55 protein-coding genes, 8 tRNA genes and 1 other RNA gene (1 of these 64 running past the window's edge) are annotated in these 57,671 nt (G+C 35.5%); 46 read left to right on the forward strand and 18 right to left on the reverse strand.

The genetic code is table 11. The features are described from left to right. The coding region (locus tag LV842_RS12335) for a T9SS type A sorting domain-containing protein (protein ID WP_233111769.1) at nt 1-373 on the forward strand (373 nt) is incomplete at its 5' end. Nucleotides 374-496: 123 nt separating this feature from the next. Here the strand turns inward: LV842_RS12335 and coaE are convergent. The 5 genes from coaE to ruvB are packed head-to-tail and all read right to left on the reverse strand — an operon-like array spanning nt 497 to nt 4,100. Further along, a complete protein-coding gene (gene coaE / locus LV842_RS12340; RefSeq protein ID WP_233111770.1) occupies nt 497-1,129 on the reverse strand; it encodes a dephospho-CoA kinase in 633 nt (210 codons plus the stop codon). Nucleotides 1,130-1,137: 8 nt separating this feature from the next. After that, nucleotides 1,138-2,004: an MBL fold metallo-hydrolase gene (locus tag LV842_RS12345; RefSeq protein ID WP_233111771.1), complete on the reverse strand. Its 867-nt coding sequence runs from the start codon at nt 2,002-2,004 to the stop codon at nt 1,138-1,140. Between the two features lie 27 nt (nt 2,005-2,031). Then, the gene (locus LV842_RS12350) at nt 2,032-2,643 is read right to left on the reverse strand and encodes an FMN-binding negative transcriptional regulator (RefSeq protein WP_233111772.1); all 612 of its coding nucleotides are present in this window, start codon (nt 2,641-2,643) and stop codon (nt 2,032-2,034) included. A gap of 28 nt (nt 2,644-2,671) precedes the next feature. Then, the gene (locus LV842_RS12355; RefSeq protein ID WP_233111773.1) at nt 2,672-3,043 is read right to left on the reverse strand and encodes a four helix bundle protein; all 372 of its coding nucleotides are present in this window, start codon (nt 3,041-3,043) and stop codon (nt 2,672-2,674) included. Between the two features lie 34 nt (nt 3,044-3,077). Further along, nucleotides 3,078-4,100: a Holliday junction branch migration DNA helicase RuvB gene (gene ruvB / locus LV842_RS12360; protein WP_233111774.1), complete on the reverse strand. Its 1,023-nt coding sequence runs from the start codon at nt 4,098-4,100 to the stop codon at nt 3,078-3,080. A gap of 261 nt (nt 4,101-4,361) precedes the next feature. On the opposite strand from ruvB, the gene hutI reads away from it, so the two are divergent. The 3 genes from hutI to LV842_RS12375 all read left to right on the forward strand — a co-directional run bounded on the left by hutI (nt 4,362) and on the right by LV842_RS12375 (nt 7,962). Then, on the forward strand, nt 4,362-5,585 hold the full coding sequence (gene hutI, locus LV842_RS12365) for an imidazolonepropionase (protein WP_233111775.1): 1,224 nt from the start codon (nt 4,362-4,364) through the stop codon (nt 5,583-5,585). Between the two features lie 24 nt (nt 5,586-5,609). Next, nucleotides 5,610-6,530 (forward strand): formimidoylglutamase, encoded by a 921-nt coding sequence (hutG, locus tag LV842_RS12370; protein WP_233111776.1) that lies wholly within the window; start codon nt 5,610-5,612, stop codon nt 6,528-6,530. Nucleotides 6,531-6,669: 139 nt separating this feature from the next. Beyond that, nucleotides 6,670-7,962 (forward strand): aldehyde dehydrogenase family protein, encoded by a 1,293-nt coding sequence (locus tag LV842_RS12375; protein WP_233111777.1) that lies wholly within the window; start codon nt 6,670-6,672, stop codon nt 7,960-7,962. 77 nt (nt 7,963-8,039) lie between these two features. Here LV842_RS12375 and pyk read toward each other — a convergent pair whose 3' ends face one another. The 5 genes from pyk to LV842_RS12400 are packed head-to-tail and all read right to left on the reverse strand — an operon-like array spanning nt 8,040 to nt 12,224. Further along, a complete protein-coding gene (gene pyk / locus LV842_RS12380; RefSeq protein ID WP_233111778.1) occupies nt 8,040-9,485 on the reverse strand; it encodes a pyruvate kinase in 1,446 nt (481 codons plus the stop codon). Then, on the reverse strand, nt 9,478-9,951 hold the full coding sequence (locus LV842_RS12385) for an IPExxxVDY family protein (protein ID WP_233111779.1): 474 nt from the start codon (nt 9,949-9,951) through the stop codon (nt 9,478-9,480). Before LV842_RS12385 ends, pyk begins: the two co-directional genes overlap by 8 nt. Beyond that, complete coding sequence (gene rnc, locus LV842_RS12390; protein WP_233111780.1) at nt 9,929-10,696, reverse strand: ribonuclease III; 768 nt, start codon at nt 10,694-10,696, stop codon at nt 9,929-9,931. The genes LV842_RS12385 and rnc overlap by 23 nt, the downstream gene beginning before the upstream one ends. Nucleotides 10,697-10,705: 9 nt before the next feature. Continuing rightward, nucleotides 10,706-11,950, reverse strand: coding sequence for a beta-ketoacyl-ACP synthase II (gene fabF / locus LV842_RS12395; protein ID WP_233111781.1), 1,245 nt, complete (start codon nt 11,948-11,950; stop codon nt 10,706-10,708). Nucleotides 11,951-11,984: 34 nt separating this feature from the next. Next, complete coding sequence (locus LV842_RS12400) at nt 11,985-12,224, reverse strand: acyl carrier protein (protein WP_002976354.1); 240 nt, start codon at nt 12,222-12,224, stop codon at nt 11,985-11,987. 328 nt (nt 12,225-12,552) lie between these two features. On the opposite strand from LV842_RS12400, the gene LV842_RS12405 reads away from it, so the two are divergent. The 3 genes from LV842_RS12405 to LV842_RS12415 are packed head-to-tail and all read left to right on the forward strand — an operon-like array spanning nt 12,553 to nt 14,810. Next, complete coding sequence (locus LV842_RS12405) at nt 12,553-13,449, forward strand: oxidoreductase (protein ID WP_233111782.1); 897 nt, start codon at nt 12,553-12,555, stop codon at nt 13,447-13,449. 59 nt (nt 13,450-13,508) lie between these two features. Next, nucleotides 13,509-14,312 (forward strand): helix-turn-helix domain-containing protein, encoded by an 804-nt coding sequence (locus LV842_RS12410; RefSeq protein WP_233111783.1) that lies wholly within the window; start codon nt 13,509-13,511, stop codon nt 14,310-14,312. 60 nt (nt 14,313-14,372) lie between these two features. Further along, entirely contained in the window at nt 14,373-14,810 is a 438-nt protein-coding gene (locus LV842_RS12415) for a thermonuclease family protein (protein WP_233111784.1), read from the forward strand. 16 nt (nt 14,811-14,826) lie between these two features. Here LV842_RS12415 and ssrA read toward each other — a convergent pair. After that, nucleotides 14,827-15,228: a transfer-messenger RNA gene (gene ssrA / locus LV842_RS12420) on the reverse strand. Between the two features lie 247 nt (nt 15,229-15,475). On the opposite strand from ssrA, the gene rpsU reads away from it, so the two are divergent. From rpsU to LV842_RS12585, 33 genes are all read left to right on the forward strand, one after another. Further along, complete coding sequence (rpsU, locus tag LV842_RS12425; RefSeq protein ID WP_062697349.1) at nt 15,476-15,673, forward strand: 30S ribosomal protein S21; 198 nt, start codon at nt 15,476-15,478, stop codon at nt 15,671-15,673. Between the two features lie 81 nt (nt 15,674-15,754). Further along, on the forward strand, nt 15,755-16,642 hold the full coding sequence (locus LV842_RS12430; protein ID WP_233111785.1) for a tyrosine-type recombinase/integrase: 888 nt from the start codon (nt 15,755-15,757) through the stop codon (nt 16,640-16,642). Continuing rightward, the gene (locus tag LV842_RS12435) at nt 16,639-16,929 is read left to right on the forward strand and encodes an HPF/RaiA family ribosome-associated protein (RefSeq protein WP_233111786.1); all 291 of its coding nucleotides are present in this window, start codon (nt 16,639-16,641) and stop codon (nt 16,927-16,929) included. Before LV842_RS12430 ends, LV842_RS12435 begins: the two co-directional genes overlap by 4 nt. A 109-nt stretch (nt 16,930-17,038) precedes the next feature. Beyond that, nucleotides 17,039-17,112: transfer RNA gene (locus LV842_RS12440), tRNA-Thr, on the forward strand. Nucleotides 17,113-17,132: 20 nt separating this feature from the next. After that, nucleotides 17,133-17,213 (forward strand) — tRNA-Tyr (locus LV842_RS12445). Between the two features lie 86 nt (nt 17,214-17,299). Continuing rightward, nucleotides 17,300-17,372: transfer RNA gene (locus tag LV842_RS12450), tRNA-Gly, on the forward strand. Nucleotides 17,373-17,460: 88 nt separating this feature from the next. Then, nucleotides 17,461-17,534: transfer RNA gene (locus LV842_RS12455), tRNA-Thr, on the forward strand. A 20-nt stretch (nt 17,535-17,554) separates the two neighbouring features. Then, nucleotides 17,555-17,635: transfer RNA gene (locus LV842_RS12460), tRNA-Tyr, on the forward strand. A gap of 85 nt (nt 17,636-17,720) precedes the next feature. Then, nucleotides 17,721-17,793, forward strand: a tRNA-Gly gene (locus LV842_RS12465). A 41-nt stretch (nt 17,794-17,834) separates the two neighbouring features. After that, nucleotides 17,835-17,906: transfer RNA gene (locus LV842_RS12470), tRNA-Thr, on the forward strand. 259 nt (nt 17,907-18,165) lie between these two features. Further along, on the forward strand, nt 18,166-18,846 hold the full coding sequence (locus LV842_RS12475) for a response regulator transcription factor (RefSeq protein ID WP_233111787.1): 681 nt from the start codon (nt 18,166-18,168) through the stop codon (nt 18,844-18,846). A gap of 1 nt (nt 18,847) precedes the next feature. Further along, nucleotides 18,848-20,212, forward strand: coding sequence for an ATP-binding protein (locus LV842_RS12480; RefSeq protein ID WP_233111788.1), 1,365 nt, complete (start codon nt 18,848-18,850; stop codon nt 20,210-20,212). Between the two features lie 149 nt (nt 20,213-20,361). Further along, nucleotides 20,362-21,603: a TolC family protein gene (locus tag LV842_RS12485; protein ID WP_233111789.1), complete on the forward strand. Its 1,242-nt coding sequence runs from the start codon at nt 20,362-20,364 to the stop codon at nt 21,601-21,603. 2 nt (nt 21,604-21,605) lie between these two features. Further along, nucleotides 21,606-22,691: an efflux RND transporter periplasmic adaptor subunit gene (locus tag LV842_RS12490; RefSeq protein ID WP_233111790.1), complete on the forward strand. Its 1,086-nt coding sequence runs from the start codon at nt 21,606-21,608 to the stop codon at nt 22,689-22,691. A gap of 203 nt (nt 22,692-22,894) precedes the next feature. Then, nucleotides 22,895-25,993, forward strand: coding sequence for an efflux RND transporter permease subunit (locus LV842_RS12495; RefSeq protein WP_233111791.1), 3,099 nt, complete (start codon nt 22,895-22,897; stop codon nt 25,991-25,993). 257 nt (nt 25,994-26,250) lie between these two features. After that, on the forward strand, nt 26,251-27,456 hold the full coding sequence (gene tuf / locus LV842_RS12500) for an elongation factor Tu (RefSeq protein WP_123857806.1): 1,206 nt from the start codon (nt 26,251-26,253) through the stop codon (nt 27,454-27,456). A gap of 55 nt (nt 27,457-27,511) precedes the next feature. Next, nucleotides 27,512-27,582 (forward strand) — tRNA-Trp (locus LV842_RS12505). A 12-nt stretch (nt 27,583-27,594) separates the two neighbouring features. Continuing rightward, nucleotides 27,595-27,801, forward strand: a complete 207-nt coding sequence (secE, locus tag LV842_RS12510; protein WP_029295580.1) for a preprotein translocase subunit SecE — start codon at nt 27,595-27,597, stop codon at nt 27,799-27,801. Between the two features lie 20 nt (nt 27,802-27,821). Beyond that, nucleotides 27,822-28,364: a transcription termination/antitermination protein NusG gene (gene nusG, locus LV842_RS12515; RefSeq protein ID WP_039369546.1), complete on the forward strand. Its 543-nt coding sequence runs from the start codon at nt 27,822-27,824 to the stop codon at nt 28,362-28,364. A 217-nt stretch (nt 28,365-28,581) separates the two neighbouring features. Continuing rightward, complete coding sequence (gene rplK / locus LV842_RS12520; RefSeq protein ID WP_034702033.1) at nt 28,582-29,028, forward strand: 50S ribosomal protein L11; 447 nt, start codon at nt 28,582-28,584, stop codon at nt 29,026-29,028. An 11-nt stretch (nt 29,029-29,039) separates the two neighbouring features. Beyond that, nucleotides 29,040-29,732, forward strand: coding sequence for a 50S ribosomal protein L1 (gene rplA / locus LV842_RS12525; RefSeq protein ID WP_100075647.1), 693 nt, complete (start codon nt 29,040-29,042; stop codon nt 29,730-29,732). A gap of 18 nt (nt 29,733-29,750) precedes the next feature. Then, on the forward strand, nt 29,751-30,347 hold the full coding sequence (rplJ, locus tag LV842_RS12530; protein WP_233111792.1) for a 50S ribosomal protein L10: 597 nt from the start codon (nt 29,751-29,753) through the stop codon (nt 30,345-30,347). A gap of 45 nt (nt 30,348-30,392) precedes the next feature. Further along, nucleotides 30,393-30,761, forward strand: a complete 369-nt coding sequence (gene rplL, locus LV842_RS12535; RefSeq protein ID WP_076390710.1) for a 50S ribosomal protein L7/L12 — start codon at nt 30,393-30,395, stop codon at nt 30,759-30,761. Nucleotides 30,762-31,308: 547 nt separating this feature from the next. Continuing rightward, nucleotides 31,309-35,130 (forward strand): DNA-directed RNA polymerase subunit beta, encoded by a 3,822-nt coding sequence (gene rpoB, locus LV842_RS12540; RefSeq protein ID WP_233111793.1) that lies wholly within the window; start codon nt 31,309-31,311, stop codon nt 35,128-35,130. 84 nt (nt 35,131-35,214) lie between these two features. After that, the gene (gene rpoC, locus LV842_RS12545; protein WP_233111794.1) at nt 35,215-39,480 is read left to right on the forward strand and encodes a DNA-directed RNA polymerase subunit beta'; all 4,266 of its coding nucleotides are present in this window, start codon (nt 35,215-35,217) and stop codon (nt 39,478-39,480) included. Between the two features lie 85 nt (nt 39,481-39,565). Then, complete coding sequence (locus LV842_RS12550; protein WP_039369566.1) at nt 39,566-39,871, forward strand: DUF3467 domain-containing protein; 306 nt, start codon at nt 39,566-39,568, stop codon at nt 39,869-39,871. A gap of 216 nt (nt 39,872-40,087) precedes the next feature. After that, a complete protein-coding gene (locus LV842_RS12555; RefSeq protein WP_233111795.1) occupies nt 40,088-40,738 on the forward strand; it encodes a Crp/Fnr family transcriptional regulator in 651 nt (216 codons plus the stop codon). 126 nt (nt 40,739-40,864) lie between these two features. Continuing rightward, nucleotides 40,865-41,707 carry a DUF5777 family beta-barrel protein gene (locus LV842_RS12560; RefSeq protein WP_233111796.1) on the forward strand — a complete coding sequence of 281 codons (843 nt, stop codon included), beginning with the start codon at nt 40,865-40,867 and terminating at the stop codon, nt 41,705-41,707. 1 nt (nt 41,708) lies between these two features. After that, nucleotides 41,709-42,059 carry a hypothetical protein gene (locus tag LV842_RS12565; protein ID WP_233111797.1) on the forward strand — a complete coding sequence of 117 codons (351 nt, stop codon included), beginning with the start codon at nt 41,709-41,711 and terminating at the stop codon, nt 42,057-42,059. An 11-nt stretch (nt 42,060-42,070) separates the two neighbouring features. Then, complete coding sequence (locus tag LV842_RS12570) at nt 42,071-42,616, forward strand: YceI family protein (protein ID WP_233111798.1); 546 nt, start codon at nt 42,071-42,073, stop codon at nt 42,614-42,616. Then, nucleotides 42,613-43,140, forward strand: coding sequence for an ankyrin repeat domain-containing protein (locus tag LV842_RS12575; protein ID WP_233111799.1), 528 nt, complete (start codon nt 42,613-42,615; stop codon nt 43,138-43,140). Before LV842_RS12570 ends, LV842_RS12575 begins: the two co-directional genes overlap by 4 nt. Nucleotides 43,141-43,143: 3 nt before the next feature. After that, nucleotides 43,144-43,902: a T9SS type A sorting domain-containing protein gene (locus tag LV842_RS12580; RefSeq protein ID WP_233111800.1), complete on the forward strand. Its 759-nt coding sequence runs from the start codon at nt 43,144-43,146 to the stop codon at nt 43,900-43,902. A 123-nt stretch (nt 43,903-44,025) separates the two neighbouring features. Then, a complete protein-coding gene (locus tag LV842_RS12585) occupies nt 44,026-45,306 on the forward strand; it encodes an alkaline phosphatase family protein (protein ID WP_233111801.1) in 1,281 nt (426 codons plus the stop codon). Between the two features lie 108 nt (nt 45,307-45,414). Here LV842_RS12585 and LV842_RS12590 read toward each other — a convergent pair whose 3' ends face one another. After that, entirely contained in the window at nt 45,415-46,293 is an 879-nt protein-coding gene (locus tag LV842_RS12590) for an NAD(P)H-binding protein (RefSeq protein ID WP_233111802.1), read from the reverse strand. Between the two features lie 82 nt (nt 46,294-46,375). On the opposite strand from LV842_RS12590, the gene LV842_RS12595 reads away from it, so the two are divergent. Beyond that, nucleotides 46,376-46,804, forward strand: coding sequence for a winged helix-turn-helix transcriptional regulator (locus tag LV842_RS12595; protein ID WP_233111803.1), 429 nt, complete (start codon nt 46,376-46,378; stop codon nt 46,802-46,804). A gap of 52 nt (nt 46,805-46,856) precedes the next feature. Here LV842_RS12595 and LV842_RS12600 read toward each other — a convergent pair whose 3' ends face one another. Further along, the gene (locus tag LV842_RS12600) at nt 46,857-47,909 is read right to left on the reverse strand and encodes an NAD(P)-dependent alcohol dehydrogenase (protein ID WP_233111804.1); all 1,053 of its coding nucleotides are present in this window, start codon (nt 47,907-47,909) and stop codon (nt 46,857-46,859) included. Between the two features lie 253 nt (nt 47,910-48,162). Between LV842_RS12600 and LV842_RS12605 the strand changes: the two genes are divergently transcribed. Both LV842_RS12605 and LV842_RS12610 read left to right on the forward strand, forming a co-directional pair. Then, nucleotides 48,163-49,065: a helix-turn-helix domain-containing protein gene (locus LV842_RS12605; protein WP_233111805.1), complete on the forward strand. Its 903-nt coding sequence runs from the start codon at nt 48,163-48,165 to the stop codon at nt 49,063-49,065. Nucleotides 49,066-49,138: 73 nt separating this feature from the next. Next, nucleotides 49,139-50,470 (forward strand): carboxylesterase family protein, encoded by a 1,332-nt coding sequence (locus LV842_RS12610; protein WP_233111806.1) that lies wholly within the window; start codon nt 49,139-49,141, stop codon nt 50,468-50,470. Between the two features lie 149 nt (nt 50,471-50,619). On the opposite strand, the gene LV842_RS12615 is transcribed toward LV842_RS12610, so the two are convergent. From LV842_RS12615 to lpxK, 5 genes are all read right to left on the reverse strand, one after another. Then, a complete protein-coding gene (locus LV842_RS12615) occupies nt 50,620-52,092 on the reverse strand; it encodes an alpha-amylase (protein ID WP_233111807.1) in 1,473 nt (490 codons plus the stop codon). Nucleotides 52,093-52,136: 44 nt separating this feature from the next. Then, complete coding sequence (dinB, locus tag LV842_RS12620) at nt 52,137-53,234, reverse strand: DNA polymerase IV (RefSeq protein ID WP_233111808.1); 1,098 nt, start codon at nt 53,232-53,234, stop codon at nt 52,137-52,139. A gap of 85 nt (nt 53,235-53,319) precedes the next feature. Continuing rightward, nucleotides 53,320-53,835 carry a TlpA family protein disulfide reductase gene (locus LV842_RS12625; RefSeq protein WP_233111809.1) on the reverse strand — a complete coding sequence of 172 codons (516 nt, stop codon included), beginning with the start codon at nt 53,833-53,835 and terminating at the stop codon, nt 53,320-53,322. 103 nt (nt 53,836-53,938) lie between these two features. After that, on the reverse strand, nt 53,939-54,754 hold the full coding sequence (locus LV842_RS12630; protein WP_233111810.1) for a purine-nucleoside phosphorylase: 816 nt from the start codon (nt 54,752-54,754) through the stop codon (nt 53,939-53,941). Then, a complete protein-coding gene (gene lpxK / locus LV842_RS12635; protein WP_233111811.1) occupies nt 54,738-55,763 on the reverse strand; it encodes a tetraacyldisaccharide 4'-kinase in 1,026 nt (341 codons plus the stop codon). Before lpxK ends, LV842_RS12630 begins: the two co-directional genes overlap by 17 nt. A gap of 108 nt (nt 55,764-55,871) precedes the next feature. Here lpxK and truA point away from each other — a divergent pair, with 108 nt between their 5' ends. The 3 genes from truA to LV842_RS12650 all read left to right on the forward strand — a co-directional run. After that, nucleotides 55,872-56,606, forward strand: a complete 735-nt coding sequence (gene truA / locus LV842_RS12640; RefSeq protein WP_233111812.1) for a tRNA pseudouridine(38-40) synthase TruA — start codon at nt 55,872-55,874, stop codon at nt 56,604-56,606. A 60-nt stretch (nt 56,607-56,666) separates the two neighbouring features. Then, entirely contained in the window at nt 56,667-57,254 is a 588-nt protein-coding gene (locus LV842_RS12645) for a Crp/Fnr family transcriptional regulator (protein WP_233111813.1), read from the forward strand. An 85-nt stretch (nt 57,255-57,339) separates the two neighbouring features. Then, on the forward strand, nt 57,340-57,671 hold the 5' portion of the coding sequence (locus tag LV842_RS12650; protein WP_233111814.1) for an alpha/beta hydrolase. It continues 439 nt past the right edge of the window; the window shows 332 of its 771 coding nt (coding positions 1-332); the start codon lies at nt 57,340-57,342; its stop codon lies beyond the right edge, outside the window.

A 57,671-nucleotide genomic window follows, 5' to 3' on the forward strand; every position in this document is an offset into this window, starting at 1 on the left:
TGTAAGCAATGTAGACTATATGTATGTAGTGATGAGAGTAGCTTTAATGAAAGGAGGACTTCCTGTGAACTGTACCAACTTCGATAAAGGAGAAGTGGAAGATTACACAGTAAGAATCACTAAAAAAGCTGCTGTCAATGTATTGAATCAGACTGATATCTTAATTTACCCTAACCCGGTAAGTACTGTATTGAATGTAACGAATATCAGCAAGCGTGCTAATTTCAAGATTTACAATGCAGCAGGTCAGTTGGTAACGAAAGGAATCATCTTAAACAACAAGGTTGATGTACATTCGCTAATCAACGGAGTGTATATGATTGATATTGAGGATGGCTCAACTTCAGTACAGAAGAAGTTTATCAAAGAATAATTGATTATTATACTTAAAACAATAGAATAAGCTCTCAGAAATGAGAGCTTATTTTTTATGAATACTTACAATAATTTTAAGCACAAAAAAACTCGTTGGATGTTTTTCCAACGAGTTTTTATTTTATTCAATACTAAAGATAATTTTTTCGGTCTGTTCCTTTAGATCTTCTAAACTTGTATTGTTGTAGATGATGTGGTTTGCCAGTTTTATTTTATCTTTTTCGGGCATTTGTTTTTCCATAATGGTATCTACTTCTCGATAGGTTTTCCCGTCTCTGTCCATTACTCTTTTAGCTCTGATATTATCCTCTGCAGTTACCAAAACGGACTGATAGCATTGTCGGTTAAGCTTTAGCTCAAACAATAAAGCCGTTTCTTTAAAAACTAAATACTTGGTCTGCTTTTTCACCCAATCTTCAAAATCAATACGAACAGCGGGGTGGATAATTTCATTTAAACTGTGCAATAAGTCTTTATTATTAAAAACTTTTTCAGCAACAAATTTTCTGTTATAAATCCCATTCTCATAAGCTTCATCGCCTAAAAGTCCTATGATTTTTTCTTTCAAATCATCGTTGTCATTTACAATGTCCTTTGCTCTGTCATCCGAATAATATACAGGGAATCCAAATTCTTCAATGAATTTTGCAACCGTAGTTTTTCCTGAGCCAATTCCGCCGGTTAAACCAATGATTTTGGGTGCTGATAACGGATCAGGTTCTGCTTTCTGAGCTTCTGAATGTAATTCTTCCATAATTTAAATTAATATCCAAAAACATCGTTAAAACTAAAAATTTCATCCAATCTTACTCCTTTTTCGGTCATTTTAAGACTTGCTAATTCGTTGTGAGCATCGTGTTCAAAAAACAACAGATATTCATTATCCACACATTGCTTTAAAAACTTTCCTTTTTCTTCCAATGTTAAAAGTGGTCTAGTATCATACCCCATCACATATACCTGGTTAATATGTCCAGCTGTAGGAATCAAGTCTGCAGCAAAAACTACTGTTTTATCCTGATATTGAATGACAGGCAGCATTTGCTTTTCAGTATGGCCATCAACAAAAATCACATCCATTTTCAAATCGGGAGCAAAACCATAGTTTCCTGTTTTAGGAAGTGGTAAAAAGTTCAATTGTCCGCTTTCTTGCATAGGAATAATGTTTTCCTTTAAAAAACTTGCTTTTTCTCTTGCGTTAGGTTCGGTTGCCCATTGCCAGTGGTTTTCATTGGTCCAGAATTGTGCGTTTTTAAAAGCCGGTCTGTAGCCGGTTCTGTCATCATTCCATTCAATGGCTCCACCACAGTGGTCGAAGTGAAGGTGAGTAAGGAAAACATCTGTGATATCTTCTCTTACAAAACCGTATTTTTTTAAGTTTTTATCTAAATTATCATCTCCCCAAAGCGAATAATGTCCGAAAAATTTATCATCCTGTTTATTTCCAAGACCACAATCAATTAAAATTAATTTTTTTCCGTCTTCCACAAGAAGAGAGCGTGTTCCCAGTTCGATAAGGTTTCTTTCGTCTGCCGGATTGGTTTTTTCCCACAGACTCTTTGGGACGACTCCGAACATGGCACCGCCGTCTAATTTAAATTTTCCGCATTGTATAGGATATAATTTCATATAATATTAAGGTTTTTTTATAATGTATTATTTAAGTAACAGTTTCATTTTTTCCGCAATCCGTTTTCCGTTTTCATCTCCATTTTCAAGGTTTGAAATGATATTTTGGAAATCAGCTTCCTTCCTGTTCTGGGATAGTTTTTGTTTAATAAAAATCTCAGTGGGAATTATTTTTAAGCCAAAAGCACCTTTCATTTCCCTTTCCACAAATTCCTTTCCCATATCTTTCACCATCATCGGACATTGCTGAGGTTTTTCGTATTTGGAAGTTAATTTGTCTAAATGATTATACAATTCTTCATCATTCATCACTTCAATTTTTCCGTAAATCTGTACCGCTTCATAATTCCATGTCGAAACATTGATGTGATCATACCAACTGCTCGAAATATAGGTATGTGCTCCCAAAAAATCACAAAGCACTTCATCTCCGTTTTTCAGACTTTTCGCTTGTGGGTTTGCTCTTGAAATATGTGTTTCAATATACATATTTTCTAAATCATCTTCATTCAGCATCATCATGGAATGAGTTGCCCGGATTTTGTCAACAGAAGAAATTAATAACGCAAAAGAATTTTCCCTGATGATTTCTTTCATCAGGCTAAAATCTTCACTTTTATATAATTTAGGAATAAACATTTTATGATTAAGAATTAAAAATGAATAATTAATAATTTTGTTTGGACGTTTTTAAAATTGCAGTTAATAGTTTTATGATTTCCTCAATATTTATTTTTAGAGAATTAAATTCTGTATCATTAATGAATTCTGTTTTATATAAAAGTTTAATCCAATAAAAAGATTCATAAGCTTCCTTATATGATATTTGAAGTTTATAGATGAATTCTTTTCTGCTAAAAGAGGCGATACCTTCTTCTATATTTGCTCCAATTGAAGTTCCACTTCTAAGCAATTGCTTTGAGAGAGTTTTTTCATTTCGTTCATTGTAAAGAACTTTATACAAGTTGATTATTCTAATTGAAAAATCAAAAGATTTATTTCGAATAATATTGTCTTTTTCTTGAAAATTACTCTGCATCTTGCGGTATTAATTATTCATTTTTATTTATTCATTAAAAAAGTTCCCCAGGATTTTTAGGTTGAGCAATATTCAAATGTTTATACGCTTTTTCAGTCACTTCACGACCTCTTGGAGTTCTGATAATAAATCCTTCCTGAATCAAAAAAGGTTCATATACTTCTTCCAATGTTTCCGGATTCTCTGCAATTGACGTAGCTAATGCAGAAATTCCTACCGGTTTTCCTTTGAAATTTTCAATCATCACCCGCATGATTTTATTATCCATTTCATCCAAACCATGTTCATCTACATTTAAAGAATTAAGGGCATATTTTGTGATGTTAATTTCAATCTCGCCATTCCCTTTTATTTCGGCAAAATCACGAACTCTTCTTAAAAGAGCATTGGCAATTCTCGGAGTTCCGCGGCTTCTTCTCGCAATTTCAATGGCTGCATCCTCATAAATTTTCACCCCCAAAACTCTTGCACTTCGAATGATAATCATTGATAATAATTCAATCGTATAATATTCAAGTCTGCTTTGGATTCCGAATCTGGCCAACATGGGTTTGGTAAGCATTCCGCTTCTTGTTGTAGCTCCGACTAAGGTAAAAGGATTTAAACCAATCTGAACGCTTCTCGCATTCGGACCGGTTTCCAGCATAATATCAATTTTGTAATCTTCCATGGCAGAATATAGATATTCTTCTACGATGGGAGACAATCGGTGAATTTCGTCAATGAAGAGAACATCGTTTTCCTCAAGATTAGTCAATAAACCGGCTAAACTTCCGGGTTTATCTAAAACAGGACCGGAAGTAATTTTACAATTTACCCCTAATTCATTCGCAATAATATTCGCCAAAGTGGTTTTTCCTAAACCGGGAGGGCCATGCAATAAAACATGATCGAGTGCTCCACCACGTTTCTTGGCAGCAGTTACGAAAACTTCGAGATTTTCCAAAGTTTTTCTTTGTCCTGCAAAATCCTTAAAGCTCTGGGGACGAATCTGTTCTTCCTGTATGAGCTCTTCACGGGAGTAATTATCTTTATCTGGATGTAAAAAATCAGGCATTAATTCAATTTCATTTACCGTAAAGATAGGAAATTTAGGTTAAGGTGTAAAGACAGTTATTGAGGAAAAATTAAGATTTGAGCAGAAGAGATATTTTGAGTATTTTTGAGAGAGAAAATAAGATGAAACTCATTTGCTTATTTCTATGCTGAGATTCCTTTGGAATGACAAACATTATGTGTATTTCTTGTCATGCTGAAAGCATCCAAGCAAAATAAGATCAAAAATTATTTATCTAAATTTTAGCTTTAAACTAAATAAATGAAACTTATAGGTCCTTTCAAGCAGGTGGTAACCCTTGCTCATCTTCCGTTAAGAGGAAAACTTTCTGACGAACAACTGGAAATTATTGTTGATGGTGGAATTTTAATTAACAATGATAAAATCCAGCAAGTTGGAAATTTCGAAACATTAAAATCTGAAAATCAAAATATAGAAATTGAAGAGGTTGAAGGCGAACAAATTGTTCTTCCGGCTTTCGTAGATTCTCATACCCATATTTGCTTTGGTGGAAACCGCGCGAATGATTTTGCAATGCGTAATGCAGGGAAAACGTATCTGGAAATTGCAGAAAGTGGAGGGGGAATCTGGAGTTCCGTTCAGCATACAAGAAATGCTTCGGAAGAAGAATTGTTAAAAACTTTGCTGGAAAGAATTGACTTTTTAATTTCTCTTGGAATTACAACCATTGAAGTAAAAAGCGGGTATGGTTTAGATGTTGAAAACGAGCTGAAAATGCTTCGTATCATTAAAAAAGCTCAGGAACAGACAAAGGCGACTTTGGTTCCTACTTGTCTTTCTGCACATTTGAAACCAAGAGATTTTGAAGGAAGTAACGAAGAATATTTACAGTATATTTTAACTGAAATTTTGCCTAAAGTTAAAGAAGAAAATTTAGCACAGCGTGTGGATATTTTTATTGAAAAATCAGCATTTCAGCCTGAAGAAAGTAAAGATTTCTTGCTTAAAACGAAAGACTTAGGTTTTGAAATTACAGTTCATGCAGATCAGTTCACACCTGGAAGTTCCAGAATTGCTGTGGAAGTTGGTGCACAATCTGCCGATCATTTGGAAGCGACTATTGATGAAGATATTGAGTTTTTAGCAAAATCAAATACAGTAGCAACTGCTCTTCCCGGAGCAAGTTTAGGATTAGGAGAGAAATTTACTCCGGCAAGAAAATTATTGGACGCAGGAGCAATTGTAGCCATTGCAAGTGATTGGAATCCGGGTTCTGCGCCGATGGGGAATTTAATCACACAAGCTTCAATTTTAGCAACATTTGAAAAACTAACAACAGCAGAAGTTTTAGCTGGTATGACTTTCCGTTCGGCTTTTGCATTAGGTTTAGAGGATAGAGGAAGGTTAACAGAAGGTTTGAAAGCAGATTTTGTGACTTTTAAAACCAATAACTTCCAAAATGTTCTTTATAATCAGGGAAGTCTGAAAGCTGAAAATATTTATATTGACGGAGAAAAAGCTTAAACTAGATACAAAATTATCAGAGTAATGAACAAAATCTGGCAGGGAAGATTAGACGGAGAAGAACTTCTTTATCACAGGCTCTTTCAAAGAGTAAAAGAAGAAACGAATTACGATGCAATTTCAACGAATGATTTCGTTTTACACGGATTTGCGGTAGATGAGGGTGTTCGAAGGAATAAAGGAAGGCAAGGTGCAAAAGATGCTCCATGTATGATCAGGAAAAATATGTCCAATTTCCCGGTGATTCTTCCTGAATTTTCGCTGCTGGATTTTGGAAATATTACTTGTGAAGATGGAAATTTGGAGAATACTCAGAACAATCTTGCCAAAAATGTTTCCAAAGTTTTATTGAAAGGAGGAAAGTCAATGGTTTTAGGAGGAGGCCATGAAGTTACGTATGCTCATTATCTCGGTGTAAAAACGGCTTTTCCAGAGCAAAAGATCGGGATCATTAATATTGATGCTCATTTTGATAACAGACAACCTGAAAAAGGAGTAGGAGCAAGCTCAGGAACAGGATTCTGGCAAATTGCACAGGAAGGCGAGATTAATTCGTTGCATATCGGGATTCAAAGAAACTCCAATACACTGAAATTATTTGATACCGCTCATCAATATGGGATGAAATACATTTTAGCAGATGAACTTTTCTTTGAAAATCTGCAGTCAATTTATCAAAGAATAGATGAGCTGTTGGAAAGTGTAGACTATGCTTATTTAACAATTTGTATGGATGTTTTTAATGCTTCTATTGCTCCGGGAGTTTCTGCTTCTGCTTACAACGGGATTTTTGCAGATGCGACATTCATGCATTTTTATAGACATATTTTAAAAAACAAAAAGCTATTGGCTTTAGACGTGGCAGAAGTAAATCCGTTATTTGATATTCAGGATAGAACGGCAAGACTGGCTGCATGTCTTATGAATGAATGGTTTATGGTGTAACAATAAAATCATATTCTTCCGATAGAGAAAATCATTATTCTATTTACCATTAAGGAACAAAATTTGTTGCTTTCATCGTGCTTTTGAGAAAGAGCATTAATAAATTCATTGGTTTGAATTTAAAAACAGAGATTATAGTATGGAACAATTAGTTGGAAATAAACTTATTAAAGCTGATCAGGCATTTTCTGAATGGAGAAAAGTACCATTTGAAGACAGACAAAAATTGATAGCAAAGGCTGCGGAAATTTTAAAAAACAATGCGGAAAGATTTGGTATAATCATCACTCAAGAGATGAATAAGCCGATTTCTGAATCAATTGCTGAGGTAGAAAAATGTGCTTTAATGATGAATTATTATGCAGATGCCGAGAATATTTTAAAACCTGAGAAAGTAGATTCCGAATTTTCTTATTCTGAAGTTCATTATGCTCCAAAAGGGGTAATTTTAGGTGTAATGCCTTGGAATTTTCCTTTTTGGCAGGTGTTGAGGTTTGCTGTCCCTGCAATTTTAGCAGGAAATACAGTTGTTCTTAAACATGCATCAATTTGCTTTGGAAGCGGAAATGCTATTGAAGAAGTGCTTTTGGAAGCTGGTTTCCCGGAAGGTATTTTCCAGAATCTTGAAGTGGGACATAAAGCCGTAAAAGAAATTTTGGAACATCCTATTGTAAAAGGAGTAAGTCTTACAGGAAGTGGAAAAGCAGGTGGAGAGGTGGCTTCGATAGCCGGTTTAAACATTAAGAAATCCTTGCTTGAATTAGGGGGAAGTGATGCGTTTATTATTTTTGATGATGCTGACCTAGATGAAGCCGCGAAAGCTGGAGTAAAATCCAGACTTCAAAATTGCGGACAAACTTGTACTGCAGCCAAAAGATTTATTATTGATGAAAAAATTGAAGAAGCTTTTCTTCCAAAATTCATTGAAGAATATAAAAAATTCGTTCCGGCAGATCCAATGGATAAAAACACAAAGATTGCCGGTATGGCAAGACCGGATTTAGCGGATGATTTAGAAAAACAATTTAAAAAAGCCTTAGAAAACGGAGCTGAGATTATTATTCCGCTGGAAAGAACTTCTGATGTTGAGTTTAAGCCTGGATTAATTCGAGTGAAGGAAGGTAATCCGATTTTAGAAGAAGAACTTTTTGGGCCTCTTGGAATGGTGATGATTGCTAAAAATGATGAAGAAGCTTTACAGATGGCAAATAATATCCCTTTTGGGCTTTCAAATTCTGTTTGGACTGCTAATAAAGACCGTCAATTATTCTTTATTGAAAATCTCGAATCTGGTACTGTAAATATTAACAGAATGACAAGCTCTGATCCACGTTTTCCTTTCGGTGGATCCAAAGCTTCAGGGTATGGAACTGAGCTTTCTTTATTGGCTTTAAAAGAATTTGTGACGGCAAAAACCGTTGTAGGAAATTAAACCTGATAGATAGATATAACATAAAAAACTCCCGAAACTTTCGGGAGTTTTTGTTTTATAATAACTTTTAGTTTTAATTAAACTGTTGTTAATCTCAATGTATTCGTTTTACCTCCTTCGTATGATGGAGTAGCATTGATGTTGATTACAAAATCTCCGGTTTCGATATACCCATAATTGTGGGTCAACATATTTACCTGGATAATTGTTTCGTCTGTCGGCTTCTTCATATCATAATAATAAGCATGAACTCCCCAAAGCAGGTTCAGCATTGTGATAACTCTTTTATTTCCGCTATACACGATAATATGTGAGTTGGGTCTGTGTGCTGCAAGCTGGAATGCTGTATATCCTGAATGAGTTAATGTAACAATAGCAGAAACATTCGTTGTTTTTGCAATTCTTACGGCTGCAAGACATACTCTGTTGGTAATGAATCGGTCATCGATACAATTGTAATCTTTTTCAATAGGCTCATTTTTATGTTGGTAAAAATGGGTCATCTCAATATTTTTTACAATTTTAGCCATATTTTCAACCACCTGAACAGGATATCTTCCTACAGAAGTTTCTCCGGAAAGCATTACAGCATCAGCTCCGTCCAATACAGAGTTGGCAACGTCATTTACTTCTGCTCTCGTTGGAGTCAAACTATTGATCATTGTTTCCATCATCTGAGTAGCAATGATGACAGGCTTTGAATAAAATCTAGCTTTCTCAACCAATGTTTTTTGAATGGCAGGAACTTCTTCCATCGGAACTTCTACCCCCAAATCTCCACGAGCAACCATTAATCCGTCACATTCCAATAAAATTTCATCGATATTTTGTACTCCTTCAGGCTTTTCAATTTTCGCGATAATCGGAGTTTTGAATTTACCTTTCGGGTGTTTATTAATTAATTCTTTTAAATCAATAATATCCTGAGCATGACGAACAAATGAAAGTGCAATCCAGTCAACTTCCTGATCCAGCATGAAGTTAGCATCCTGAATATCTTTTTCCGTCAAAGCGGGAAGAGAAACGTTTGTATTGGGAAGGTTTACTCCTTTCTTAGAACTTAATGGTCCCCCTTGAATTGTTTTTGCTTTTACAGTATCGATTTCATTCGTTTCAGTTACTTCCAAAACCAATTTACCATCATCAATCAAGATTCTTTCACCAACTTTTACATCTTGAGGAAATTGCTGGTAAGTCATATATACTTTTGTAGAATCTCCTTCAATTTTTTCATTGGTGAACGTAAGAATATCTCCAGGATTTAGATAAGAACCTTCTTTCACTACACCTACTCTCAGCTTTGGCCCTTGCAAATCTCCCAAAATACCTACAGAGTACCCAAATTCTTTATTAAGTTCTCTGATAATTTTAATATTTGCTTTAACCAAATCGTAGTCTGCGTGTGAAAAATTGATTCTAAAAATATCAACCCCCGCTTTCATTAATCCTAACATTACTTCCTTCGACGATGAAGCCGGTCCAAGTGTTGCGATAATTTTTGTCTTCTTTAAATACTTATTCATAATACTGGATAATTTGATAAAGTTCTTCTTCAGAACTCAGTGTGTAATCTTGAATTGGAAACACAAGATTTTCAGGGAGCAAAATTACGGAAAAATCAGGAAACTGTTCCGAACTGTGCAGAATATATTCTACATCTACCTGATTATTTAATAAAAATTTAATGTTTTCTTCTTCTGAGAAGAGTTCTGTCTGTATTTTTTTTTGTTTACTTTCTGAAGATTTATTCGAGATGAAAGTAAAACATGTCTTTGTAAACTTGTGATAAGCTTCAAATCTTGGAAAAAAATAATCGTAATAATCTCCGTGAAAGACCATATCTTTCTTTCTTGAGAATTTGAGATCGGCGTTCTGATTTACTTTGTAGAAAAACTCATGAGCGGGTATATTTTTTGCTAATCTTACCAATCCTATGGCAATATCTTCAAATTCTATATCGTCTAGATCATAAAGTTTTTGGATTTCCAAGTATATTTTCTTTTTTGTTTAAAATATAAAATGCTCTTTGTGCTGCTTTTTCTTCTGCCTTTTTCTTGGAGGTTTCTGTGGCGTTGGCAATTTTTTCTCCTCCCAACCAGACATGACAACGAAAAACGATAGATTTGTTTACCTGAATTTCTTCACAGGTTTCGTATTTTATATTTACTTTTTTCTTTTGACTCCATTCCAGCAAAAGACCTTTGTAGCTCACGATTTTATTCTCAAGCTTATTGATCTCTGTGGGGGTTAAAAGTCTCTCTAAAATAATTCTCTTACAGGTATCATATTGAAAATCTAGATAAACAGCACCTATTAAAGCTTCAAACAAATTTCCGGAGATGTTTTCTCCTAAAGCCACAGAGTTTTGTTTTTGTAAAAGATTAGTCAACTTTAAATCTTCTCCAAGTTTATTAAGATTCTTTCGATTAACAATCTTAGATTTCATTTGTGTCAGATATCCTTCGTTTGCTTTAGGATAGGTCTGAAACAGATGACAGGAGATGACGGTACCCAAAACAGAATCTCCCAAAAATTCAAGCCTTTCATAATTACTATTATTGTCTTGATTTTTAGAAGAACTTTTTAAAGAGAAAGCTTCACGGTAAAGCGCAACATTTTGAACCTCGGTACCCAAAACTTTATTCAGTTCGGTACTAAGGAAATAGTCTCTCTCCGTTAATTTTCTTTTTCTTTGTTTGAGAAGGAATTTAGAAAAGTATTTCTGTAACTCCATTCAGTAAAATTAGATTTTCTTAAATAGAACGCAAGCGTTATGTCCACCAAACCCAAAAGTATTACTCATGGCTACTTTTACATCTTTCTTCGCAGCTTCGTTGAACGTAAAGTTCAGTCTGCTGTCGATATTTTCATCATCAGTAAAATGGTTAATGGTAGGAGGAACAATACCATGAATAATAGTTCCTAACGCAGCAATAGCTTCAATAACACCGGCAGCACCCAATAAGTGACCTGTCATTGATTTTGTAGAATTAATTTGAATGTCGAAAGCGTGCTCTCCCAATAATCTTGAAATTGCATTGGATTCTGCAATATCTCCTAATGGAGTAGATGTACCATGCATATTGATGTGATCTACTTCATCAGCAGTTAATCCTGCATCTTCCAAACAACTTTTCATTACCAGATAAGCTCCTAAACCTTCAGGATGAGGTGCTGTCATGTGATGTGCATCTGCACTAAGACCTCCACCTTTTAATTCTGCGTAAATTGTAGCACCACGTTTTACCGCATGCTCATATTCTTCAAGAACGATACATCCTGCTCCTTCACCTAGTACAAAACCATCTCTGTCTTTGTCAAAAGGTCTTGAAGCTGTTTTAGGATCGTCATTTCTTGTAGAAAGTGCCATCATTGCATTGAACCCACCGACACCACTTGCTGTAACGGCAGCTTCAGAGCCTCCGCACACAATTACATCTGCTTTTCCTAGTTGGATAAGCATTTTGGAATCAATTAAAGCATTAGCTGAAGACGCACATGCAGAAACAGTAGTATAATTCGGTCCGTGGAAACCATACTCAATAGAAATATGTCCAGGAGTGATATCTGCAATCATTTTAGGAATAAAGAATGGATTGAATCTCGGAATTTCCGTATTTGCCCATCCTAAAACTTCAGTTTCAAAAGTTTCTAAACCTCCGATTCCTGAACCCCAGATTACACCGACTCTGTTTTTGTCTACATTGTCTTCAATAATTCTTGAATGAGAAACTGCTTCTTTAGCAGCAACCAATCCAAGTTGGGTGTTTCTATCCATTTTTTTAGCTTCTTTCTTATCGAAATGATCTAACGGATTGAACCCTTTTACTTCGCAAGCGAATTTTGTCTTAAAGTTTGTGGCATCAAAAAGAGTAATCGGAGCAGCACCGCTCTCACCTTTCACAAGATTTTCCCAGTATTCTTTTGCATTATTTCCAATCGGTGTTATTGCTCCAAAACCGGTTACAACTACTCTTTTTAATTCCATAAACTTTGTTTAATTTCTTTTTTGTTGAAGAATATTATTTATTTACTACTTCTTCGATATAAGCGATAGCGTGACCTACAGTAGTAATTTTTTCAGCCTGATCATCAGGGATTTGAATGTTGAATTCTTTTTCAAATTCCATGATTAGTTCAACTGTATCCAATGAATCAGCTCCTAAATCGTTAGTGAAGCTAGCTTCAGGAGTTACTTCTGTTTCTTCAACGTCAAGCTTATCAGCGATGATAGCTTTTACTCTTGATGCAATGTCTGACATAGTAAATTATTTTTTTAATTGTTAGATGGTGCAAATATATAAAATTCTTTACGATAAAACATTTTTTTAGTCTTTTTTGTGGCTTGTTGGTTCTTATTTTGTCGTTAGCTAGTTTAGTGTTTTAGTTTTCAGGAGTTTATATTTTAACATTTGATGTGCTCGTTTTAGTTTGGTGAAAGCAAAATTTTATTACACCTGTTATCATATTATAATAATACCAACAGATGAAATAAAATGACTCTTTAAACAAAGCATATTTGAGCTTTTTAACAAACCTGTTGTGTTTGTTATTGCCGGAAATTTGTATCAAACAAAAATCAGTAATACAATGAAAAAAGTTTGGTTTATCACAGGAAGTTCAAAAGGTTTAGGGAAAAGCCTTGTTGAAGCAGTATTGTTAAATGGAGATTGTGTTGTGGCAACGGCAAGAAACCCTCATCAGTTGGATGATTTGATTGAAAGGTATCGTGAACAGCTTTTAGCTTTAGAATTGGATGTTCAGAATAAAGAACAAATTTATGAAACGGTTGAAAAAGCTGTAAACCATTTCGGGAAAATTGATGTTTTGGTAAATAATGCAGGTTTCGGAATTACAGGTGCTGCAGAAGCTTTTACCAATGAACAGGTGCGAAATCAGCTGGAAGTTAATCTGTATGCTCCGATCGAAGTAACGAGAGCGGTCTTGCCTTATATGAGAAAAAAACGTTCCGGACATATTTTACAAATTAGTTCTATTGGAGGTAGAGTAGGGAATGCTGGACTTTCAATTTATCAGGCTGCTAAGTTTGGTTTGGTGGGTTTTTCAGAGTCTTTAAGTAAAGAAATTGCTCCTTTGGGAATAAAAATAACTTGTATTCAGCCGGGAGGTTTTCGTACAGAATGGGCGGGTTCTTCGATGAGTTTTGCGAAAGATATTGAAGGGTATGAAACGACTGTTGGTGGAGTAAAAGAACATTTGTCTTCGGGTAAATTTCTACCCATGGGTGATCCTGCGAAGGCGGCAAAAGTGATGATTGAGGTTGTTAGGAATGAAAACCCGCCACTGCATTTGGTGTTGGGAAGTGAAGCTGCTGCTATTTTAAAAGCAACTGACGAAAAAAGAAAAGAGGAATTCGAAAAATGGATGGATGTGACGGTTTCCACCGATCACGATGACGCTATTAATATTTTTGATACAGAATATGGAAAACAATATTTAGCTCACAAAGGAATTAGTTTGAAATAATCGTAATCATAATTATTGAGGCTGCATTTTTGCAGTCTCATTTTATATCTTTGTATAGAATGAAATCTAAAAGAGAAGATTTGGGGGATATTGTATATTCCTGTTATACTCAATTGAGTCGACAGGGTGAGCATTTTGTGTCTGATCATGTGTTGAGTTATCAGATTTCAGGTAATTTACTATTGAATGATGGTTCTGATGATTATGCTGCGGAAGAAGGATCCATTCGTTTTCTAAGAAGAAATCAATTACTAAAGTTTACCAAACAGCCTCCTCCTGATGGAGAATTTAAATCTTTATCCATTTATTTAAATCAACAAACTCTGAAAAATTTCAGTATTGAGTATGATTTGATCTCGGAAAGAAAAGAATATAATAAACCTTTATGTCTGCTAAATGACAGTCCAGAACTTCAAAATTATATGAACTCATTGTTGTTCTATCATGACGTAGGAAAGCTTTCTGATACAAGGTTGGTGAATTTAAAAATAAAAGAAGGATTAATTCTATTACTTCAGGAAACACCAGAATTGAAAAATATTTTATTTGATTTTAATGAACCGGGTAAAATAGACATTGAAGCTTTTATGAATGAAAACTTCCATTTTAATGTGAATTTAGACCGCTTTGCCTATCTTACAGGAAGAAGTTTGGCCACTTTTAAGCGTGACTTCGAAAAGATTTTCGGAATTACTCCTGGAAAATGGTTGATTCAGAAAAGGTTGCAGGAAGCTCATTATTTAATTTTAGAAAAAGGAAAAATGGCTTCTGAAATTTATCTGGATCTGGGTTTTGAAGATCTGTCTCATTTTTCATTTGCGTTTAAAAAACATTACGGGGAATCGCCCAGTAAAATAGTCTAGATTGTATTTTATATGAAGTTGAAATTTATTTATATAATTCTGTTTTTGAATTGTAGCTTATTGTTTTCTCAATCAAAAGGTAAAGTAATAAAAATAAAAGATGGAGACACTATAGTAGTTTTGTTGGGAAATAACCATCAGGAAACATTGCGTTTGGCGGAAGTGGATTGTCCTGAAAATGGTCAGGCTTTTGGTAAAAATGCAAAACAATTCACGAGTTCCCAGGTCTTTGGAGAAAAGATAGTGTTCTACAGGGTGAATAAAGACAGGTATAGACGTACGATTGCAAAAATATTCTATGATGATAATAAATATTTGTCCGCCGAGATTATAAAATCGGGTTGGGGATGGTGGTATTTTAAAGCTTCAAAAAATACAGAGTTAAAAAGTTACGAAATAAGCGCTAAAAATTCAAAAATCGGATTGTGGAAAGATAATAATGCTATTTCACCATGGGAGTTCCGAAATAATAAGAAAAAGAAAAAAGAGGTTTTGTAATTTACAAAACCTCTTTTTGTGGAGTTGGAGGGATTCGAACCCTCGTCCAAACAAGCAATACATAAGCTTTCTACATGCTTATTCTACTATTGATTTTCGACCGAAAACAGAGAGCAGACACCCAACTTTCAGCTTATCTTCTGAGATTTTCGAGTTTCAGCCAAAGTATCTGAAACCTTATTTCCGCATTCCTATATCCCAGGATCAAACGCCGCAGAACAGAGCATTTGTGGAATATCTTGCTTCCCTACTGAAATCTTCGGGAAAACGCTTGATCTACTATACTTCGATATTAAGCTGCAAGAGCGAACTCTTCGTTGCCAGTTAAAATTTTGTAGCAAGGGATTATAGAGATCGCGCTACGGTTCTCTGCATGCTTACTTACCCATTGGTCTTGCTGTCGAAACCAGTCAACCCCATGAATAAAGTGGATGCAAAGATAATTAATTTGTTTAAATAACATTCATATTGTGTATAGCTTTTTTAAATAGAATCGATAGGATAAATTATGATTACATTCAATGCTAAAAAATAATTATAGCAGTAAATAGCTATTAATAAAGAATTGTTTTGATGTTTTAGAATTAATATTGATTATAAAGGATTATTTTTTTGTAGTTTAATAAAAAATGTATATTTTTGCAATCCAAAATGAGATGTAATATATGTTAATAATTCCAGTAAAAGACGGAGAGTCTATCGACAGAGCATTAAAGAAATATAAAAGAAAATTTGATAAAACGGGTACAGTTCGTCAATTAAGAGCTAGACAACAATTTATTAAGCCTTCTGTAACTTTAAGACAAGCTAGATTAAAAGCTGCTCACAAGCAAAGAAATCTTAGCAAAGAAGAACAGGCTTAAGAAATTTTCTTAAACACATACTAAATTCACTCTTTAAATAGTTATATTTGAAGAGTGAATTTTTGTTTTTATACTTAAATGATGCTGGATAAATTTTTAGACTATTTACAATTCGAAAAGAGGTATTCTCCTCATACGATTACAAGCTATAAAAAAGACCTGGAAGACTTTTCTCATTTCTATCTTAAAACAGAATCTTCTGAAGATATCTCCAAGGCAGACAAAAAGATTATCAGAAATTTTATTGTAGAACTCAGTGAAAATGATATTTCTAAAAGGAGTATCAATAGGAAGCTGTCTTCACTTCGCAGTTTTTACCTTTTTCTTCTTAAAATAGGCGAAATTAAAGTTTCTCCCACGGAAAGTATCTCCTCACTGAAATTTTACGCTGAAAAACAAATTCCGATCTCTAAAGAGGAGATGCAGGTGCTTAGTGATACTGTATTTGAGCAAATGCACGATATTTTGGAAAAATGTATCATGGAAATACTTTATCAGACCGGAATTCGTAAAGCGGAACTTTGTGGTATGATGTTTGAGAATGTTAATTTAGATGGAAACGAACTGAAGATTATCGGAAAAGGGAATAAAGAAAGGGTGATTCCTATTTCCGGAGAATTGTCGAATCTATTAAAAAGTTACTTAGATACACGTAAACCGTTGATTGATTATCAGTCTTATTTTTTTGTCAATAAGAAAGGCAAAAAACTCTCTGAAAAATTTGTTTATGTGGTAGTTAATAAGTACCTTAGTCTTATAACAACGAAAGAAAAAAGAAGTCCTCATATCCTTCGGCATAGCTTTGCTACACACGTTTTGGATAATGGGGCGGAGATCTCCAAAGTAAAAAAAATATTAGGTCATTCCAGTCTTGCGAGTACTCAAGTCTATACGAATGCTAATATAGAACAATTGAAAAAAGTGTTTAATCAGGCTCACCCTCGAGCATCAAAAAAAGAAGAATTATGAAGATCACAGTACAATCAATTGGTTTAACTCCTCACGAACCATTAGAAGAACACATCGACAAAAAAGTAAGCAAACTTGATACATTTTATGATAAAATTCAAGAATGTAAAGTGTTTTTAAAAGTAGAAAATAATGCTGATAAAGTAAATAAAACAGCCGAGATCATTTTGGCGGTTCCGGGAGATGATATCGTAGTAAAGAAGACTACTTCCACTTTTGAAGAAAGTTTAGACCTGTGTGTTGATACTGCTAAAAAGCTATTAATCAAGAAAAAAGAATTGGCATAGAAAAAAAGTTAAAAAAAGTCATTAAAAAATTTGAGAATTCAAAAAATCCGTTCTATATTTGCACTCGCAAAAAGGGAACAGCGATCTTTTGAATTCTTTTTTATTAAATGCTTCCATAGCTCAGTTGGCCAGAGCACGTGATTTGTAATCTCGGGGTCGTGGGTTCGAATCCCTCTGGAAGCTCAATTTAATATAAAATATCTGGGGAGATTCCAGAGTGGCTAAATGGGACTGACTGTAACTCAGTTGCTTCGGCTTCGTAGGTTCGAATCCTGCTCTCCCCACATTTTATATTAGAAAAAAACTTGCAGGATTCAAGAATTATTCTTAGTTTTGCACAGCGTTTACCAATAGTTTTGGAAACAAAATTGCGGAAGTAGCTCAGTTGGTAGAGCGTCAGCCTTCCAAGCTGAATGTCGCGGGTTCGACCCCCGTCTTCCGCTCAAATTTCACTTTTAAAAAGTGATTTTTTTTACTACTGAAATGATGTAGAGTAGAGTTTTCTCACAACATTCAGTCCACTTATTAAATGCTTCCATAGCTCAGTTGGCCAGAGCACGTGATTTGTAATCTCGGGGTCGTGGGTTCGAATCCCTCTGGAAGCTCAATTTAATATAAAATATCTGGGGAGATTCCAGAGTGGCTAAATGGGACTGACTGTAACTCAGTTGCTTCGGCTTCGTAGGTTCGAATCCTGCTCTCCCCACATTTTATATTAGAAAAAAGTTGCATAACTAAAGGATTTTTTCTAAGTTTGCACAGCGTTTACCAATAGTTTTGGAAACAAAATTGCGGAAGTAGCTCAGTTGGTAGAGCGTCAGCCTTCCAAGCTGAATGTCGCGGGTTCGACCCCCGTCTTCCGCTCAACAAAAATCACGCTATACAGTGTGATTTTTTTAGTTAATGCCGACTTAGCTCAGCGGTAGAGTGCTTCCTTGGTAAGGAAGAGGTCACGGGTTCAAGTCCCGTAGTTGGCTCTCGTTTCAATCCCGATTTTTTCGGGATATTTTTTTGCCTAAATTTTACCTTACGATACATATTTTGAACGCTTGCTCAATATTTGGTTTAATAATCAATTTAAGCTTAAACTTAACTTCGCTATTATTCTTAAGTATAGAAAGGAGTGGTTCTGTTTTTTTATCCTGATATTAAAATTTAATTAAAGTCTTTCCTTCTCTCAGCAACTTCATTTACAATCATAAAAAAATTCGTTACATTCGTATAAAATATAGTTTGATGAATATTCTTTTATTGGAAGATGACCTTATTCTTTCGGCGGAGCTTTGCAAATTTTTGGAGTCGAATAATTTCACCTGTGATAAAATTTATGACGGAGAAACCTTTATTCGTCAAATAAAGAATAATACCTACGACCTATATTTGCTTGATATCAACGTTCCGAAAATTAACGGGTTGGATGTTTGCCAGACCATTCGTTCCTTTGATAAAAATACTCCTATCATTATCATTTCGGCATACGGTGACTTGTCAGACAAAAAAGATGCATTTACCAGATTGGCCGATGACTATTTGGTGAAGCCTTTTCAGTTTGAGGAATTATTACTCCGTGTTAATTCATTGTTGAGAAGAAAAGCTCCTTCCGATACAATAGACCAGGATATTATCAGAATCGATGATTTAATCGTGAATAAAACTGAACAAAAAGTGTATCGTGGAGGTAATGAAATCAGTCTGACTTTAAAAGAATTCCAGCTATTGGCTTATCTTGCAGAAGCGCAGGGAAGAACGGTTTCAAAACAACAGATTACGGAACACGTTTGGGAACATAACTTCAATACGAATACCAATACAGTTGAAGTGTACATTAATTTTTTAAGAAAGAAAATTGATAAAGATTTTAAAATTAAACTGATTCATACACGTTCCGGTTTCGGATATTATTTAAGCCCATTATAGAATGTCTTTAAAAAGGAAGATTGCGCTTACCCTCAGTATTGCTTTTTCATTGCTTTTTGGTATTGTGATGGCAGTGATTTATATGTCTTTTAATGATTTTCGAAAAGAAGAATTCAAAGAAAGATTCAGACAGAGATTGGAGTTCACTTCACATTTTATTGCTAAATCGAAAGATTTTGAAGAAGAAGCTCCGGTCTTTTTTAATGAAAACTCGGACAATATCCTTTTAAATGAAACCATTTTAATTTTTAACGGGCAAAAAGAATTAATTTATAGTACGATTAAAGACCGAAACGTAACTTGGGATAATACCTTATTGAAGGAACTCGACGAAAAAAAAATTGTCTATTCCGAAAAAACGGCTCCTGAGATTTATGCGGCGCTGAAAACCATCAATGGTGAAAATTATTATATTCTTACAAGTGCTTTAGATACCAACGGAAATTCAAAATTAGCTTACCTAAAATACCTTTTGATCACAGCTTATGTGATGAGTACTTTACTCATTGGCTTTTTTAGTTATTATTTCATGGGGCAGTTTTTGAAACCTTTAGAAGATCTTAACCAGGAAATTTCTGAAGTTACGGCACACAAACTCACCACGCAAATTCCGGTTCGCGATTCCAACGACGAGATCAATGTTCTTGCTCAATCTTTCAATACGATGATTGTAAGGCTGGATGACGTTTTTCAATCCCAGAAAGATTTTACGGCAAGCGCTTCCCACGAAATACGGACTCCGATTACAAGGATGGCCTTTCAGTTGGAAAACTTAATAAAATTGGAGCAACATACACCAGAAACCTTATCTGCTTTAAAACAGATTCAAAAAGATGTCTACCAGTTGTCGGATTTAACGAATTCTCTTTTATTACTTACAAAATTTGATAAAGAAAACATCCAGAGTATTTATGAAGAAGTGAGAATAGATGAAGTGATTTTTGAATCTTTTGAAGCCGTTGAGAAGAGTTATCCAAAACTGAAAATGGATTTTCTTATTTCCGAAAACACATCCGAGGATTCACTTTTGACGATAAAAGGGGTGCAATCTTTACTGGATATTGTTTTCATTAATCTATTTAAAAATGCTGCAGTGTATTCCGATGATACAGAAGTTGATGTTCTCATCAAGGAAACCCAGGAAAATCTTATCGTTGATGTAATTTCTCACGGAAATACGATTCCACAGGAAGAGCGGTCAAAATTATTCGAAGCGTTTATGAGAGGAAATAATTCTCAGAATATTTCCGGTTCCGGACTGGGTTTAAGGATTGTCAAAAGAATTCTTGAATATCACGGTGCGCAAATTAACTATACTTCTCCCGCAGATTTATTGAATAAATTCAGTGTAATTTTTAAAAAATAAAATTATAACACTATAAGAGTTTATTGATTAAATATCTAAAATATCAATCTTTCAAAACGATCCCTAAACTAAATTTAATTTTTTTTTAAGCGTTCTTTAAGAGCATTTTAATAGTATAAAAGCATTTTTGTATCATTAAAATCAATACAATGAACAAATTTGCAGGGCTGTTCATCGTCATTTCCTCACTCATGACGGCACAACAGCAAATGTCACTTTTGGATTGCGAAGAAGCTTTTCAGAAGAACAATTTGCAACTGCTCGCTGAACAGTACAATATTAACATGGCTGATGCAGATATATTGCAGGCTAAAATCTGGGAACTTCCGCAGTTAAGCGGACAAATCAATGCATACAATCCCGAAGGCAGCAAGGTTTTTGACGTGGGCCACGCAAAAGGAGCACAAGTAACGCAGTTAATTTACATGGGAGGCAAGAAGAAAAATGAAATTGCCTTTGCAAAATCAAATAAAGAACTGGCACAACTTCAGTTTTCTCAGCTGCTCGTAGATTTGAGAGCTCAGCTTCGTACCAATTATTTTGATCTTTATTACGAGAAATTAAAACTCGATAATACCAATAAGCAACTTGGATATATGAACGACCTTCTCGCTGCTTATAAAGTACAGTCTGCTAAAGGAAACGTTTCTCTGAAAGACGAAGTGAGATTACAAAGTATCGTGATTCAGCTAAACAATGATAAAGTTGGAATTAATAAAAACATTCTTGAATTCGAGCAGACACTCAAAGTTCTTACAGGAATTACAGACGATATAGAACCCCAACTTTCAGAATCGGAAGCAAAAGATATTCTTGCAGCACAGCCTTTCGGTGACGAAACCGAATTACAGAAAAAAGCATTGGAAAATAATGCGGACTATCAATATAATTTAAAATTAATAGACAACAGCAAGTTGTACGCTCAATGGCAAAAATCTATGAACGTTCCGGATCTTAATCTTGGAGCAGGATGGGATCAAAACGGAGGAACCTTTAAAAACGAAGTGAATCTGATGGTAGGAATTCCGTTACCGTTATGGAAATCAAATAAAGGAAATGTAGATAAAGCAAATTTCGCCATTCAACAAAATCAAAAAAATGCAGCATTCCAAAAGCTGAATCTTGAAACTAAAGTTCAGTCGGCTTACAAAACCTGGAAATCACAATATGATCAGTTAGCGGAAATAAAATCGGATGACCTTAATAATCTGGAATTGGTGTACAACGGAATGTTGAGCAACTTCAGAAAAGGAAATGTGAGCTTAATCGAATTTGCAGATTTTATGGACAGCTACAGAACGGCGGCACTTCAGATCTATGACATGAAAAACGAGATCATGCAGTCTGCAGAACAATTGAATCAACTAGTACAAACGAAAATCTTCTATTAAACATGAAAAATTATATAATCCCTGTGATGGTGGCTTTGTCAGTTTTATCTTGTTCAAAAAAAGAACAGGAAGTAAAACCACAGGCAAAAAAAGGTTTTGAGCTGAGCAATACCATGCTTCAGTCGATTTCTTTAGCTAAAGTTGAGAAACAAAATATAGAAGACGATTACAATTTCTACGGAAAGATCTCGGCAGATAAAAATAACTATATCGATGTGTATCCATTGGTTGGAGGAAATGTTTTGAGTGTAAATGTAGAGTTGGGAGATTATGTGACGAAAGGGCAGGTTTTGGCTACGATCAGAAGTACGGAGTTGGCGGAAGTTCAGAAAGACGTGAGTGATGCGAAAACGGATTTGCTGGTTGCGCAAAACAATCTTCGCGTTGCCAAGGAAATGTATGAAGGGAAACTGAATACCGAAAGAGATGTGTTGGAAGCTAAAAGTCAGTTACAAAAAGCACAAGATCAGTTACAGAGAGCAAGTGCGGTAAGTACGGTTTATAATGTGAAGAAGGGAAATATTTACAGTGTATTGGCTCCGATCACCGGATATATCGTTCAGAAAAACATCAATAAAGATATGCAGTTGAGAAGTGACAGAAGTGAAAATATTTTCGATGTTGCCAATACCACCAATGTCTGGGCAATTATGAACGTGAATGAGTCGGATATTGATAAAATCAGTCTGGGAATGAAAGCACAGGTTTCCACATTGTCTTATCCGGATAAAGTTTTTGACGGAAAAATTGATAAAATTTTTAAAATTATCGATCCGGAAACCAATACTATGCAGGCGAGAGTGGTTTTAGATAATAAAGATGGATTGCTGATTCCTGACAGTAAAGCGACAATCAAAGTGACCAGTTCAGAAAACAGTATGGCATTAACGGTTCCTTCCAAAGCGGTGATTTTCGATGATAACAGAAGTTTTGTGGTGATCTACAAATCCAGAACCGATGTAAAAGTGAAAGAAATAAAAGTGTTAAAACAAGTAGGTGATATTACTTATGTTTCCGAAGGTTTATCTGAGGGAGAACAAGTAATCACCAATAATCAATTGTTGATTTACCGCTCTTTGAATAGCTAGTTTTTTATTTTAAACCATTAAGATTTTAATTAAGAAGTTAAGTTTAATTAAGAAAATAGCAAAGATATTTTTTTAGCATTGACTCTTATCAATTCGTTTGTGAATGACTTTAATTCTTAACACCTTAATTGTCCTTAATGGTTCAAAAAACAGTTAAAGCAAATTTCTTTTAACGACTTTTTTAGGTCATCAAAAAATCCATCATGAATAAATTCATCAAAAATATAATTGCTTTTTCATTAAAAAATAAAGCATTTACTTTTATTTGGGTAGCTGTTTTGGCGGTTGAAGGATTTATAAGTTTCAAAAATATGCCTATTGAAGCTTTTCCTGACGTTACCAATACCCAAATCGTCATCATTACCCAATGGAACGGACGAAGTGCAGAAGAAGTTGAACGTTTTGTAACAACTCCCATTGAATTGGCGATGAGCCCTGTTCAAAAGAAAACCAGTGTGAGAAGTACAACGATGTTTGGACTTTCCATTGTTAAAATTCTTTTTGATGACGGGGTAGACGATACGTTTGCCAGAAATCAGGTTAATAATCAGTTGAGAACGGTCAGCCTTCCTGATGAAGTTGATCCTGAGGTTCAACCGCCTTACGGACCAACCGGAGAAATTTTCAGATATACTTTACAGAGTAAAAAGAAAGACTCTCGTGAGCTGTTAACTTTGCAAAACTGGGTAATCGACCGTGCTTTACGCGGAGTTCCCGGTGTTGCGGATATTAATGTTTTCGGAGGTCAGGATAAAGTTTTTGAATTAAGTATTGACCCACGAGCTTTAGATAAATACAATTTAACCCCGCTTCAGGTGTATGATGCAGTCGGAAAAAGTAATTTGAATGTCGGAGGAGATGTCATCGAAAAAAACGGACAGGCTTATGTAGTTCGTGGAATCGGTTTGGTGAAATCAATAAGTGATATTGAAAATATTACGATTCATAATGATAATGGAAACCCAATCTTGGTTAAAAATGTTGCGCAGGTGCATGAAGGTGATAGGCCAAGAGTAGGACAGGCAGGACTGAATAATCAAGATGATACCGTTGAAGGAATTGTGGTGATGAGAAAAGGGGAGAACCCTCGTGAAGTGTTGGTGAATGTGAAAGCTAAAATTAAAGAGCTTAACGAAAAAATCCTTCCGAAAGATGTAAAAATGGTCACTTTCTACGACCGTGATAATTTGATGGATTTCACAACTGAAACAGTAATGCACAATTTATTGGAAGGAATTGTTCTGGTTACAGTCATTGTTTTGATTTTTATGGCAGACTGGAGAACGACACTGATTGTTTCCATCATCATTCCGCTGTCTTTATTATTTGCATTCCTATGTTTGAAGTTAGCCGGAATGAGTGCGAATTTATTGTCACTCGGAGCTGTAGATTTCGGAATTATCATTGACGGAGCCGTCGTCATGGTTGAAGGACTCTTCGTAATGCTCGATCATAAAGCTCATAAATATGGCAATGAAAAATTCAATAAAATGGCGAAAGGAGGTTGGATCAAACAAACCGGAACCGGTCTTGGTAAAGCGATTTTCTTTTCAAAATTAATTATCATCACTTCCTTGATTCCGATTTTCTCTTTCCAGAAAGTGGAAGGAAAAATGTTTTCACCATTGGCATTTACATTAGGCTTTGCATTAATGGGAGCTTTGATTTTCACCTTAACATTGGTTCCGGTTCTTTCACATATTCTTTTAAATAAAAATGTTAAAGAGAAAAATAATCCTTTCGTTAATTTCTGGGACAGAATTGTTCTGAAGGGATTTAATTTTACATTTAAGCATAAAAAATTAAGTTTAATTGTTTCTCTTGCTTTTCTTGGGCTTACCTTATTTTCAGGGAAATTTTTAGGAACAGAATTTTTACCGCAGCTCAATGAAGGTTCTCTTTGGATTACTGCTGAAATGCCGATGAGTTCCTCTTTAAACGAATCATTAAAAACTGCTGATCTTTTAAAGAAAGACATTATGAGCTTCTCTGAGGTAACGGATGTTCTGGCGCAAACGGGAAGAAGTAATGACGGAACTGACCCGAATGGTTTTGGATTTGTTCAGTTTGCAGTAAATCTTAAGCCAAAAGATCAATGGAAACGAAAGATTACTTACGAAGAATTAATAGAAGAGATTGATAAAAAATTAAGAACATACCAAGGAATTACATTCAATTATTCCCAACCGATTTCTGATAATGTTGCTGAAGCGGTGGCCGGTTTTAAAGCAGAAAACGGAATTAAAATTTACGGAGATAATCTCCAAACTTTAGATCAGCTCGCTGAAAAAGTTTTAAAACAGGTAAAAGATATTAAAGGAGTAAAAGATGCCGGAATCATTAAAAATATCGGGCAACCGGAAGTAAATGTTGTCTGGGATAGGGATAAAATGGCAGCTTATGGTGTGATGCCTGAAGATGCACAAGCTGTTCTTGAAATGGCATTCGGAGGTAAAACAGCTTCTGAAATGTATGATGGAGAAAGAAAATTCCCGATTCGTCTTCGCTATTCACAGGAATATAGAAAAAATGAAAACGATATTGCCTCACTGATGATCCCGACTCAGGACGGAACACAAATTCCTTTGAAGGAGATCGGAAATATCGTCAAAGATAATGGTGCGGCGTTTATTTATAGAGATGATATTAAAAGGTATATCGGGATTAAATTTTCTATCAGGGATCGGGATTTAGGAAGCACAATTGCCGACGCACAACAGGCGGTTTCAAAAATTGATCTTCCGGACGGGTATTCTGTAGGCTGGACAGGTCAGTTTGAAAATCAGCAGCGTGCCTCAAAAAGGTTAACGCAGGTTGTTCCGATAAGTATTTTAGGCATTTTCTTCCTTTTATTTATTCTTTTCGGAAATATGAAAGATTCTCTTTTGGTATTGGCCAATGTACCTTTTGCCTTAATAGGGGGAATTATTGCACTTCATGTCACCGGAATTAACTTTGGAATTTCCGCCGGAGTAGGGATGATTGCCCTTCTCGGAATTTGTATCCAAAATGGTGTGATTCTTATTACGGAATTCCATCAGAATGTCAAGTACGGGCTGTCTCTGGATGAAGCGATATTAAATGGGGTAAAATCCAGAACGCGCCCTGTTATCATGACTGCTTTGATGGCGTCGATAGGATTAATGCCTGCTGCATTATCTACAGGAATCGGGTCGGAATCTCAAAAACCTTTGGCTATTGTAATTATTGGCGGATTGATCACGGCAACCGTCTTAACGCTATTAATTTTCCCGATTATCTTCTGGATCTTCAACAGAACCAAAAAATCGCAGCAAATCTAACTATTATTTCATTTATTTTATATTAACCTTGCCTGAAACGAATTGTGTTTCAGGCTTTTTCATAAAAGGTTTTACAAAGATTTTTTCAATCAAGAAATTTGTGTAAATTTGCAGTCTCAATACTTTGAAATATGCGGTTTGTACTTCATTGGATTTGAATATTGAAACTTTTTTAAATAAAAAGGTTTTGGTATTTAAAAATTCATTATATTTGCACACCGAAAATTTGAAAAACAATAAATAAATAATTTTAAATCATGGCAAAGGAAACGTTTAATCGTAACAAACCACACTTGAACATTGGTACTATTGGTCACGTTGACCATGGTAAAACTACTCTTACAGCTGCTATTTCTGCTGTATTAGCTAGCAAAGGTCTTGCTGAGAAAAAAGACTTCTCTTCAATTGACTCTGCTCCAGAAGAAAAAGAAAGAGGGATCACTATCAATACTGCTCACATCGAGTACGAAACTGTAAAAAGACACTATGCTCACGTTGACTGTCCAGGTCACGCCGACTATGTTAAGAACATGGTAACTGGTGCTGCTCAGATGGATGGAGCTATCGTAGTATGTGCTGCAACTGATGGTCCAATGCCTCAAACTAGAGAACATATCCTACTTTGCCGTCAGGTAAACGTACCTAAGATCGTTGTTTTCATGAACAAAGTTGACATGGTGGATGATCCAGAATTGTTAGAGCTTGTTGAAATGGAACTTAGAGATCTATTAGCTACTTATGACTTTGATGGAGATAACTCTCCAGTAATCCAAGGTTCAGCTCTTGGAGCACTTACTGCAGCTACTAACGGTGACTCAGAAGATAAGTGGTTCAAAACTGTTGAAGCATTAATGGATGCAGTTGATGAGTGGATTGACGAGCCAGTAAGAGATACTGATAAGCCATTCTTGATGCCAATCGAAGACGTATTCTCTATTACAGGTAGAGGTACTGTAGCAACTGGTAGAATTGAAGCAGGTATTATCAACACTGGTGATCCAGTTGATATCGTAGGTATGGGTGATGAAAAATTAACTTCTACAATTACAGGGGTTGAGATGTTCAGAAAAATCCTAGACAGAGGTGAAGCTGGTGATAACGTAGGTCTATTGTTGAGAGGTATTGAAAAAACTGACATCAAGAGAGGTATGGTTATCGCTAAGAAAGATTCTGTTAAGCCACACAAAAAATTCAAGGCTTCTGTTTATATCCTTTCTAAAGAAGAAGGTGGACGTCACACTCCATTCCACAACAAGTACCGTCCTCAGTTCTACGTAAGAACTACTGACGTTACAGGTGAGATCTTCTTACCAGAAGGAGTAGAAATGGTAATGCCTGGTGATAACTTAGAGATCACTGTAGAATTGTTACAACCAATCGCTCTTAACGAGGGTCTTAGATTCGCGATCAGAGAAGGAGGTAGAACAGTTGGTTCAGGTCAGGTTACTGAAATCTTAGACTAATCATCTTAAAATAAATAAGGCTTCCGAAAGGAAACTCTCGGAAGCTTTTTTAACTACGGGCATCGTCCAATGGTAGGATACCGGTCTCCAAAACCGTTGATCAGGGTTCGAATCCTTGTGCCCGTGCAAATAACAATTATGAGTTCATTTATCGATTTTTTAAAAGGTTCTTATAACGAATTCAGACATAAAGTTGAATGGCCAAAATGGTCTGATCTGCAATCTTCTACAATTGTAGTGACTATTGCTACAGTGATTTTGGCACTATTTACTTTTGGAGTTGACGAATTGTTTTCTAAAGCAATTAGTAACATCATAGGAATGCTTATCAACTTGTTCAATTAATAATAAAGTATTTTCCAAAAATGAGCGAATTGAAATGGTATGTGCTGAAAGCTATCAGCGGACAGGAAAATAAAGTGAAAAACTACATTGAGACAGAAATCAAACGTTTAGGGTTTGAGCAGTATGTTACTCAGGTGGTTATTCCTATGGAAAAGGTTATTCAAATTAGAAACGGAAAAAAAGTTCCTAAAGAAAGACCTTACTATCCTGGATACTTAATGATTGAAGCTGAATTAATGGGAGAGATTCCTCACGTTATTAAGAATATTCCCGGAGTTATATCTTTCTTGAGTTTAACGAAAGGAGGAGATCCTGTTCCAATGAGAAAGTCTGAAGTTAACAGAATGCTTGGAAGAATGGATGAATTATCAGAGTTTGCAAGTGATGTTGAAATTCCTTACATCGTGGGTGAAAACGTTAAAGTAATTGACGGACCATTCAATGGATTCAACGGAACTGTAGAAAAAATTCTTGAAGATAAAAAGAAAATTGAAGTTTCAGTTCTTATCTTCGGTAGAAAAACTCCAATGGAGTTAAGCTATATGCAAGTTGAGAAGGTTTAATTTAAACTTTAAAAATATATAAAACCACTTATTCTTATAAGTGGTTTTTTTTATTACTTATATTAAATTATAAAAAAATAAGCATATCAATTTGCTATTTCAAAAATAATTCATAATTTTGCAATCCGAAAAGTAGGTTTACTGTATGTGAGTCGGTAATCTACTGAATAATAAATGCTTCCAAACTCATTAATTATTCAAATTTAAAAAACAAACAATGGCTAAGAAAGTCTTTAAAATGGTAAAGCTTCAGGTGAAAGGTGGCGCTGCTAACCCTTCTCCACCAGTAGGTCCAGCTTTGGGTTCTGCAGGTGTGAACATCATGGAGTTTTGTAAGCAATTTAACGGAAGAACTCAAGATAAGCCGGGACAAGTTTTACCTGTAGTAATTACAGTATACGAAGACAAATCTTTTGAATTCGTAATTAAAACTCCTCCTGCAGCAATCCAGTTGATGGATGCGGCTAAAATCAAGGGTGGTTCTGGAGAACCAAACAGAAACAAAGTAGGTTCTGTATCTTGGGATCAAGTGAAGAAAATCGCTGAAGATAAAATGACTGACCTTAACTGCTTTACAATGGATTCTGCAGTTTCTATGGTTGCAGGTACTGCTAGATCTATGGGATTAAGAGTAACAGGAACTAAACCAACTTTTAACGCTTAAAACTATTAGAAATGGCAAAATTGACTAAAAAGCAAAAGGAAGCTTTAAGCAAAGTAGAAAAAGGAAGAATCTATAACCTTGAAGAAGGTTCAGCTCTTGTAAAAGAAGTGAACACTGCAAAGTTTGATGCTTCTGTTGATATCGCTGTAAGATTGGGTGTAGATCCAAGAAAAGCAAACCAAATGGTAAGAGGTGTTGTATCTCTTCCTCACGGAACTGGTAAAGATGTTAAAGTTTTGGCTTTAGTAACTCCAGATAAAGAAGCTGAAGCTAAAGAAGCTGGTGCTGATTATGTAGGTCTTGACGAATATTTACAAAAAATCAAAGAAGGTTGGACAGATGTTGACGTTATCGTTACTATGCCAGCTGTGATGGGTAAATTAGGACCTTTGGGTAGAGTATTAGGACCAAGAGGTTTGATGCCTAACCCTAAATCAGGTACTGTAACTATGGAAATTGGTAAAGCAGTAACTGAAGTAAAAGCAGGTAAAATTGATTTCAAAGTTGATAAATACGGTATTATCCACGCTGGTATTGGTAAAGTATCTTTCGATGCTGCTAAAATCAAGGAAAATGCTCAGGAATTGATCTCTACTTTGATTAAAATGAAGCCAACTGCTGCTAAAGGTACTTATGTAAAAAGCATCTATTTGTCTTCTACAATGAGTCCTGGTATTGCAATCGATACTAAATCTGTTAACTAATATTAAATCCTTAAGACAATGACAAAAGACCAAAAAGTTGTAGCGATACAAGAGATCAAAGATTTGCTTCAGGATGCTAAAGTAGTATATGTTGCAGACCTAGAAGGATTGAATGCTGGTAAAGCATCTGACTTCAGAAGACAAGCTTTTAAGCAAAATATCAAAGTGAAAGTTGTAAAAAATACACTTTTACAAAAAGCAATGGAGCAAATTGAAGGAGTAGATTACTCTGAAATGTTCCAGTCTTTCAAAGGAAACTCTGCGATTATGATTTCTGAGACTGCAAATGCTCCAGCGAAATTAATCAAAGATTTCAGAAAGAAAGAAGAGAAGCCGGCATTGAAGTCTGCTTTCGTTCAAGAAACTTTCTATATTGGTGACAACAATCTTGATACTTTAGTAAGCATCAAGTCTAGAGAAGAAATGATCGGTGAAATCATCGGATTACTTCAGTCTCCAATCCAAAGAGTTGTTTCTGCTCTTCAAAACAAATCTGAAGCTGTAGAAGCTACAACTGAAGAAGTTGCTGCTCCTGCTGTAGAAGAAACTCCTGCTGAGGCTGCTCCAGAAGCTCCTGTTGCAGAAAGCACTGACGAAACGCCAGCTGCTGAATAATTACACTCAAAAAATAATAAATAATCAACAAAAAACATTACAACAATGTCAGATTTAAAAAATTTAGCTGAAACGCTAGTAAACTTAACAGTAAAAGACGTAAATGAATTAGCTGCTATCCTTAAGGATGAGTACGGAATTGAGCCAGCTGCTGCTGCTGTAGTAGTTGCTGCAGGTGGTGCAGGTGAAGCTGCTGAAGAAAAAACAGAATTCGACGTAATTCTTAAGTCTGCAGGTGCTTCTAAATTAGCTATCGTTAAATTAGTAAAAGATTTAACTGGTGCTGGTCTTAAAGAAGCTAAAGATATCGTAGACGGTGCTCCTGCTCCATTGAAGCAAGGTGTTTCTAAAGACGAAGCTGAAGCTCTTAAGAAGCAATTAGAAGAAGCTGGTGCTGAAGTAGAATTGAAGTAATCAATTGATACTATAAATAATAAGCTCGGGTATTTTACTCGAGCTTTTTTTATGGAATAAAGTTGTGGGTAGAGTTGGAAATTTTCTAAGAAAAAGAAATGAATGGATGTAGAGTTTTAAACCAATAGTTTCTTGAACAAAACTTTGGGTGATATCAAAAGTAATTAAGAAATGCATTTGCAATAAAAAATATTGTAAATGTGGATAACTTTTTGTACCTTTGCTCCTCTTTTGGCGCGAAAAATTGTTTGTAAATCTATAAAATACTGAATGTGAACTCTTTCATGAATTTGAAAGGGCTTTCGTGTATATAGATATTGCGGCGACTCTGCCTCAAAAGTAATAAAAATATTTTGCATTACGCTGTGAAAAGATATACCAGTGTTGCAATTAGAAGCTAAATACTATTTAAATAGTTGAGAATAAGGAATAAAACTTGATCATTGCGCCAAAATTTTCTTATTTATTCTTTTCTCGAAAATTTAAAAACCATTTTCTTCTGATATTTTTTAATCAAAATATTTTTTAACCCTTTCTTAAAAGTTTTATGAGTAAAACAACAGCAACAACTAGGGGGAATCAGAGAGTTAACTTCTCTTCAGCGAAAGGAAAAATTATTACTCCGGACTTCTTGGATATCCAAATCGAGTCTTTCAGTGAGTTTTTCCAGCTAGATACCCTTCCGGAAGACAGAACAAACGAAGGTTTGTATAAGACCTTCCAGGAAAATTTCCCAATTACTGATTCTAGAAACCAATTTGTATTGGAGTTTTTAGATTATTTGGTAGATTCTCCACGTTATTCAATTGATGAGTGTGTGGAAAGAGGATTGACGTATTCAGTACCTCTTAAAGCTAGACTTAAATTGTATTGTACAGACCCTGAGCACGAAGATTTCCAAACTGTGGTTCAGGATGTATATTTAGGTCCGGTTCCTTACATGACTCCTAGTGGATCTTTCATCATCAACGGTGCAGAAAGAGTTATTGTTACGCAGCTTCACCGTTCACCTGGTGTATTCTTCGGACAAACTTACCACGCAAACGGAACTAAATTGTATTATTCAAGAATTATCCCTTTCAAAGGATCTTGGATGGAATTTACAACCGATATCAACAGCGTAATGTACGCGTATATCGACCGTAAGAAAAAATTACCATTAACAACTTTATTAAGAGCGATCGGTTACGAATCTGATAAGGATATCCTTCAGATCTTCGACCTTGCTGAAGAAGTGAAAGTTTCTAAAGCTGCCCTTAAAAAAGTAGAAGGAAGAACATTGGCTGCGAGAGTATTGAACACTTGGTTCGAAGATTTCGTAGACGAAGATACCGGTGAGGTAGTTTCTATCGAAAGAAACGAAATCATCTTGGATAGAGAAACTATTCTTGAAAAAGAACATTTGGATCTTATCTTGGATGCTGGTGTGAAATCTATCTTGATTCACAAAGAAAACAGCAACGAGTTCTCTATCATCCAGAATACATTACAAAAAGACCCTACTAACTCTGAAAAAGAAGCGGTAGAGTATATCTATCGTCAGTTAAGAAACGCAGATCCACCAGATGAGGAAACTGCAAGAGGAATCATTGAAAAATTATTCTTCTCTGAGCAAAGATATTCATTGGGTGAAGTAGGACGTTACAGACTAAACAAAAAGTTAGGTCTTAACATTCCGACTACAACTGAGGTTCTTACAAAAGAAGATATCATTGCGATTGTAAGACACTTGATCGAGCTTGTAAACTCTAAAGCAGAGGTTGATGATATCGACCACTTATCAAACAGAAGAATTAAAACTGTTGGTGAGCAATTGGCAGGACAGTTTGGTGTGGGTCTTTCAAGAATTGCAAGAACAATCAAGGAAAGAATGAACGTTAGAGATAACGAAATCTTTACTCCGCTTGATCTTGTTAATGCTAAAACGTTAACATCAGTAATTAACTCATTCTTTGGTACCAACCAGCTTTCTCAGTTCATGGACCAAACCAACCCATTGTCAGAAATCACGCACAAGCGTAGACTTTCTGCTCTAGGACCTGGAGGTTTATCAAGAGAAAGAGCAGGTTTCGAGGTTCGAGACGTTCACCATACTCACTACGGAAGAATTTGTCCGATTGAAACTCCGGAAGGACCAAACATCGGTTTGATTTCATCTTTAGGTATTTATGCTAAAATCAACAGACTTGGATTCATCGAAACTCCATATAGAAAAGTAGAAGATAGTAAGATTGATCTTGCTGCTGATCCTATCTATCTAAATGCAGAGGACGAAGAAGACAAAGTAATTGCTCAGGCAAACGTTGAATTGAGCGATAGCGGTGAATTCTTGACAGACAGAATTATTGCAAGATTAGATGGTGATTACCCAGTAGTTGAACCAGCTCAGGTGAACCTAATCGACGTTGCACCAAACCAGATTTCTGGTATTTCAGCTTCATTGATTCCTTTCTTGGAGCATGATGATGCGAACCGTGCGTTGATGGGATCTAACATGATGCGTCAGGCCGTTCCTTTGTTGAAGCCACAAGCTCCAATCGTAGGTACAGGTCTGGAACAGCAAGTTGCGAGAGATTCAAGAATCTTGATTAACGCTGAAGGTACTGGTACTGTAGAGTATGTAGATGCTGATAAGATCATCATTAAATATGAAAGAAGCGAAGACGAAGATTTAGTACAATTCGAGTCTGCTACTAAAACATATAACTTAACTAAGTTCAGAAAAACTAACCAGAGTACAACAATTACCCTAAGACCAAACGTAAGAGTAGGTGATGTAGTGGAAAAAGGACAGGTACTTTGCGACGGTTATGCTACTGAAAAAGGAGAATTAGCTCTTGGTAGAAACTTAGTGGTTGCGTTCATGCCTTGGAAAGGATACAACTTCGAGGATGCGATCGTAATTAACGAAAAAGTTGTTCGTGAAGACTGGTTTACTTCAATCCACGTGGATGAATATTCTCTTGAAGTTCGTGATACTAAATTAGGTATGGAAGAACTTACAGCAGATATTCCAAACGTTTCTGAAGAAGCTACTAAAGATCTTGACGAAAACGGTATGATCAGAATTGGTGCTGAAGTGAAGCCTGGAGATATCATGATCGGTAAGATCACTCCAAAAGGTGAGTCAGATCCAACTCCTGAAGAAAAACTTCTTAGAGCAATCTTTGGTGATAAAGCTGGTGATGTGAAGGATGCTTCATTGAAAGCTGACTCTTCATTAAGAGGTGTTGTTATCAACAAAAAATTGTTCTCAAGAAACATTAAAGATAAAAAGAAGAGAACTGAAGAAAAACTTAAACTTGAAGAGATTGAAAACACTTACAAGGCTAAGTTTGATGAATTGAGAAATACTTTAATTGAAAAATTAAATACACTGGTAAGCGGTAAAACTTCTCAAGGAGTTACCAACGACCTAGATGAGGAAATCATCGGTAAAGGTGTGAAGTTCACTCATAAATTATTGACTTCAGTTGAAGATTACGTAAATGTAAGCGGTTCAGACTGGACTGTTGACCACGATAAGAATGAATTGATTAAGCAATTAATTCACAATTATAAAATCAAATTCAACGATATTCAAGGAGTTAAAAACCGTGAGAAGTTTGCACTTTCAATCGGAGATGAGCTTCCAGCAGGTATCATGAAGTTGGCTAAAGTTTACATTGCTAAGAAACGTAAACTGAATGTAGGAGATAAAATGGCAGGACGTCACGGTAACAAAGGTATCGTTTCGAGAATCGTTCGTGAAGAAGATATGCCATTCCTAGAAGACGGAACACCAGTAGATATCGTATTGAATCCACTTGGGGTACCTTCTCGTATGAACATCGGTCAGATTTATGAAACAGTTCTTGGATGGGCTGGTCAGAAGCTGGGTCTGAAGTTTGCTACGCCAATCTTTGACGGGGCAACTCTTGATCAGATTACTGAATATACAGAGAAAGCAGGTCTTCCTAAATTCGGTCACACTCACCTTTATGATGGAGGTACCGGAGAAAGATTTACTCAGGCTGCAACGGTAGGTATTATCTACATGTTGAAACTAGGACACATGGTTGATGACAAAATGCACGCACGTTCTATCGGACCTTACTCATTGATTACTCAGCAGCCGTTAGGAGGTAAAGCTCAGTTCGGTGGTCAGAGATTCGGAGAGATGGAGGTTTGGGCTCTTGAAGCATTCGGTGCATCAAACATCTTGAGAGAAATCTTGACTGTGAAGTCGGATGACGTGATTGGTAGAGCGAAAACTTATGAAGCAATTGCTAAGGGTGAATCTATGCCTGAACCAGGTATCCCGGAATCATTCAACGTATTACTTCACGAGTTACAAGGTCTTGGATTAGACGTAAGACTAGAGGAATAATTTTAAATTTTAAATTATAAATGTTGAATGGCAGCATTCAAAAATTAATCTAAAATCTAAAATCTAAAATTTAAAATCTAACAAATGTCAAATAAAAATAAATCAAGTAGATTTAATAAAATAACCATCGGTTTAGCTTCACCGGAGTCTATCTTACAGGACTCAAGAGGGGAAGTTCTTAAGCCGGAAACTATTAACTACAGAACACACAAGCCTGAAAGAGACGGTTTGTTCTGTGAAAAAATCTTCGGACCTGTAAAGGATTACGAATGTGCTTGTGGTAAATACAAGAGAATTCGTTATAAGGGGATCGTTTGTGACCGTTGTGGTGTAGAAGTTACGGAGAAAAAAGTGCGTAGAGAAAGAATCGGACACATCGGTTTGGTTGTTCCTATTGCTCACATTTGGTATTTCCGTTCTTTACCAAACAAAATCGGTTACCTTTTAGGAATTCCTTCCAAGAAATTGGATATGATCATCTACTACGAAAGATATGTAGTGATTCAACAAGGTATTGCTAAGAAATTAGACGGTTCTGATTTCGAAAACATGGAGTTCTTAACAGAAGAAGAGTATCTTGATATAATGGAAACTCTTCCTGTAGAAAACCAATATCTTGACGATTCTGATCCAAACAAATTCATCGCTAAAATGGGTGCTGAAGCTGTTGAGGAATTATTAAAAAGAATCGATCTTGATGCATTGTCTTTCGACTTGAGACACAAAGCTCACAATGAAGGTTCTAAGCAAAGAAGAACTGAAGCTCTTAAGAGATTGAACGTTGTAGAAGCATTGAGAGGTGCTAATACAAGAATGATCAACAGACCAGAGTGGATGATTATGCGTGTGCTTCCAGTTATCCCACCAGAACTAAGACCATTGGTTCCGTTGGATGGTGGACGTTTCGCTACTTCTGACTTAAATGACCTTTATAGAAGAGTTATTATCAGAAATAACCGTTTGAAGAGATTATTGGAGATCAAAGCTCCTGAAGTAATCTTGAGAAACGAGAAGCGTATGCTTCAGGAATCAGTAGATTCATTATTCGATAATACAAGAAAATCTTCTGCAGTAAAATCTGAATCAAACAGACCATTGAAATCACTTTCTGATTCATTGAAAGGTAAGCAAGGTCGTTTCCGTCAGAACTTACTAGGGAAAAGGGTAGATTACTCTGCGCGTTCGGTAATTGTTGTAGGTCCAAACTTACAACTTCACGAGTGTGGTATTCCTAAAGATATGGCTGCGGAATTGTACAAACCATTTATCATTAGAAAACTAATTGAAAGAGGGATTGTAAAAACAGTAAAATCTGCAAAGAGAATTATTGATAGAAAAGAACCAGTAGTATATGATATCCTAGAAAACGTGATGAAAGGTCACCCTGTTCTACTGAACAGAGCACCTACGCTTCACAGATTGGGGATTCAGGCTTTCCAACCTAAGATGATCGAAGGTAAGGCAATCCAGCTACACCCGTTAGTAACAACAGCATTCAACGCCGATTTCGATGGTGACCAGATGGCGGTACACTTGCCGTTAGGACCAGAAGCGATCCTTGAAGCTCAGTTATTGATGTTAGGTTCTCAAAACATCTTGAACCCTGCAAACGGTTCTCCAATTACGGTACCATCTCAGGACATGGTTCTTGGTCTATATTTCATGACCAAAGAATTAAGTTCTACTGATACTATGAAAGTAAAAGGTGAAGGTCTTGCATTCTATTCTCCTGAAGAAGCGGAAATCGCTTATGCTGAAGGTAGAGTATCTTTAAATGCTAAAGTAAGATGTAGACTACCTATCAAAGAAGATGGTGAAATCGTAACAAGATTGATCGAAACTTCTGTAGGTAGAATTTTATTCAACCAAATCGTACCTAAGCAGTCAGGATATATTAATGAGCTTCTTACGAAGAAATCATTAAGAAATGTTATCGGTAAGATCCTTGCTGATACAGATTTCCCTACCACTGTGAAGTTCTTGGATGCAATGAAAGACTTAGGGTATTCAAACGCATTCAAAGGAGGTCTTTCATTCTCATTAGGAGATATTGTAGTTCCTGTTGAGAAAAAGCAAATGATTGCTTCATCTATTGAAACTGTAGACGAAATTAGAGCTAACTATAACATGGGGCTAATTACCGATACAGAACGTTATAACCAGGTAATCGACGTTTGGACAAACACCAACGCTGGATTAACTGAAATGATCATGAGCAGAATGAAAGTTGACCAAGGTGGATTCAATTCTGTATATATGATGCTTGACTCTGGAGCGAGGGGTTCTAAGGAACAGATCCGTCAGTTATCAGGGATGAGAGGTTTGATGGCAAAACCGCAAAAAGCTGGTTCTACCGGAGCGGAGATCATCGAAAACCCGATCCTTGCAAACTTTAAAGAAGGTCTTTCAATCTTAGAATACTTTATCTCTACCCACGGTGCTCGTAAAGGTCTTGCGGATACCGCTCTTAAGACAGCCGATGCTGGTTACTTAACGAGAAGATTGGTAGACGTTGCACAGGATGTGATCGTTACAGAAAACGACTGTGGAACTTTAAGAGGTACTGAAGTTACTGCACTTAAGAAAAATGACGAGATCGTTGAAAGAATCTCTGAAAGAATCTTAGGTAGAGTTTCTTTACATAATATTTACGATCCTGAAAGTGATGAAATTATCGCTGAAGCTGATCAAGTAATTACTGAGCAATTAGCTAAGAGAATTGAGGAAGCTGGATTAGAAGCTGTTGAAGTACGTTCACCATTAACTTGTGAAGCTAAGAAAGGTATCTGTGCGAAATGTTATGGTAGAAACTTAGCAACAGGTAAAATGATTCACATGGGTGAAGCTGTAGGGGTTATCGGAGCACAGTCAATTGGGGAACCAGGAACTCAGCTTACGTTGAGAACTTTCCACCAAGGGGGTACTGCGGGTAACGTTTCAGAAAACCCATCTATTGTTGCAAGAAGAGACGGTATCGTTGAAATGGATGAAGTAAGAACGATTACTTCTGAAGATGAAAACGGTAATACAGCTGAAGTTGTAGTTTCTCGTTCAACAGAATTCAGATTAGTTGCTGATAATGAGTCTAGAACTCCATTAATGGTGGCTAACGTACCTTACGGATCTATATTATCTGTAAAACCAGGTGATAAAGTGAAGAAGGGAGATACAATCTGTAGATGGGATCCGTATAACGCGGTTATCATTGCAGAAACTTCAGGTAAGGTAGAATACGAGGATATCATCCAAGGTATTTCATTCCAACTTGAAATTGACGAACAAACAGGATTCGAAGAGAAAGTAATTTCTGAATCTAGAAATAAGAAAGCCGTACCTACTTTGAAAGTGGTAGATTCTAAAGGGGTTGAGCAGAAAGCTTACAACTTACCGGTAGGAGCCCACTTAATGGTAAACGATGGTGAAAAAATTAAGGCTGGTAAAGTCTTAATCAAGATCCCAAGAAAATCTGCAAAAGCAGGGGATATCACCGGAGGTCTTCCGAGAGTTACCGAATTATTCGAAGCGAGAAACCCTTCAAACCCAGCGGTTGTTACTGAAATCGACGGGGTAGTTTCTTACGGAAAAATTAAGAGAGGTAACCGTGAACTTATTGTTGAGGCTAAAACTGGTGAAAGAAAAATTTATTTAGTTAAATTATCAAACCAGATTCTAGTACAGGAGAATGACTTCGTAAGAGCTGGTTCGCCACTTTCTGACGGTTCAATCACTCCAGACGATATCTTAAGAATTAAAGGTCCAACTGCAGTTCAGGAATATTTGGTAAACGAAATTCAGGAAGTTTACCGTCTACAAGGGGTAAAAATCGACGACAAGCACTTCGAAATCATCGTAAGACAGATGATGACGAAAGTATCTATCGTTGATGGAGGTGATACTCAGTTCCTTGAAGGAGCTCTTGAACATAAGTATGATTTCTTAGAAGAAAACAACAGAGTATTTGGTCTTAAAGTAGTAGTTGATGCTGGTGATTCTAAAGAATTCAAGCCAGGTCAGATGATTACTGCAAGAGAATTGAGAGACGAAAACTCTAAGTTGAAGCGTGAAGATCAGGCTTTAGTTGAAGTAAGAGAAGCTTTACCTGCTACAGCAACACCTGTATTGCAAGGGATTACAAGAGCAGCTCTTCAGACTAAATCATTCATGTCTGCAGCATCATTCCAGGAAACAACTAAAGTTCTTAACGAAGCAGCAGTTGCAGGTAAGGTAGATGATCTTAACGGTCTTAAAGAAAATGTAATTGTAGGTCATAGAATTCCTGCAGGTACAGGTCTTAAAGAATACCAAAATGTAATTGTAGGTTCTAGAAAAGAATTCGAAGACCTTAACTAAAATTAATGATTTGGAATTTGAGGTTTGAAATTATTTTTATATTTTCACAACCTCAAATTTCGAATTAAAAAAATAATTTATAACAATGGACAACAATCAAAATCCACAAGACGGAAACATCAACATCGAATTAAACGAAATGGTAGCAGCTGGAATCTATGCTAACTTAGCATTGGTAAACCACTCTCCATCTGAATTCGTTGTAGATTTTATCCAATTAATGCCGGGGGTACAACAAGCGAAAGTAAGATCAAGAGTTATCCTTGCTCCACTTCACGCAAAAAGAGTATTATCTGCTCTTCAACAAAACATCGCTAACTACGAACAACAATTTGGAGAAATCAAAGAAGTTGAGCCTTTCGTATTAGGTGCTAACAACGTACAAGCTTAAGATTTTTTCTTAACATATACTAAGATGCCTCAATGAAAATTGAGGCATTTTTTATGCTTTATTTTTTGAACGTTAAAGCTTTCTTTGAACATACTATTTCAAAATATAGAATATATCCCATTAATAATTCATCATTAAATTTTTTTAATAAATAAAAATATATTCCTGCGAACTCTTCAATTTTATATATTTGTTGTTAGATATGATTTAATGAATATGATAAATAATCAATTTATTCTTAATAAATTCGGGTTTTTGGGGAGAGATTTTTCAATTGAGCTTCAAAAGCATGCATTTATTACCGATATTAAAGCAAAAACAGAAATTATTACAGAAGGGCAAAAGGTAAGATATGTTCCTTTCCTAATAAAAGGCTCAATTAAAGTATACTCTTTAAATGACGGAAGAGAGCTTATCTATTATTATGTAAGACCTAATGATAGCTGTCTGATGACTTTTTCATCTATTTTTAGTGATTATACAAGTAAAATATATGCTCTAGCTGAAGAAGATTCTGAAGTGATGCTGGTTCCTGTTGCGGTATTGCATGATTGGCTGATAAAATTTCCGGAGATCAATAAACTCTTTTACCATGAATATGACAAGAGGTTTATAGATGTGATGAATATGGTGAATGATGCTGTTTTTCACAGGCTCGATAAAAGAATATTAAATTACATCAAACAACAGGTTTTAATCACAGGAAACAATCCGATTAAACTTACACATAGAGAAATTGCAAGCAACTTAGGAACTTCCAGAGAAGTGGTAAGCCGTGTTTTGAAAAAAGTTGAAAATGAAGGCGAAATCATCCAGACAAAAGAAGGAATAAAAATCCCTGTGAATGAAAATGTTAGAGAGATCTAATAAATATCATTTAATTATTTAAACAATTTGATTGATAAAAACAATTTTGTCTGTGACTTTTATCACCTGCTTTTGAAGGCATAAGTCTATAAGTTTGTTAGACTAATATTTTAATACGATAAGTGTATGACAAAAACTTTCTTCTTTTTGTCAATGTTGGCTTCAAGTCTTGCCTTTGCACAGGAAGACTTGTTGAAGGATATTGATACTATTAAAACAAATACCGAAATTTCACAGCCTGCATTTAAGGCATTACAAGTCGTCACAGGACAATCAACAAAGCTCTCTGCAAAAAATGAATGGTATATCGTTGTAGCCCACCGTTTCGGAGATGTAAGCAAAGGATTCAAAGACTTTTTTGGATTAGATGATGCTTCTACCAAATTAGGGGTAATCTATGGCGTTACAGATGGACTTTCACTAAGTTTTTCCAGAGAAACCAATATGAAAACTTTTGAAGGCGGAGCAAAGTACAAACTGGTAAAGCAAAACGAAAACTTTCCGTTAGATATTGTAGGCTATAATGTGTTAGCAGTAAATACGGACCTCAGTAAAGATAATTATCCGGATCTTCAGTTCGGAGACAGGTTATCTTATCTTACTCAGGCGCTTATTTCAAGACGGTTTAATGATAAATTTTCATTACAATTAACGCCTTCCTATGTTCATAAGAATCTCTATGAGCCAAATATTGAAGATAAAAACCAGTTTCTTACGGGATTGGGAGGTCGCTATAAAATTTCAAAAAGAATTTCTATTAATGCAGAATACTTTGTGAATTTTGATAATCACAGTTTTTATAAAAACCCTTTGTCTTTAGGGATGGATATAGAAACCGGGGGACATGTTTTCCAGTTGTTATTTACCAACTCTCAGCTCAATTCAGATATCGGATACCTTACAAATGCAACCGGAGATTGGGGAAAAGGTCATATTTTCTTTGGGTTTAATCTTTATAGAGTTTTTTAATATGAAAAAGATAATATACCTATTTTCATCGGCTGTTGCTCTTATTGCTTGTGAAAGCAGAACCTATGAAGAAATTTCAGTGTCAACTCCGATTGTAGAAAAAGTAACCTATACTAAAGATGTAAAACCTCTTGTAGATGCTAATTGTATTGTTTGCCATTCTGCAGGTGGGGCAGCTGCATATCAGCCTTGGACGAGCTATACTGAGGTTAAAAATCATATTGATGGTATTTTAGACAGAATACAAAGACCGGTTGGAGATCCTCAGAAAATGCCTAAAGGCGGGGCTCTGTCATCATCACAGATCAATATTTTTATTAAATGGAAAGCTGACGGCCTTGTTGAAAATTAAAATGAATTCATATGAAAAAGTTAATAATACTTACCGTTTCGTTACTTTTTACAAACCTTGCTTTAGCTCAGAAATACAGCTCAAAAACAGGGAAAGTAACATTTGAAGCTTCAGTACCTTTATTTGAGGATGTTTTTGCTCAGGATGATAATAATATTGTCGTTTTGAACGCTGATACGGGAGATATAGCTTCTGTTTCCGCAGTTAAAAACTATCATTTCAAAGTGAAACTCATGGAAGAACATTTCAATGAAAGTTATGCAGAAACAGCCAAATATCCGAAAACAACTTTCACAGGAAAGATTTTAAACTTTGATAAAACAAAGCTTTCTGCAACTCCACAAAAATATACCATACAAGGAACCCTAAACTTTCATGGAGTAGATAAAGTCTATACCTCCAATGCAACAATTTATGCTAAAGATGGCAAAATTTACATAACAGGAGGTTTCATAGCGAAATCAGCAGATCATAAAGTAACGATTCCTAAAATGGTTACTAAAAAAGTGGCTGAAAATGTAAATGTTCAATACGATTATACATTATCAAAACAATGAAAAATTTAATAATCATAATAGGTGTCTTTCTGAGTTTTACATTTGTATCTGCTCAGGAAAAAGCAAAATCAATCTTCGATATTGCCAGAAGCGGAAATGTTGCAGAAGTACAAGCACTGATGAAACAGAATCCGGATGTTATTAACCAGACCAATGATCACGGTTTTTCGCCTCTTATTCTAGCATGTTACAGAGGGAATAACGAAGTGGCTAAGTTTTTGATTGATAATGTAAAGAATGTTAATTATAAGAGTCAGGAAGGAACCGCTTTAGCCGGACTTTCTGTGAAATATAATAAAGAATTGGTAGAGCGTTTACTACGAAAAAACGCCGATCCTAATATCGCAGATGCTACAGGAGCTACTCCTTTATTCTGGGCTGTGAAATTTGGAAATAAAGAACTCATAGAACTGTTATTGCAACATAAAGCTGACAAATCTATCAAAGACGCTCAGGGAATGACACCATTCGAATATGCCCTACAAACAAATAATAAAGACATTATCAACCTCTTAAAAAATTAAAAAATGAAAAAAACTTTACTCATATTGGGAATGCTTCTGGCAAATTTTGCTTGGGCTCAGTTTACGACAGGAACAGTCTCATTACCCACTACAGGTATGACTGTGAAAATAGATACGACACCTACTACAGTAACTTTAACGGTAACGGGAGATAGTAATTCAATGCTTGGAATTGGTTTTGGATCCAGTGGAATGGCAAATGGAGCAGACGGGTTTGTTTATAATTCACTTTCAACTACCAATACTAATATAGATTATACTTTTAGTGGAGTAGGAATAACACCTACTGCAGATGCGTCACAAGATTGGACGGTAGGTACCAATTCAGTATCAGGAAGTACAAGAACTATCGTAGCAACGAGAACTTTAACGGGTGGAACCGGAGATTTTGCCATTTCAAATTCAAACTCAACGATTAATATTTTCTATTCAAGAAGAGACGGAACTACAGCTTTAGGGTATCATGGTAGCAACAGAGATTATGCAACGCTGCCAAGAACCGCAACTCTGGCAACGAATGATCTTGTACTTGAAAACAAAAAAATAGTGCTTTATCCAAACCCTGCTAAAGAGATGGTAAGTTTTAAAAATGCTGATAAAATAAAATCTATAGATATTTATGAATCAACAGGACGAAAAGTAAAATCTGTAAAACTTGAAGGCGATAACATCAGTGTTTTTGATTTAAGAGCCGGAAGCTATTATTTCGAAATTACCCATAAAGATGGTACATTATCCTATGAAAAACTAATTAAAGAATAAATAAGAGCCACTGAAAAGTGGCTTTTTTGTTTACATCAATTCTAAAAAATGCTTTTAATGTTTTTTTAACCCGGGAAATTTTTATGTCAGATTTTCCGGAAGTAACTTTGTGAAAAATTTATAATGAAGCGAGGATTACAATTTTTACTGTTGATTTTTTCATTGACGGTTTTTGCCCAGAAGGAAACGGTTGATACAGCACAAGTCGTTATTCCCAACAGATATAATAGTATTGAGGCTCAAACAAAACCTTATGTGATTATGATTTCCACAGACGGTTTTCGTTATGACTATGCTAAAAAATATAATGCAGAACATCTTCTGAAATTTTCAAATGAAGGAGTTCAGGCAAAAGCAATGATTCCAAGCTATCCGAGTATTACCTTCCCGAATCACTGGACTCTAATTACTGGGCTTTACCCTTCTCATCACGGTTTGATTGATAATTATTTCTACGACTATAAGAGACAGGAAGCTTACGCCATGAGCAATAAAAAAAATGCAGAAGATGGAAGCTGGTACGGCGGAAAACCACTTTGGAGCTTAGCAGAAAAACAAGGAATGATTTCAGCTTCTTTGCAATGGGTTGGTTCCGCGAGTGATGCAGGCGGAATAAGACCAACATACTATTATCCTTATCACGAAAAATTTGCCCCTTCGGAAAAAGTGGATAAAGTCATCAATTGGCTAAAATTGCCGATGGATAAAAGGCCTCACTTTATTTCATTGTATTTCCCTGAAGTTGACGGAAGCGGACATCATTTCGGACCCGATACAAAGGAAACAGAAAATGCTGTTCATTTGATTGATAATGCGATTGGAGAACTGGTTCAGAAAGTAAATGCTCTTGGCTTGAAAAATGTAAACTTCGTTTTCGTATCAGACCACGGAATGATAAAAGTGGATGGAGGCAATCCTCTGGAGATTCCTGCAATGCTTCTGGATAAAAACAGATTTGATATTTATAATTCCCAGACTTTATTGAGAGTGTACGTTAAAAATTCTGATGAGGTTAAGAAAACATATAAAGAATTAAAAGCAAATAAAACTGAAGACTATGAAGTGTATTTAGATAAAAAGCTTCCAAAATATCTTCACTTTGCTACAAAAGACGATAGATACAATAGAATTGGACAGATTCTGTTGATTCCAAAAGCTCCAAAAATTTTCTTGGAAAAGGGTAAAAAAACATCCATTGGAAAACATGGTTACAATCCTAGAGTAGTTCCTGAAATGAAAGCTACATTTTTTGCATGGGGTCCTGAATTTAAAAATAATCTGGTGATTGATGAATTTACAAATATCAATGTTTATCCTTTGGTTGCTGAAATTTTAGGATTAAAAATCGATCAGCCGATCGATGGAAAACTGAAAATATTGAAGGTAACTTTAAAAGAGAAATAAAAATTAAATCTCTTTTTAGCTTTACTTTAAGTGTAAAATAAAATTTAGTAAGATATGGTTTCGGCGAGCCTTTAGCTCGCCGAAACTTTTATCCATATTCAAAAGAATTTAAAACTTAGAAGAAAATTCTTTTGCAAAGTCTTCCAGCTTAATACTTCCGGTAACAGGAGATCCATTCTCAATAAAATCTTTTTGTACAACGCCGGTTCTCATTCCTCTTCCCATTTCAACATAGAGTTTTGCCATATCTTGTGGAAGACCGGCTTGCACCATTCCGTTTAAGGCTTCTTCATCAGAGAATTCTACCCAGGGAAGTTCCGGCTTTTCTACAGCGGAACCTAAAACTTTTGCAAAATCAGATGCTTTTCGGTTATCACCTACGATATATCGGATATTTTTACCAATTGGGCTTTTCACTAACTCTTCAGCTGCTGCTTTTGCAATATCATCCGGATGTACCAAAGGAATCTCTATATTTTCGGGATAATTACCACCAATGATTCCTGCATTTTGGACTAATGGAATATCATTGAAGAAATTGGTATAAAAATATCCTGCTCTTAAAAAAGTAAAAGAGGTATTTTCTACTTCATTATATAGCTTTTCAATATTGTGAAGACCTGCTATCGGACCGTTTTCTACGGGAGAAGCTGCTCCCACACTGCTTAACATTACGGCTCTTTTTACATGAGCATTTTTTAAAGCTTCAGCATAATTTTTTCCCGCATTGGTCGTATTTTCCACAATCTTATCTGCACTGATCGCAGGAGGAGTCATAACAAAAACAGAATCTGCTCCTTCAAATGTTTTAGTTAAGAAATCCAGATCTGTTATAGACCCGATTGCTGGAATGGCTCCCAAAGATTCAATATCCTGTTTTCTTGAATCACTGCTGCTTACTACTGTAATGTTGTGCCCATCGGCAATTAATTGTTGTGCTAATGGTTTAGCTACATTTCCTAATGATCCTGTGATTATAATTTTCATATCTAAATATTTTTTTATTTCTGTAGACAAAGTTATATTTGTACTTACTTTTATACAAGTACTTACCCTAAAGTATGTAAATATGACAGCGATCAAAGAAAGTTCAACTATTCAGGAGAATAAAAAAACAGTACAGGATTGTCCTGTAATGTATGTTATGGAAAGAATTGGAGGATTCTGGAAACCAATTATTCTGTTTAATCTTTCCACAGGAGAAAAAAGATACAGCGAATTGAAAAAAGCAATTCCTGCGGTAACAGAAAAAATGCTCATCCAGCATTTGAAACAACTTGAAACTGACGGATTAATTATAAGAACAGCCAAACCTGTAGTACCGCCTCATGTAACCTATAAACTGAGTGATGCGGGTAATGAACTGGCTCCCGTTATTGATGCCATGGCTGAGTGGGCATTTCAGGATATGGAGAGAAATGATAATAAGTGTGCTGAAGGAAACAAATATAGGATGAATCAGGATCAGAATGCTTTTAGTCAAAATCTAAAAAAATAAAACAGGTTCTTCAATCCGAAGAACCTGTTTCTGTTAATATTTTATAGAAGAATTACAAAGATTTCATATCAATCACGAAACGATATCTTACATCACTTTTCAGCATTCTTTCGTATGCTTCGTTGATGTCCTGCATTTTGATCAATTCAATTTCAGAAACGATATTATGCTCACTGCAGAAATCCAGCATTTCCTGAGTTTCAGCAATACCCCCGATTACAGAGCCGGCAACAGATTTTCTTCCTAAAATCATAGGAACTGTGTTTAAGATAGGTTCTAATCCTCCTAAATATCCAACTAAAACATGCGTTCCGTTAATATTTAAAGTGGTAACATAAGGATTTACATCGTGTACATAAGGAACAGTATCAATAATCACATCGAATTTTCCTTTTACAGACTGCATTTGAGCTTCATCCGTTGAAATAATAACATGATCGGCTCCCAATTGTTTGGCATCTTCTGTTTTTCCGGGAGTTCTTGAGAATAAAGTTACTTCAGCTCCTAAACCTTTTGCTAATTTAATCGCCATATGTCCTAATCCTCCTAAACCTACAACAGCAACTTTAGAATTTGGACCAACGTTCCAGTGTTTTAACGGAGACCAGGTTGTGATTCCTGCGCAAAGAAGAGGAGCAACTGCTGCCAAATCTAAATTTTCAGGGATTCTTAGAACGTGACCTGCATCTACCACTACTTTTTGAGAATATCCTCCGAATGTATGACCTCCCAAATGCACATCTTTTCCATTATAAGTTCCTGTAAAACCGTTTTGGCAATATTGTTCCAAATCGTGTTTACAGCTTTCACAATGTCCGCAAGAATCTACAATACATCCTACACCTGCCAAATCACCTATTTTAAATTGGGTAACGTCACTGCCGATTTTTGTGATTCGTCCTACAATTTCATGTCCCGGAACTGCAGGGTACATAGTTCCTCCCCAGTCATTTCTTGCCGTGTGAAGATCAGAATGGCAGACTCCGCAGTAGAGAATTTCAATTTCTACATCATTGGGTGTAGCATCTCTTCTTTCAATATTCATTTCTTTTAGGTCTGCAGTTTTGGATTCTGCCCCGTAAGCTTTTACCGTGAATGTGTTCATTTGATTTTTTAATTTAAGTGTTAATTAAGTTGAGTTTAAAATTTGTGTTAAGGTGCTATTTAAAATAGAGTTTTTAATTTACGATTAAAATGTATTCTCTTGAATTAAATATTTTTATCATAATTACAAAAGTCGAAACTTTTGAGCAAAGTCGGCTTATATAGATTACAGAAAGATGTACCAATTTTACCGACACTGTAAAATATCAATGGAGAAAATGGTAATTTTGAAGTAGCAAATAAAAATGGAGTTCATGGAAAATCAGGAAGTTGAAATCTATAACAGTGTTTCGGAATACAATAAAATGACCAATCAGGAGACCTTACATCCTTTGGTAAGCGTGATTGATTTTTCAACATCTGATCCCGTTTGTCAGCATATGAGACAATTTGGGTTTTACACAGTTTTCTTAAAAGATGTGATGTGTGGAGATATGCTGTATGGAAAACACAGCTATGATTATCAGGAAGGGACTTTAGTTTTTATCGCACCCGGACAAACGTATGGGATTTACAACAAAGGTAAATATATTCAGCCTGCAGGTTTTGCTTTAATTTTCCATCCTGATTTATTGAAAGGAACAAATTTGGGTAAAAATATCAAAGACTATAATTTCTTTTCTTACGATGTACATGAAGCATTACACCTTTCAGAAAAAGAAAGAGAAATTATTCTGGAATGCTTTAAAAATATAAAACACGAGCTCGGACAGACGATCGATAAGCATAGCAAATCATTAATTGTTAATAATATAGAATTGTTCTTGAATTACTGCATGCGTTTTTATGATCGTCAGTTTATTACGAGAGATCATGTGAATCAGGGAGTGATCGGGAAGTTTGAAAAATTAATGGATGAATATTTGAAATCCGACAAACCTAAAAATCTTGGGTTTCCTATGGTTAATTATTTTGCGGAACAACTTCATCTTTCTGCAAATTATTTTGGTGATTTGATTAAAAAAGAGCTAGGAATTTCTGCACAGGAATATATTCATAATAAATTAATTGATGTTGCCAAAGAGCAGATTGTACAGCCCTCAAAATCGATCAGTGAAATTTCTTATGATTTAGGATTTAAATATCCGCAGCATTTTACAAGGCTATTCAAAAGTAAAGTGGGAGTATCTCCGAGTGAATTTAAAAATTTAAACTAAAAATGAATTCACTGATGTTCTAAATTAAAAAAAATTGTAAATTGAAGTTGAAAAGCTAAATGCTTGAGACCAAATGACATCACAGCAAAACTTTGGAACCCATACTTTCCATACCTCTTTTGGGAAAATTCTGGCTTTAAAAGAAAATGGAGTTATTAAAGCCAAGAGTATTCGCTATGCCAAATCAGAAAGATATCAAAAACCGGTTCCTGTAGAATATGCGACTTCAGATATTATTTTTCCTGAAAAAATACCTGTTTGTCCACAGAAAATAAGTCCGCTTTTAGAAAGATTGATAGGAAAAACAGAGATTGAAAAATTCCAGGTTGAGGAATCTCCTCAATTTTTAACCATTACCCGCCCCGATATTTTTAATGACAATGAAAAACTGCCCGTTGTGGTCTGGATTCATGGCGGCTCTTATGAGGTAGGATGCGGAGATCTTCCCACTTCAGATCCTTCGGTCTGGGTGAAAGAGCAAAACATTATCGTAGTTGCAGTAACTTATCGTTTGGGACTGTTGGGTTTTTTAGGAGGCGATGAAAAAAGACCTCCGAATTTGGGACTTTTTGATATGATCGAATCTTTAAAATGGATTAAAAATAATATTGAAAGTTTTGGTGGAGATCCTGAAAATATTACACTTTTCGGACAATCTTCCGGGGGAGATGCCATAGCTCATTTAATGATTTCAGAAGGAGTTGAAAATTTATTTCAAAGACTAATTATTCAGAGTGCACCATTGGGTTTCCGTAGTAAAAGAAGCAGAATGTCTCATGAATTCTTTCAGAAAACAGAATTCTTAAAAGATGAAATTGATTCTTTAAAAATGACAGAAAGTTATTCCGAATTCTTACCGTCATTGATGAGGTATGGTTTAAAAACTTCCATGCCTTTTTGTACACAATATGGGTATTCTCCATTATGCAGCGAAGAAGAAAGTCTTTTGAAATGGAAAGAAAACGCAAAGAAATATGATGTATTGATTGGCTCCAATCATGATGAAACCGCTTTCTATGTGAAGACCGCTGAAAAAGGATTGTATACTTACCTGCACGAAAAAATCCTTGATGTGATCGTTCGAAAAACTACAGAATCCATCTATGAAAAGCCTGCAAATATTTTTGCCCGAAACTATGCGGAAGGAGGCGGAAATATTTATCAGTTTACCCTTCATTCCAAACTAAAAAGCAATTATATTGGAGCATCTCATTGTATGGATCTTCCTTTTGTTTTTGAAAATGAATCGGCATGGAAAGCATCACAGCTATTAAAAGATCTACCTTGGGAATATATTCGGGAAAACGGTAAAAAGCTTCGTTCATTATGGGCTGAATTTGCCAGAACCGGAAAAATTTCTGACGATTCTGAAAGACCTGAAATTCTTAAGATTAGAAAAGTTTAGATTTATTTTATTGATAAAATATTTGTAATAGTTGTCATTCCGTAGGAATCTAGACGATCACTGTAGAGATGCAATTGTAAAAAATATTAGCTTAGGAATGACAAGCATTGTGGATATAAATGAATTTGTCTTCCTCCTTCTCTATAAAGCTACTCGGCTACCCAAACACTAACATTTCCTGCCGGAACAGGAAAATTGCCCCAACCATTTTCATCGATAGTAATTTTTTCTTTGAACCGTTTTAACAGATCATGAAATCTTTTTCCGGAATATTGCTTTCCGATTTCCATAGGTTTGTTATAAGTATCTTTATTACTGATTACAACAGCACATCCGGGATGTTCTTCATTTCCTTCACGAGTCCAGCCTAAACAATTGGCATCTTCAAAATAATCCCTTTGAATTCCGTACGCATGATCTTTTCTTGCTTTTAATAATTCTTCAAGGTGATCAACTTTGGGTAAGAAAATTTCCTGATCATTACCTGCTCCGTCTTTATCAATATAATGAGCTCCATATAAATCAGGATAAAAAACACACGGATAACCTTTTTCTCTAAGTAAAATCAAGGCATAAGCAATAGGTTTAAACCAGGATTCGACAGGTGCTTCCAGTTTTTGTAGAGGTTGTGTATCATGATTATCCACCAAAGTAACAGAATGTATAGGATCCGCTAGAGTTAAAGTATCATCGAAAATATTTCGTAAATCATAGGAACTGCCTTCCTTGGATGCATTATAGAAATTATTTTGTAAAGAACTGTCAAATAAACTCATGCAGCCTTCCGTAACTTCAATATATTTTTGAAGCAGATGCAAATGTCCGGGAGCCCAATATTCACCCACGGCAAAAATGTTTTTTCCGGAATTGGAACGCAATAAAGTGAGCCATTCTTTGTAAAAATCAAAAGAAATATGTTTCAAAGCGTCTAACCTTACTCCGTCAAAATCAGTTTGATCAAAATACCATTTTGCCCAATGATTCAGCTCTTCACGTACATGAGGATTTCGATGCTCGATATCATTAAACATAAGGTAATCATAATTTCCCTTTTCATCATCAATCATCTCTTCCCAGTCATTTCCGTATTCCGATTGAATTTTGTAAATATGTTTATCCATCCCTTCCGCATAATCGGTTCCGCTGAAACAGGTAAAATTCCATTCAAATTCTGAATATTTTTTTGCTCTTGCTTCAAAAGTAAATTTAGTATAGGATTGTATTTCAAAAACATCTGAAATTACTTTTTCACGATTGTTTTCATCAACTTTCACCACTTTAAAAGTTTCAAGTTCGTCACCACCACCTTTATGCCCCAAAACAATATCAACGATGATTTGAATATTATTTTTCTTAAGAGTTTTGATAGCGTTTAAATACTGATCCTTTGTTCCGTATCGCGTAGGAATTGTTCCTTTCTGATCAAACTCTCCAAGATCATAAAGATCGTAGGGATCATAACCAATAGAATAACCTCCGTTTGCCCCTTTGTAGGCGGGAGGAAGCCAGACTGAAGTAATTCCTAATTTTGCTAGATATTTCGCCTGTTTTTCAGCTTCTTGCCAAAGTTTTCCGTTTCCTTCCGAGTACCAGTGAAAAAATTGAATGATGGTCTGGTTCATACTTTGTAGAATTTGGTTTCTACAAGGTAGTGAAAATTTATAAACTACTGATCTTCAAATTCTTTAAACGGTATTTTTAGTTGAACGGAAACCAGTTTTTTTTCTTCCGTATTGAGATGAGAAAGAGACAGCCCCAACAAACGAACAGGCTTATCAAAAGGGCGAAGTTCCCAAAGCTTTTTCCCGGTATTAAAATATTGTTCTGCCGAAGAAAAATAATCTTCTTTGGTAACGCTTCTCGTAAAAAGAGAGAAATCTTTATACTTAATTTTTAAAGTTAAGGTTCGTCCGAGAATATTGTTTTTTTGTAATCTTGAATGAAGTTCGGTACTTAAATTTTCGAGTCTTTCATTAATTTGCTGTTCATCAAAAAGGTCTTCAAAAAACGTTCTTTCCACCGCTACACTTTTTTGAATCCGATGAGGTTTTACTTCAGAATGATGAATTCCGCGAACGACATTGTAATAATATCCACCGGATTTCCCAAACATTCGTGTTAAATCCTCAATCGATCTTTTCTTTAAATCTTTTCCTTTGAAAATTCCCAGACTAAACATTTTATTAGCCGTCACTTTTCCTACCCCGTAAAATTTTTCGACTGGAAGTTCTTCTAAAAAAGTTTCGATGTTATCAGGATGAATCGTTTTTTGCCCGTTAGGTTTATTAATATCGGAAGCGACTTTGGCTAAAAATTTATTGACAGAAATTCCTGCAGAAGCTGTTAATCCGGTTTCGTTAAATATTTTCTGACGGATTTCTTTTGCAATCTGATTTGCAGATTCTATATCTTTTTTATTTTCAGTAACATCAAGATAGGCTTCGTCAAGAGAAAGAGGTTCTACCAGATCGGTGTATTCATAAAATATTTCCCGGATTTTTCTTGAGATTTCTTTATATCGTGCAAAACGTGGAGGGACAAAAATAAGATGCGGACATTTTTCTTTTGCGGTTTTACTCGGCATTGCAGAACGAACTCCGAATTTTCTGGCTTCATAGCTGGCTGCTGACACGACACCACGATGTCCACCGCCTACAGCAATAGGTTTTCCTCTTAATGCAGGGTTATCATGTTGTTCTACGGAAGCATAAAATGCATCCATATCGACATGAATTATTTTGCGTATCGGAAAAGGAAAATCCATATCACAAAGATATGGATTCCTGTATTTTTTTGTTACGATTTAAAATTTAAGATTTAAAGAGTCTTAATCTCAACCTCAACTTAAATTATTTCAAAAGCTTATCAATTGTAGTCTGGATTTCCGGGTCTTCAGGAGAGATAGCATAATATTTTGCAATCGAAGATTTCTGGTCGATCACCATGTATCTCGGAATCCAGTTGAGGTCAACATAATTATTGAAATCATTTTTCCAGCCGGAAGCAAACCAATAGTTTTCTTTATCTTTCATTTCAAATCTTTCCAGGCTTTTATCGAAGCCTTCTTTGGAACGGTCTAATGAAAGAAATACGAAGTCAATATTTTTATTGCTTTCTTCTAATTCTTTTGCTTTTGGAAGTGCTTTCAGACAATCTCTGCACCATCCGGCCCAAAAATCAATCACGAGTACTTTTCCTTTATGTTGATCTAAAATTTGCTGAATAGTAGTACTTTTTCCGTCTTCATCTTCCAGTTTCTGGTGTAATGCTTCTTTGGAAAAACTGGTTTTAAGAACTTTGGGTATCTGTTGAGAATAGCTCAACCCAAAAATACTTAATGTGAAAATCAATATTAACTTTTTCATTTCTTCAAATTCATTTTATGCAAATCTAAACAATGAAACGCAATTTGAAATCGGTTTCTTATGAATTAGGAAAAATTTATGAATTGAGATTTTCTATAAAGGTTTATTGGTAGTTCTTCACCAGACCTTTTACCAGAGTAATCACATTAGGCATTGCCTTATTCGCAGCATTTAAAACTTCTTCATGAGAGACGGTGAATGCGATATCGGGTCCTCCCAAGTCTGTAATCACGGAAACGCAAAAAACATCCATATTCATATGTTTGGCCACAATAACTTCAGGCACAGTGCTCATTCCAACCATATCGCCGCCAATTGCTTTTATCATTCCGTATTCTGCAGGAGTTTCAAAAGTAGGGCCCTGTAAAGCAACATAGATTCCCTGATGAACTTTGATATTATGATCTTTGGCAGATTGTTCTGCAACAGAGATCATCTTTTTGTTGTAGGGTTCACTCATATCAACGAAACGAGGCCCTAATTCATCAATATTTCTACCACGAAGCGGATGTTCAGGCATCATATTGATGTGGTCTTTTACCATTACAATATCGGCAACACTATAATTAGGATTTACACCGCCACAAGCATTAGAAAGAATTAAGTTTTTGATTCCTAGCAAACGAAAAACTCTGACAGGAAAAGTTACGGCTTCCATAGAATGACCTTCATAATAATGAAAACGGCCACTCATCAGCAATGCTTTTTTACCTTCCAGCATTCCATAGATCAATTTTCCGCTGTGACCGACAACTGTAGTCTGTGGAAAGTTTGGAATATCTTTGTATTCCAGAATATGAATAGCTTGTATTTCATCCTGAAGTTTTCCCAGTCCGGAACCTAAAACGATTGCGAAATCAGGAGTTTCTTGAATGATGTTTTTGATAAACTCTGCGGTTTGCTTAATTTTTTCTAACATAATCTAAGATGATTTGATTGAATTCTTCTTTCTTATCAATGATCACATTAATAGGCCAGTAGTAAACAATATCTCTAAGATAGTCAAAAGTTTTAAGACGTACGTAATCTTTTTCTGTGGTTAAGATTAATTTATATTCACCCAGTTTCTTGTATTCAGCAACAATTTTTTTAATATCATCATCCGTAAAATTGTGATGATCTCTGAATTTTAAATGTTTTACCCTTTGTGAAAATTTTGCTAAATGCTGTAACAACGGTTTTGGATTGGCAATTCCTGTAATTAATAAAATATCATAGTAATTCAGGTTGTTGTCCGGAAGTATTTTCTCTTTTCCGTAGACGTTTTCATCATAGCTAATAGATGAAAAGAAGACTTTCTGGGTACGATCTGGTCTTATTCTCGAGATATAGTATTGCTTGGTTTCTTCAGTCAGTTCATCAGGACATTTGCTGACCATAATGATGTCTGCTCTTCTGGAACCTGCTCTGGATTCTCTTAAATCTCCAGCCGGAAGTAAATGATCTTTAAAATAAGGATCATTAAAGTCGGTCATTAAGATATTGAATCCTGCTTTTATAGCTCTGTGTTGCAGAGCATCATCCAGAACCAAAACATTAAGATCCATGTCAGCAATAACTTTCTTCGCTCCCGGAACTCTTTCTTCAGAAACGGCAATTACAAAACGATTTTTGAAACGTTCAAATAGTTGCATCGCTTCGTCGCCCACTATTTTATAGTTGCTGTCGTAGTTCGTTACTTCGTAGCCTTTGGTCACTCTTCCGTAACCACGCGAAAGAACTCCGGTTCTGTAATGCTTTGATAAAAACTGAGCAAGATACATCACCATAGGAGATTTTCCGCTTCCGCCCACAGAAAGATTCCCGACGCAGATAATCGGAGTTTTGAATTTTGTAGATTTAAAAATCCCTACATCATACATTGTGTTTCGGATACCCGTTACCAAATGATAACCGAGGGAAAAAGGATAAAGGTACCATCTTTTCATACGAATGCAAAAATAGGAATTTCAACATCATTTTGTCTCATATTCACAACGACTTTTCAATAAATATTTTATTAAATTAAAGTATTTTTGTAAAGTTAAACTATTACATTGAGGTATTTTATTGAATTTTCTTACAACGGTAAAAATTATTTCGGCTATCAGATTCAGCCGGATGCAATTTCGGTGCAGGAAGAATTGGAAAAAGCGCTTTCCACGATTTTAAGGGAAGAAATTAAGACAACAGGAGCGGGAAGAACGGATACAGGAGTCCATGCGAAGAAGATTTTTGCTCATTTTGATACGGAAAAAGAATTGGATGATCAGCTTCCTAGAAGATTGAATAGCTTTCTGCCGCCTGATATTTCCATTAAACGAATTTTTCAGGTTAAAGATGATTTTCACGCACGTTTTGATGCAACTTACAGGACGTATGAATATTATATTACATTAGAAAAGAATCCTTTCACTACAGAATCTGCATGGCAGCACTGGAAACGAGGATTGGATATTGATAAAATGAATGAAGCTTGTAAAATTTTATTCGAATATGAAGATTTTACAAGTTTTGCCAAATTAAAAACCGACAATAAAACCAATATCTGCAAAATGTACAGGGCAGAGTGGGAACAAAACGGGAGCGAACTGAAATTCACGGTTTCTGCGAATCGATTTTTACGGAATATGGTACGCGCAATTGTAGGAACCATGGTAGAAATCGGTTCAGGAAAAATAAAACCGGAAGATTTACGAAAAGTAATTGAAGATAAACATCGTAATTCTGCAGGAACTTCCGCACCGGCTCATGGATTGTATCTGGTGGATGTGGGATATGAATTTGATTAATAAACAATGGTGGCTTGATGTTTCAAAGTCACCATTTTTAATTGTATAAAAACTAAAATCATGGACGAAACAGAAAAACTTGCCTTTGCCTTGATGCATTTTGCCGGGCTCTCGGAGGAAGATTTTAAATTATCTGAAGGTTTCTGGCTGCCCAAAGAATATAAAAAAGGTGATTTTTATAATCTTCGGGGAACGGTTTGTACCTATTTCGGATTTATTGTAGATGGCGTTTTCCGTTCCTATACGATTGATGAAAAAACTGGGGAAGAAAAAAATGTTTTTCTGTATTCGGCGAACGGTTTTGTTGTTTCCTTTAAAAGTTTTATCAACCAAATTCCATGTGATTATCATACGCAGGCGTTAACGGATGCTTCTATTATTTACATCCGATATACAGATTTGCTTTCGTTGTATCAGAAATCGCATCAGTGGGAAAAGTTTGGAAGATTAATGGCTCAGGAAGCCTTTAATATTACCATGACGAGAATTGAAGGCTTTTTATTCAAATCCGCTGAAGAGCGATATTTAGACTTAATCAAACAACATCCTGATATTTTCAACAATGTTCCGTTGTACCATATTTCCTCGTATCTAGGAATACAGGGACCGTCTTTAAGCAGAATCCGGAAAAGAATTTTGGGGAAGTAGGACGATTTTAACCGAGGTTAAAATTATCCTCATTTTATTCACGGAACTTTGTCTCATAATTTAAAACCAATAAAAAATAAAAGTTATGAAAACAAAAACTATCGTATTAATTCATGGGTTATTTGTGAACAATACAAGCTGGAAAGAATGGAAAACGTACTTTGAAGCACAAGGTTATACTGTGCACACCCCTGCAAATCCTGGACACGCAGGAAATCCGATTGATTTAAAGAAAAACATTCCGTCTGATTTGAAAGACGTGGGTTTTGATGATGTGGTTGCTCATTTATCAAGATTCATTGATACCCTTCCTGAAAAGCCAATCGTGATTGGGCATTCATTCGGAGGATTAATGGTTCAGAAGCTTATTGATATGGGGAAAGCAGTTGCCGGAGTAAGTATCGACGGAGCTCCTCC

Origin of the sequence: Chryseobacterium gwangjuense, from assembly GCF_021311115.1 — a bacterium.
Taxonomy (GTDB): Bacteria; Bacteroidota; Bacteroidia; order Flavobacteriales; family Weeksellaceae; genus Chryseobacterium; species Chryseobacterium gwangjuense.

Coding starts and splice junctions, on each gene's coding strand:
- LV842_RS12595 (WP_233111803.1), top strand. CDS start 46,376: ATGACAGCGATCAAAGAAAGTTCAACTATTCAGGAGAATAAAAAAACA.
- pyk (WP_233111778.1), bottom strand. CDS start 9,485: ATGAATAAGTATTTAAAGAAGACAAAAATTATCGCAACACTTGGACCG.
- LV842_RS12405 (WP_233111782.1), top strand. CDS start 12,553: ATGAAAAAAGTTTGGTTTATCACAGGAAGTTCAAAAGGTTTAGGGAAA.
- LV842_RS12625 (WP_233111809.1), bottom strand. CDS start 53,835: ATGAAAAAGTTAATATTGATTTTCACATTAAGTATTTTTGGGTTGAGC.
- ruvB (WP_233111774.1), bottom strand. CDS start 4,100: ATGCCTGATTTTTTACATCCAGATAAAGATAATTACTCCCGTGAAGAG.
- LV842_RS12490 (WP_233111790.1), top strand. CDS start 21,606: ATGAAAAATTATATAATCCCTGTGATGGTGGCTTTGTCAGTTTTATCT.
- lpxK (WP_233111811.1), bottom strand. CDS start 55,763: ATGAAAAGATGGTACCTTTATCCTTTTTCCCTCGGTTATCATTTGGTA.
- LV842_RS12345 (WP_233111771.1), bottom strand. CDS start 2,004: ATGAAATTATATCCTATACAATGCGGAAAATTTAAATTAGACGGCGGT.
- fabF (WP_233111781.1), bottom strand. CDS start 11,950: ATGGAATTAAAAAGAGTAGTTGTAACCGGTTTTGGAGCAATAACACCG.
- tuf (WP_123857806.1), top strand. CDS start 26,251: ATGGCAAAGGAAACGTTTAATCGTAACAAACCACACTTGAACATTGGT.
- LV842_RS12485 (WP_233111789.1), top strand. CDS start 20,362: ATGAACAAATTTGCAGGGCTGTTCATCGTCATTTCCTCACTCATGACG.
- rplJ (WP_233111792.1), top strand. CDS start 29,751: ATGACAAAAGACCAAAAAGTTGTAGCGATACAAGAGATCAAAGATTTG.
- LV842_RS12570 (WP_233111798.1), top strand. CDS start 42,071: ATGAAAAAGTTAATAATACTTACCGTTTCGTTACTTTTTACAAACCTT.
- rplA (WP_100075647.1), top strand. CDS start 29,040: ATGGCAAAATTGACTAAAAAGCAAAAGGAAGCTTTAAGCAAAGTAGAA.
- secE (WP_029295580.1), top strand. CDS start 27,595: ATGAGTTCATTTATCGATTTTTTAAAAGGTTCTTATAACGAATTCAGA.
- LV842_RS12580 (WP_233111800.1), top strand. CDS start 43,144: ATGAAAAAAACTTTACTCATATTGGGAATGCTTCTGGCAAATTTTGCT.
- rpoB (WP_233111793.1), top strand. CDS start 31,309: ATGAGTAAAACAACAGCAACAACTAGGGGGAATCAGAGAGTTAACTTC.
- LV842_RS12400 (WP_002976354.1), bottom strand. CDS start 12,224: ATGTCAGACATTGCATCAAGAGTAAAAGCTATCATCGCTGATAAGCTT.
- rpoC (WP_233111794.1), top strand. CDS start 35,215: ATGTCAAATAAAAATAAATCAAGTAGATTTAATAAAATAACCATCGGT.
- LV842_RS12375 (WP_233111777.1), top strand. CDS start 6,670: ATGGAACAATTAGTTGGAAATAAACTTATTAAAGCTGATCAGGCATTT.
- LV842_RS12560 (WP_233111796.1), top strand. CDS start 40,865: ATGACAAAAACTTTCTTCTTTTTGTCAATGTTGGCTTCAAGTCTTGCC.
- rplK (WP_034702033.1), top strand. CDS start 28,582: ATGGCTAAGAAAGTCTTTAAAATGGTAAAGCTTCAGGTGAAAGGTGGC.
- LV842_RS12435 (WP_233111786.1), top strand. CDS start 16,639: ATGAAGATCACAGTACAATCAATTGGTTTAACTCCTCACGAACCATTA.
- LV842_RS12590 (WP_233111802.1), bottom strand. CDS start 46,293: ATGAAAATTATAATCACAGGATCATTAGGAAATGTAGCTAAACCATTA.
- LV842_RS12410 (WP_233111783.1), top strand. CDS start 13,509: ATGAAATCTAAAAGAGAAGATTTGGGGGATATTGTATATTCCTGTTAT.
- LV842_RS12605 (WP_233111805.1), top strand. CDS start 48,163: ATGGAAAATCAGGAAGTTGAAATCTATAACAGTGTTTCGGAATACAAT.
- LV842_RS12555 (WP_233111795.1), top strand. CDS start 40,088: ATGATAAATAATCAATTTATTCTTAATAAATTCGGGTTTTTGGGGAGA.
- rplL (WP_076390710.1), top strand. CDS start 30,393: ATGTCAGATTTAAAAAATTTAGCTGAAACGCTAGTAAACTTAACAGTA.
- LV842_RS12600 (WP_233111804.1), bottom strand. CDS start 47,909: ATGAACACATTCACGGTAAAAGCTTACGGGGCAGAATCCAAAACTGCA.
- LV842_RS12430 (WP_233111785.1), top strand. CDS start 15,755: ATGCTGGATAAATTTTTAGACTATTTACAATTCGAAAAGAGGTATTCT.
- LV842_RS12355 (WP_233111773.1), bottom strand. CDS start 3,043: ATGCAGAGTAATTTTCAAGAAAAAGACAATATTATTCGAAATAAATCT.
- LV842_RS12495 (WP_233111791.1), top strand. CDS start 22,895: ATGAATAAATTCATCAAAAATATAATTGCTTTTTCATTAAAAAATAAA.
- LV842_RS12475 (WP_233111787.1), top strand. CDS start 18,166: ATGAATATTCTTTTATTGGAAGATGACCTTATTCTTTCGGCGGAGCTT.
- hutG (WP_233111776.1), top strand. CDS start 5,610: ATGAACAAAATCTGGCAGGGAAGATTAGACGGAGAAGAACTTCTTTAT.
- LV842_RS12610 (WP_233111806.1), top strand. CDS start 49,139: ATGACATCACAGCAAAACTTTGGAACCCATACTTTCCATACCTCTTTT.
- LV842_RS12645 (WP_233111813.1), top strand. CDS start 56,667: ATGGACGAAACAGAAAAACTTGCCTTTGCCTTGATGCATTTTGCCGGG.
- LV842_RS12480 (WP_233111788.1), top strand. CDS start 18,848: ATGTCTTTAAAAAGGAAGATTGCGCTTACCCTCAGTATTGCTTTTTCA.
- LV842_RS12550 (WP_039369566.1), top strand. CDS start 39,566: ATGGACAACAATCAAAATCCACAAGACGGAAACATCAACATCGAATTA.
- LV842_RS12575 (WP_233111799.1), top strand. CDS start 42,613: ATGAAAAATTTAATAATCATAATAGGTGTCTTTCTGAGTTTTACATTT.
- rnc (WP_233111780.1), bottom strand. CDS start 10,696: ATGGAGTTACAGAAATACTTTTCTAAATTCCTTCTCAAACAAAGAAAA.
- LV842_RS12615 (WP_233111807.1), bottom strand. CDS start 52,092: ATGAACCAGACCATCATTCAATTTTTTCACTGGTACTCGGAAGGAAAC.
- hutI (WP_233111775.1), top strand. CDS start 4,362: ATGAAACTTATAGGTCCTTTCAAGCAGGTGGTAACCCTTGCTCATCTT.
- coaE (WP_233111770.1), bottom strand. CDS start 1,129: ATGGAAGAATTACATTCAGAAGCTCAGAAAGCAGAACCTGATCCGTTA.
- nusG (WP_039369546.1), top strand. CDS start 27,822: ATGAGCGAATTGAAATGGTATGTGCTGAAAGCTATCAGCGGACAGGAA.
- LV842_RS12350 (WP_233111772.1), bottom strand. CDS start 2,643: ATGTTTATTCCTAAATTATATAAAAGTGAAGATTTTAGCCTGATGAAA.
- rpsU (WP_062697349.1), top strand. CDS start 15,476: ATGTTAATAATTCCAGTAAAAGACGGAGAGTCTATCGACAGAGCATTA.
- LV842_RS12565 (WP_233111797.1), top strand. CDS start 41,709: ATGAAAAAGATAATATACCTATTTTCATCGGCTGTTGCTCTTATTGCT.
- LV842_RS12585 (WP_233111801.1), top strand. CDS start 44,026: ATGAAGCGAGGATTACAATTTTTACTGTTGATTTTTTCATTGACGGTT.
- dinB (WP_233111808.1), bottom strand. CDS start 53,234: ATGGATTTTCCTTTTCCGATACGCAAAATAATTCATGTCGATATGGAT.
- LV842_RS12630 (WP_233111810.1), bottom strand. CDS start 54,754: ATGTTAGAAAAAATTAAGCAAACCGCAGAGTTTATCAAAAACATCATT.